We start from the raw sequence: 57,671 nt of genomic DNA, 5'->3' as shown, positions 1-57,671 counted from the left end.
TAGTCAGCAATTACCTTACCACGTTGTTCCAAAATTTCAGGATACTGGTCTGCATTATCAATAGTGAACTCTTGTTCACCCATAAAACGATGGCCACGAATAATGCGATCTGATTTGATCTCTAAAATCGTACCGGGCACAAGTTCATCCCCATACAACATGGTGACAGTATGACATGGACGAATAAATTCAACTTGGCGAGCCGCCCAACGCATTGGTTTAGGGATAGGTAATTTACTTAATGCGGTTTTAACCATATCACTTAATAAATTAACAACTAGCTGACCTTTTTGATTTTGAGTATAAGAAAGCCATTCACCTTTATCGGTTTGTATACGCTCAGCCTGATCAACTGTAATACCACAACCACGAGCCCAACCTTCAGCAGCTTTAGTTGCATTGCCATTGGCATCAAAGGCTGCGCTGACCGCTGGACCTCGTTTAACAATTTGGCTATCGGGTTGCGTATCATTCAAATTTAAAACTTTTAATGCTAAACGACGGGGCGATGCATACCAAAGCACTTCACCATGTTCCAAATTGGCATTATCAAGCTGTTGTATAAAATTAGCCGCAAAGCTCTCTGCTAACGTGCGGAGTGATTTTGGTGGTAACTCTTCGGTACCAATTTCCACTAAAAATGTTTTTTGCATAATCTTCTAATTCCTACTTTGATGCACTTTTGCTAGAGAGTAAATTTTTGCACATAGGGAATCCAAGTGCTTCACGTGATGCGTAATAGGCTTCCGCTACCATTTTGGTTAATGTTCTGATGCGCAAAATATAACGTTGTCGCTCAGTTACTGAAATTGCTTTACGAGCATCAAGTAAATTAAAACAGTGGGCAGCTTTTAAGATGCGTTCATAAGCAGGTAGTGGCAGTGGTTTTTCTAACTCAAGCAAAAACTTGGCTTCTTTTTCGTGTTGTTCAAAACAATAAAATAAAAATTCAACATTTGCATATTCAAAATTATAAGTGGATTGCTCAACTTCGTTTTGATGAAACACATCGCCATAAGTTGTTTTACCAAATGTACCATCACTCCAAACCAAATCATAAACACTATCCACGCCTTGAATATACATTGCTAAGCGTTCAAGTCCATAAGTGATTTCACCAGTAACTGGCTTACATTCAAGCCCACCAATTTGTTGAAAGTAAGTAAATTGGGTTACTTCCATACCATTTAACCAAACTTCCCAACCAAGCCCCCATGCACCAAGGGTTGGATTTTCCCAATTATCTTCAACAAAACGGATATCATTAACAGTTGGATCAAGGCCTAATTGTTTTAACGAACCTAAATAAAGCTCTTGAATATTATCAGGAGAAGGTTTTAAGATAACTTGAAATTGATAATAATGCTGAAGCCTGTTTGGATTCTCGCCATAGCGGCCATCGGTTGGGCGGCGAGATGGTTGGACATAAGCTGCATTAATAGGTTCAGGTCCCAGTGCTCGTAGGCAAGTCATCGGGTGAGATGTTCCCGCGCCAACTTCTATATCCAAAGGCTGAATCACAGTGCATCCTTGATTAGCCCAGTAGTCTTGTAACGTAAGAATTAACCCCTGAAAGGTTTTGACATTAAACTTTTGCATGATGTTATCTTTATGGTTGAATTGATATTTCGATAATTTAAATAGTGCCATATATTATACTTTTTATCAGTACTTGTGAAATGCCTAATTACCACTTGTAAAAATGCTCTCGTTGTTTGCAGTTTTTCGAGAAAGTATTGTAATAGATATATATAAACTAACTAGTTATCATACACAAGGAATATAGCAACTATATCATAAAGAAAAAATAACATCATTGATTTTGCTAAATGTTTCTATGATCAATTATATAGTTATTTATAACCGGCTAAAGACAGTTCGATTAAAGTTGTTAGCACCTTTACTAGTAAGACGACAAATTAAGATCTATAACGGAATTTATCTTTGCGGAATGTAGCATGCTGACATCAAATGTTTATCTTTAAAAATAAATTAAACAATAATCTAGTGGATAATCAACCTCAGTACTGATAGTTTTTTGCGTGAGCTTTATATGGCATTTACTCAGATGAATTTTAATTTAGCATGTCACAGTTTTGACTAACTATATATCAGGTCAATGTCTTTATACCATTGAATGTATTAATTCTGATAGTAGTTGTGAGTATCAAGGAGAGGCATACTCCAATTTGTTAAAACGTGTAATAAACATTTTATCAATCAAAAAGGTTACAAAACCCACTAGCCTACAAAGAAGAGAGTAAGTTCAACTTTCCTAGTTCCAGCAATTATATATTGTGGAAAAAGCTTTACAATCCACCAAAGTTCCAACAACACAACAACCTAGCTTAATTAGAAATCTTTTAACCAAGCCAGACCATAATTTATTAATCAATAATAATACGACCATTCAAAGGTTGAATTGGGCGATTGTTATCGTGATGCATGATTGAATGGAATTTTTCGATTTGTTCAGTGGACATACTGGTTTCTTGTTCTAAAATAATCCATCTAACACCTTCTGTACACGGTGGCGTAGTCAAAGAACCACTAAAGCGGTAAAAATCTAATCTATTTGGCAATAATGCCTTAATATCAACCGATTGATTTAATTTTTCTGTGTTTCCTGCTTCTACCGGTATTTGTTGCCAAGCTTTAGCTAACTCTGGATTATGTTTTCCCTTCTTAAACATAAGGCCTACAACTGTTAAATCACCATTTTTGTTTTTATAAACAAAATGGGCTTCCATCGGAAAGTGCTTACCTTTAATTGTATTTTCGCTTGGTGTATGAAAATGAAATTGTTGTAGGATAAAAATTTCGTTGTCTATTTCGAGTGTATTGCCTTCGTTAACATTGATTTGAATTGTGTGGCCGTTGTTGATGATGTCTTGTTTCCCTATTTTAAACATCAAGTTAAGATTATTATGGTGTGTTTTTAGTGCAGATTCAATATTGATTGGTGATTGATTTTTGCCATTTTCACAGGTTGAGAATTCTGGAGAAAGTTTTCCCCAATTTTCGGGTTTAGTTTCGCCTTCATAGTCCCAATGTTGAACCGACTCCGTAGCAGCACAAGATAGACTAGTTAACATTAAGGATGCAATTATTACATTAAGTTTCATCTTAATTTTAAACCAGAAAGTTGATTAGTGGAAAACAAATTATACGCCACAAAAAATCACCTTACTAGAATATCAATTATGATTTTTTGATATTTTTTGTAAAAATACTTGTAGGAAAACACCGAATTGCTTATATTTTATAATTAAAATAATACTCTCAAAACTCATAAATATTTTAACCTTTTATTGTCTATCTTTTGAATCGGTAATTATTTGCTAATTATGCCACATCTCTATTTCACTTTATTGAAACTTTACTGAGCTAAATTGAGATTTATCCGAATAAATGTTTGGTCAATATTATGGTATTTTACACAGATAAGTTTTGTTATAGCGTTTAACTTGTCGTCTTATCTCCAATTTTTCATTATGTCAATGTTGGTTTAAATATTTAACCTGATGAGGTGATAACCGATATTTATTTTCCATTAGCATAAAAGAATCGATTATCAATTTAAAAGAGTGGAAAATTGATTATTTAGGTGAATAATCTGTACCAAAATAATGTTCACTAATTTTAGACAACTTGCCATTATTGATAATTTGTTGTATCCCTTGGTTAATATCTTTAATTAACCGTTCACCTTTAGCATCTTTACTGATCAATAAATAACTGTATGGAGAACCAATACGATCAGTATCATCTTGGTTTAATTCTATTATTTTTAGGTTAAGATTATATTCAGTAATCAATTGCGATAGCATCACTTTATCGATTAATTGAAAATCATATTGTCCAGTTTCAACATGCTGAAGTACAGGCAATAAATCAGCTTCACTATAAACAATTTTAACAGGATTATTTGGATGTTGTTCATTATATAACTCTAATGCGGTAGCATAATTCAGTCCTGGCGTCACTTCGGTTGATTTGCCATTAAGATCGGTAAACTGTTTAATATTGTTATTTTTTGTTGCAACTGCAATAGCATATTGATTTTTAAAAATAGGATCAGAGTAGAAATACTTTTCTTTCCGTTTTTCATTCATGGCAAAATTATTAGCACCTACCTGATAACGCTGCGAATCGAGACCCGCTAAAACTGATGGAAATTCAGTAATTTCAAAGCTAATCTCATATTGAGGTAGATTTGCAAATATTGTTTTTACCACATCAATATCATACCCCATTAGCTCACCTTTCTTATCTACCATGGTGAAAGGGCTTGGGGCACCAGATGTTGCAATAATAATTTTTTCTTTACCTTTTGCTTGCGTATCTTTATTTTGATTATCACAGCCAGTTAAAAATAAAGTTCCTACTACTAAAATATTTAACCACTTTTTGCAATTCATAACACTATTTTCTCCTTAAATTTGGCTTAATATTGCCAACGGATTGATTGAACTGTTTTTATCTACATTTTAAATAAAACCCATGTTTCTCATTTCAGTTAGATGATCGGATTGATAACGAACCATGCCCGTTTTCATTACTTCAAAGCCTAAATTTTTATAAAACTCGACGGTTTGTGGATGGGTGTAAAGAATAATATTGCACTGTGTTACCTGCTCAACAAGTTTATCAACTATCAGTCTTCCATACTGTTGCCCATGTAGATGTTTTGCCAATGCAATGTTATATATAGCCGCCTGACAAACACCATCAGATAATGCACGCCCAACACCAACAATGCGTTCTTGGTCCAGTAAAAATACAACAGCATAGCTATTACGAAACACTAGTTCTTGCATTTTAGCATCCAATGAACTAAGTCCATAAAAAGCAAGTAAATCTGCGACGTCTTGCCAATTAATACCATCACAATGTTGTTGAATAATAATATTCATTCATACTCCATTTATTAAATTTCATAATCAACTGCCAGAATAATATCTGGCTAAAAAATCTTTGGTTCTTTGCTGAGTTGGATTTGAAAACACTTGCTGCGGTGAACCATCTTCAATGATTTTTCCTTTATCTAAAAATAGCACCCGAGTTGCAATGTCATGTACAAAACTCATTTCATGAGAAACTAAAATCATAGTGATACCTAACTTAGCTGCTATTTTTATTGTTGCTAACACTTCTCTCACTAGCTCAGGATCGAGTGCCGAGGTTGGTTCATCAAGCAACAAAACTTTCGGCTCCATAGCTAATGCTCTGGCAATTGCGACTCGTTGCTGTTGCCCTCCTGATAGCTGTTTTGGATAATGATAAATTCGCTCAGCAAGACCAACCTGAACTAGTTTGCCGTATGCTATCTGCTTTGCCTTATCTTTTGGGTATTTTTTTACAATCATTAGTCCTTCCATGACATTTTCTAATGCATTTTTTTGTTGAAATAAATTGAATTGTTGAAATACCATTGATGTTTGTTGGCGAAATGCTACAACTTCATGCCTTTTTCTACAGTTGACATCAAATTCAAAATTATCAATACAGATCTTACCTTGCTGTGGTTTTTCTAATAAATTTAGACAACGTAAAAGTGTCGATTTACCAGCTCCCGATGCTCCAATAACCGCAACAATTTCATGAGGAAATATGTGAAAGTTAAGCTTATCCAATATCAGGTTATGATGAAATGATAATGTTAAATTTTGAACATTAATCATAATAATTTTCCTCGGCGATAACTTGGAGTGTCAACACTTTCAGAAATGGTTAAATGCTTTTCTAAATATTTCATAATTAGCTCAATAATAATGGTTAATATCCAATAAATTAATGCCAATGAAATATAAACCTCGAAATAACGGTAACTATGTCCTGCTAAAGTTTTTCCTCTACCAGTCATTTCAGTCACCGAACAAACAAATGCTAATGATGTACCTTTTAGTAAACCAATCAGCGCATTCGCTAAATTAGGTAATGCTATGATAAAGGCTTCAGGGATCACAATTCTCCGTAACAACTGGCTATAAGTCATTCCTAATGATTGCGCAGCTTCAATTTGACCTTTATTCACAGATTGTAATGCTGCGCGGATTGTTTCTGAATTATAGGCAGCCTCGTTAAAGGAAAAGGCAATTAACACAAAAAACATTGGGGATATACCATTAATATTATAGTGAGTATCATAAAAATAATTTATATAACGCAATAGGATAGGTATGCCATAAAAGCTTAAATAGAGCTGTACTAATAATGGGGTTCCTCTTACAAAAGAGACAAATACCGCTGCTATTTGTGATAATATCGGTATTTTATTCATTTTGATGATAGCAATAATTAATCCTAACATTACCCCTAGTAGCATTGAGAAAAAAGTAATAAAAAGTGTTACAGGTAAGTAAGCCAGTAATGTTGGAATTTGGATAAAAATCAATCCAATATCTAATATATTTGGCATTATAATTACTCCCATCAATAAAATTAATTATTCGAACTGAACTGTTGAGATCGGTTGTGTGGAGTATGCCAATTACTGACATCTGGGCCTAAAGGTAAAATATCATAAGGATTATGGGAATTAACGCCCAAAAAATAGCCTTTTTTTATTGCTTCAAAATCTGTTGTTTCACCAAATGCAGGGATTTGATAAAGGTCTCGAGCATAAGCCCACAAGTTAGGGTAGTCGATAATTCGATTACGATTAGTTTTAAAAGCAGAATAGTAGGCAACATCAAATCGAGCCAACGTCACATAAAGACGAATATCCGAATCCGTAATTTTATCACCGAATAAGTAACGTGATTGGCTCAAACGCTGCTCTAACTTATCTAATTGATTAAAAACAAGGTAGTATGCATCTTCATAAGCTTTTTGCGAGCGTGCAAAACCTGCTTTATACACACCATTATTCACTTCATGGAATATCACATCATTTAGCGCATCAATATCTGCTCGTAATTTTTCAGGATAAAGGTCAGGTGCATTAGCTTTATGAAAAGGTTTAAATGCAGTTGCCCAATAATAAGTAAGCTTAAAATAATCATTATTGACAACTTTTCCTGTTTTTACATCGACAACGGTTGGCACCGTTGCTCTACCATTATATTGAGGATCCGTTAAGGCATAAATTTCGGGTAAATAACGGATTCCAAGTACAGGATCTTTGCCGTTAGCATCAAGCGAAAATTCCCAGCCATTGGAGGTTCTAATCGGATTGACTTTTCCAACACTAATTACATCTTCTAATCCTAATAATTTTATAGCAATCATTGAGCGATGCGCCCATGGGCAAACAGCCGCCCAAATTAAACGATAACGACCTGCTTTAACGGGTAGCTGTCCAGATTTATCACCAAATTGTGTAACAAAACGATTTGTCTGGCGAACAAAAGCTCCATTTTTGTCAATCTCATTATTTTCAGTAGTAACGATCTTTCCTATAACTAAAGACATACGCTTACTCCTTATTATTTTGTACTGCAAAATTTTAACTATTTGGCAACTAGGTGGGGTAAATTTAGCATCAAATATTTTGCAGTTAAAATAACAAATAAGCATATTTATATAATTATCAATTATATATAAAATAAGCTATGATATGAAAACTTTCTTAATTAAGAAAACTATTTCCCTAAACGTTTATATAGCCTTTCTGGTCGTCCAATTTTTCCATGATTAAGTTCGACTGTTAATAATTTGATTTGTACACAATATTCTAAATATCGCCTAGCGGTTGTTTTGCTAATATTGGCTTTTTCGACTATTTCGTCAACAGTGAGTGCTTTATCGGTTTGCATAAATAAGTCTTTGACTTTTTGTAGCGTGATTTCTTCAATCCCTTTGGAGTGGCGGTTCATATCAACAAAATCTTTAGTTTGCAAATTGAAAAGTTCGTCTATTTTTCGTTGATTGACATGTTTTTGTAAACTTTGTCTATATAGAAAGAGTTCAAAACGCTCAAGTGAATGTTTTAATCGTTGATAAGAGACGGGTTTAATCAAATAATCAAACGCACCATAACGAATCGCTTTACTACAAGTATCCATATCACTTGCAGCTGTAATAAAAATAACATAGCAATCTAGATGATTATTTATGATGTATTCAAATAATTCTATTCCTTTGCCGTCAGGTAAATAATTATCGAGTAATATTAAGGTCGGTTTTAGTTTTTCTACCATTATTTTAGCTTCTTCTAGTGTTGAAGCTATTCCAATTACTTTAACTTTTGTGTCTTTTTGAATAAACTCTGCATTTAGTTCTGCTAAAATTGGCTCATCTTCAACAATAAGCACTTTGATATTATCTTCTTGAAATTGATTCATATAATTGCCTTTTTATTATTTAGGTATAAATACAGAAAAAATTGTTCCATAAGGGATATTATCTTCAAATGTAATATAACCATTGGCCTTTTTTATATAGGTCGAAACAAGGTGTAAACCAATACCATGTTCTTTACCTTCTTGCGATGTGACGCCAGGTTCGAAAATTGAATCGCGAATATTTTCATCAATGCCACAGCCTTGATCAGTTACCTCTAATACAACTTCTTCATCTGTTGCGTCGCTAAGATAGAGATAAATAGTTTTATCTCCGTGCTCGTTTTTTAAGCTAGCGTTAAAAGCGTTATCAAGCAAATTACCTAAAATTGACATAAATTCAATTTCAGTGATAAGTGAAGGTAATGCATTTAATTGGCATGCTGGATCAAATACTAGATTTAAACCAATTTCATGTGCTTTTGAATATTTTCCAATTAATAAACCACATATAGCCGGCACATTAAAATGTTCGGTGATAAAGTCTAAATTACTTTGATTATTGGCAGATTGCAATGCAATAAATGATTGCGCTTCTTCATAACGTTTCATATAAATTAACCCAGATAAAGTTGCCAACCAATTAAGATGCTCATGTCTTAATGCGCGTAAATTATCTACATATTGGGTTACTTGTGTTAATTGCATGCTTAATATATTAATATCATCAAAGTTACGAAAAGTAATTACCCAGCCTTGAATTTTATCATCAATGACTACTCGAACTCTGCTTGCTATGACAATCATGTTATTGAAATAGCAAATATGGTCATGTATATCTTCAGTTTGACTTTCTTTTTTATAAATGAAGTCGCTTGATTTAATAAATTCGCTTAAATCATATTTATGTAACTCATCGTCACTTATCTTAATATTTAACATTGTACGAGCAGATTGATTGATATTGATGATTTTATGATTAAGATCGATTGCGATAACACCTTCAAAAATCGATTCCATGATCGATTTCTGACTTTTTACTAGTAGTGCAATTGCTTTAGGTTCTAAATTAAACATCTGCTTTTTAATCGCTTTTGAAAAGCAATATGAAAAGATAAATAATGCTAAGAATAGCAAGGAGCAAAAAATGATAAACGGTATAAATTGTTGTATATGCAGTGCATAAATATCATCAATCATATAACCGACCGAGACAATGCCAATAACCTTATCATATTCGACAATCGGAGCTTTACCCCTTAATGCTAAGCCAAGAGAACCTTCACTAATGGTGATACTACTATTACCATTAAGGACCTCTTGATTATCATCCCCAACCATAGGGGAGTTTAAAGGGCTATTAGCTGTATGAAATAGACGATTAGCATTGGCATCGCCAATAACAATATAGCTCGCATCACTTTGTTTAAATATGCCTGTAATTAAATCGGCTATTTTATTGGTGTTTTTGTCTTTGACATATTCAATTAAACTTGGTAAAACAGATAACTCTTTTGCTTGAATTTGCGCTTTTTCGCCCAAGCTTCTATACAAATTTGTTTCAGTTGTGTTCCAAATATAGCTTTGTAATAGCGCAAGAACAATCAACGAAAAAAACAAAAGCGAGAAAAAAAGTTTTGTGGTAAATGATAAATAGATTTTTTTTCGCATTTTATATTTGCTTTTTCAAAATAAGTTCAAATAAGTGTATCACAGCATTAAAAAACATATATCCTTTAAAACCATAAAAACCACAGTTAATTTATGATTTATATCACAAAAAAATTATTAAATTTTTGTAAAGATACGCACCAACAATTTCGAATAAATTAAGACATTTTGGAGAAAAAATTAAATGGTGAATTTTAACTCATCTGAAAAAATCATTAACGAAAAAGAATCGACAGGTAAGACTGTTACAGAAAATCTGACAGGTTGGCCGTATAATTGGTGGCGATTGATGGATAACTATAAAATTGGTGTTATCCCTCTTCCTTTATTTATTATTGCAGGAATTCTTATTTTTACTGAAGTGTTTGTAACAGGTAAATTACCTAGTGAAATCGTTGTAATGGTTGTTACTTGTGCTTTTTTTGGCTTTCTATGTGGTGAGATTGGTAAACGTTTACCGATCATTGGAAAAATGGGTGCTGCAGCAATTTGTGCAACCTTTATTCCATCAGCTCTAGTTTATTATGGTATTCTTCCTGAACCAGTTGTTGATGCAACAAAAAAATTCTATAAAGATACACATATTCTTTATTTATACATCTGTTGTATCATCGTGGGTAGTATTATGCATATGGATAAGAAAACACTTATCCAAGGATTCTTAAAAATCTTCGGTCCAATGGTATGTGGTGAAATAGTTGGTATGCTTGTTGGTGTTGGCGTTGGTTATTTGCTTGGTTTAACACCATTTGAAACATTCTTCTTCTTAGTATTACCTATTATGGCTGGTGGTGTTGGTGAAGGTGCGATTCCACTTTCAATCGGGTACGCTTCAATCTTAGGTATGGAACAAGGTGATGCGCTTGGTCGTGTGTTACCAATCGTAATGTTAGGTGGTTTAACTGGTATTATCTGTGGTGGTATTCTTAATCGTATTGGTAAAGCTTATCCACACTTAACAGGTAACGGTCGACTATTACCTGCAGACGATGAAGTCGCTGATAAAAAAGCAGCCAAAACTGAATCGATTATGGATGTAACAACATTTGCTTCAGGTGTATTATTAGCGGCTATTCTTTATATGGTTGGTATGATTGGTCACAAAGTGACTGGTATTCCAGCTCCAGTAGGAATGCTATTTGCAGCTGTTTTTGTTAAATTAGTATCTGGTGTTTCACCTAAAGTATTAAGTGGTTCACAAGTTGTTTATAAATTTTTCCAGACGTCTGTTACCTATCCAATTTTATTTGCAGTAGGTGTAGCAATTACACCATGGGAAAAAATTGTTGAAGCGTTCACTATTACAAACTTAATTGTTATTGTTTGTACAGTTGTTAGTTTGGTTACTACTGGTTTCTTTGTTGCTAAAAAACTTGGTATGTATCCAGTTGATGCTGCTGTTATTTCTTGTTGTCAAAGTGGCCAAGGTGGAACAGGTGACGTGGCAATTTTAACTGCTGCAGAACGTATGGAACTTATGCCATTTGCACAAATTGCAACTCGTATTGGTGGTGCTATTAATGTATCAATATCATTACTTATTCTCGGCAATTTCTTAGTATAGATTTTACATATTAAATGACAACCTTAGTTTATACTAAGGTTGTCATTTCTATTTGATATTTACAATTAACAAAATAGTTTTTAAGGAGTTTTCATGAAGCTTGTTAGTTATCTTGTCTCTGGTAGAGCAAGTTTTGGTCTTCTTACTCACAACGGTATTGTTGATTTAAAGCAAAAATTAGGTGATAAATACACTGATTTAAAATCACTACTTGCCGATAAAGAAGGACTATCCGTTGCCAAAACCTATCTTGATGCCCCAAGTGACATTGATGAACAAGACATTACTTATTTGCCCGTCATTCCAAATCCAAACAAAATTCTATGCGTTGGCATGAACTATGCCGAAAAACGGGCTGAATTTAATGAAACCAGTTCAGCACCAACGCTTTTTGTTCGTTTCCCTGATTCTCAAACAGGTCATAAAACTAACATTATTAAACCAGCTATTACTAATGAGTTGGATTATGAAGGAGAATTAGCTATTATTATAGGTAAAGCTGGTTTTCGTATTAAGCAAGAAGATGCGTTATCATATGTAGCTGGTTATAGCTGTTATATGGATGGTTCTATTCGTGACTGGCAATACACTTGGTTTACTGCAGGTAAAAACTGGCCTAGCACTGGTGCTTTCGGTCCATGCATTACAACAAGCGATGAAATCCCTGATCCAAAAGTATTATCTTTAACTACTTATTTAAATGGCGAGCAAATGCAACATGATTCAATTAAAAATCTGATGCATACCGTGCCTGAATTAATTTCTTATATTAGTACTTTTACCCGTTTATCTCCGGGTGATGTTATTCTTACTGGATCACCAGGTGGAGTTGGTAAAAAACGTAATCCTCCAGTATTTATGAAAGAAGGTGATACAATCGAAGTCGAAATTACAGGAATTGGTCGTTTAACTAATTATGTAGTAGCTGAATAAAGGTAAAATTATGTACGATTTAGTTGATTATGCCGTTGTTGATATTTCTAAAGCAGAACAAGATTATCAAGAAATTAAACAGTTGTTATCTCGCTCTGATCTTGATCTTGATTCACAAGTTACTATTTTTATGATAGCGAAAGCTAGTGAACAAATTATTGCTTGTGCAGGTATCGATCGCAATATTATTAAATGTGTTGCTATCGATCCTAATTATCGCGGTAATCAGCTAAATCTGACCTTGATGGATCATGTAATAAAATATGCCAATGAAAACGGCTATTTCCATCTTTTTTTATATACAAAACCTGAAAATATAGATTTTTTTAAGGGATGTGGGTTTTATCCTATTGTTGAAATAACTGATCTTGTTGTCTTAATGGAAAACAATCCAGTTGGAATAAGACAATATTGTAAACAACTAAGCATGCAACAAAAAGAAGGGAGTAAAATCGGTAGCATTGTTATGAATGCTAATCCATTCACTAAAGGCCATCAATATCTTATTCAATATGCTGCAAGTCAATGTGATTGGTTGCATGTTTTTGTCGTCAATGAAAATGCATCGTTATTTTCATTTGATACACGTTTGAAGTTAGTTAAAGATGGTACTAAACAGATAAAAAATGTTACAGTGCATGCAAGTTCGCCTTATATTATTTCAAGAGCAACATTTCCAACTTATTTTCTCAAAGATAAGACAAAAATTGATCAAGCCTATATGGGTATCGATCTGCTTATATTCCGAAATTATATTGCTCCAGCACTTAATATTACCAATCGATTTGTTGGAACTGAACCTTATGACGAAGTTACTAAGGCTTACAATGAGGCGATGTCTTATTGGCTTGAAAATAAAGCAGTTAGTAACCAATCGGCGATTACCGTTGTTGAAGTTCAACGAATAATCGAAGGCGATACTATTGTATCGGCTTCATTAGTAAGAAAATTATTAGCATCAGGGCAATATGAAGAGGTAAAAAAACTAGTTCCATCTACTACATGGGATTACCTTTCAGCTAATTTGGATAAATTTAAAATTTAATACGTTTTAAAAGGTAAAAAAATGAAAATACAAAAAGAAGCCATGGCGGGGACTCTTGAATCTAGCGATTTGTTAGTCAAAGTTATGCCAAACGCGGGAATTGAAATTGTTATTAATAGTGATGTTAATAAACAATTCGGCGATCAAATCCGTGTGGTTGTTGATCAAACTTTAAATGAGCTTAATGTAACCGACGGTTTAATCATTATTGATGATAAAGGTGCACTTGATTGCGCTATTAAAGCTAGAGTTCAATGTGCAGTTTTACGTGGCGCAGAAGAAGAAAACTTAGATTGGAGTAAATTACTATGAAAAAATTACGTCGAAGTATGCTATTTCTTCCAGGTGCAAACGCCGCTATGTTATCAACTTCGTTTGTTTATAAACCTGATTCAATCATGTTCGATCTTGAAGATGCTGTTTCAATTAAGGAAAAAGATTCAGCGCGTTTATTAGTCGCACAAACTTTACTTCTTCCTGTTTATAAAGAGCACGGAATTGAAACAGTAGTACGAATCAACGCGCTTGATACTCCATTTGGTCTAAAAGACCTTGAAGCAGTTGTAAGAGCTGGGGTTGATGTAGTACGTTTACCAATGACTAACTGTGCTGAAGATATTCATGAGTTAGAAGCTCATGTTGAAAGAATCGAAAAAGAGTGTGGACGTGAAGTTGGTAGCACTAAATTAATGGCTGCGATCGAATCAGCTCAAGGTGTTGTTAATGCCGTTTCTATTGCTAAATCTTCTCCACGTTTAATCGGTATTGCGCTAGCTGCATTTGACTATCTTGTTGATATGCAAACTGAACGTGGCGATGGCACAGAGCTATTCTATGCTCGCTGTGCAGTATTACATGCAGCACGTGTGGCTAAAATTGATGCTTTTGACGTTGTTTACTCTAATGTTAATGATGATGAAGGTTTCTTGAAAGAAGTCAGCTTAATCAAAAAATTAGGTTACAACGGTAAATCGCTCATTAATCCTAGACAAATCGATCTGCTCCACAATGCTTATGCTCCAACAGCAGCTGAAGTTGAACATGCCCAAAAAGTGGTTGAAGCAGCAGAAGAGGGAGAAAGAAAAGGCCTTGGCGTTATTTCTCTAAATGGCAAAATGATTGATGCACCGATTATTGCTCGAGCTAGAAAAGTTATCGAGTTGGCTAAGTATTCTGGTGTACGTAAAGAAATTTGATAGGATTGAAAAATGACTACTTCTATAAACAAAAAAATTGATGATTTGCTTAAACAGCATCCTGATCTCAAGAATATTAAGCCTTTTGTTGATGCTAACGCAACAACACCATATTTAAAAGATGAGTCTAAATATACGCGTAAATTGTGTGATTCTATTGAGCAAGCAATTAAAAAATGTGAATTGCGTGATGGTATGACTATCTCTTTTCACCATGCATTTCGTGAAGGCGATAAGGTTATCAACAAAGTTGTTGAGACTATCAGTAATTTAGGCATTAAAAATTTGACGCTAGCTTCAAGTTCTTTATTAAGCTGTAACTCAGCGTTAATTCCTCATATCGAATCTGGTGTAATTACTAAAATTTATACCTCTGGTTTACGTGGTAAATTAGCCGATGCTATTTCTCACGGTTTAATGGAAAATCCAGTCCATATCCATTCTCATGGTGGGCGTGTAAAACTGATCCAAAGTGGTGAAATTAACATTGATATCGCATTTTTAGCTGTATCAACCGCTGATGAACAAGGTAATGCTAATGGTGTATCTGGAAAATCACAATGTGGTGCTCTAGGTTATGCTATGGTTGATGCGCAATTTGCGAAAAAAGTTGTACTATTAACTGAGGATATTGTTGGATATCCTAACCATCCAGCAAGTATTCGCCAAGATCAAGTTGATTATATTGTTAAAGTTGATGAAGTGGGTGACCCAACTAAAATTAGTGTGGGTGCAGCGCGTATAACTAGCAATCCACGCGAACTGATGATCGCTCGTTATGCTGCTGATGTTATTGAACACTCTGGTTATTTTAAAGATGGTTTTTCAATCCAAACTGGTTCTGGTGCATCGTCAACTGCGGCAACTCGTTTCCTTGAAAATCGCATGCGGGCGAAAAATATCACTGCATCATTTGCTTTAGGTGGTATTACAGCAAGTATTGTTGATCTTCACGAAAAAGGATTAGTTAAACGTTTATTAGATACTCAAAGTTTTGACGGCGCTGCGGGACAATCTTTAGGTAAAAATAAAGATCATATCGAAGTTTCAACTAATGTTTATGCCAATCCTGCATCAAAAGGTGCAAGTGTTGATGAGCTTGATATTGTTATTTTAAGTGCGTTAGAAATCGACCTTGATTACAATGTGAATGTATTAACTGGTTCTGACGGCGTAATGCGTGGTGCTTCTGGTGGTCACTGTGATACGGCTGCTGGTGCAAACTTAACAATTGTTGTTGCGCCACTCATTCGTAGCCGTATTCCAACAGTAATTAAAAAGGTAACAACATTAGTTACTCCTGGTGAGAGCGTTGATGTGCTAGTCACTGATCATGGTATTGCCGTTAACCCTAATCGTCCAGAAATTGCTGAACGTTTAAAAGCAGCTAATTTACCAATTATGAGCATTGAAGAGCTTTATCAACGTGCTGTGTCTTTAACTGGTGAACCAAAACCAATCGAATTTAATGATAAAATCGTTGGTATTGTACATTTCCGTGATGGTTCTGTTATTGATGTCGTACGCCAAGTTAAAGATTAATTTTAATCTTTATTAATATAGTAATAGCCTGACATGTAAAAGTGCCATGCTATTACTTTTCTATTTGATGAAAAAAATGCAAATTAAATTTGATGATGGCACTCCTATTACCCTTGAGCAAATGCTACTAGCCAAGGAAAAGCGAGTTGAAAACCAAAAGCATGCAATGACATGCTATAAATATCCAATCATATCATTAAGCATAGTTATTCCTGGTCCTATAAAAAACAGTAGCGGAGCCCGTTATCTTTTTGACGAAGCTATCAAAGCTTTACATCTCTGTTTTTTACAAAACGATATAACAATAATCAATGAAGATCATTTCCATTACATTACTGGTTCAGAAGCAATCATAGCAATTAAATGTTCAGCTAAAACTCTTAAAAAATATTGTATTGAAGTCGAAAATAATCATCCCTTAGGGCGTTTGTGGGATATTGATGTTATTGACATTGTTACACAAAATAGCCTATCACGTTCTCAATTCGAAAATCAACCAAGACAATGTTTGATCTGCAATGAAGAGGCAAAAATTTGTGGTAGAGCTAAACGGCATTCAATCGATGAAATTTTTACCGAGATAAAAAAGAAGATAGAAAATTTCAGGAAAAATAAAACATTACTTTAATAAAATTGCAAATAATGGATTGATGAAATAACATTATAGCATTATATCATCAACCCTCTTTCAATCTAAAAATTCAATTAAATCGTTTCAAGTGCTTGCTGTAAATCAGCTAGTAAATCAGTAATATCTTCTAAACCAACTGAAATACGTAATAGCTGATCTGAAATACCCGCCGTTTTTCGTGCTTCAGCACTAATACCTGAATGTGTCATTATTGCTGGGTGGCAGACAAGACTTTCAACGCCACCAAGTGATTGAGCTAAGGTAATAATTTTAAGCGCTTTTAAAAAATTCGGCATTACATCGGCATTTCCAACCAGTTCAAAACTTAGTAACGAACCAAACCCCTTTTGTTGTTCTTTAGCAATATCATGCCCAAGATTAGATGGTAAAGAGGGATGAAATACTTTTGCTATTTTTGGGTGATTAACAAGAAACTTAACAACTTTTTGGGCATTTTCTTGTTGTAAATTAACACGTGCAGCAAGAGTTCGTAACCCACGCAATAAAAGATAACTATCAAATGATGAAGTAAGCGTACCAATATTATTGGCCCACCATAAAACATCTGTAGCAAGCTGTTGGTCTTTGAAGACTAAAATTCCGGCTAATAAATCCGAATGCCCATTTAAAAATTTGGTACAAGAATGGCTGACTATATCAGCACCAAGCTCCAACGGTTTTTGTAAAATCGGCGTCATAAACGTATTATCGACTAAAACCAAAGCACCAACATCATGCGCTTGTTGAGCTATTTTTTTGATATCAACAACACGAAGTAATGGGTTACTTGGTGTTTCAATCAATACTAATTTAGGATGTAAATTAAGTGCTTCTTGTAAGGCTATTGAATCAGACTGATCAACAAATTTTACTTTAAAATAGCCTTTCTGACTTAAACTATTAAAAAGTCGATAACTGCCGCCGTAACAATCATGGGGAGCAACAACTAAGTCATTTGGCGCTAATAAAGAAACACTAATAAGGTGAATTGCTGACATACCACAGTTTGTTAAGATAGCATCGGCACCACCTTCTAATTTTGCAACAGTTTCTTCTACTAATCGCCGACTAGGATTCGCTTTTCGTGCATAATCAAACTTTCTTGGTTTTGCAAATTCTTCATAACGATAACAAGTAGATGGTGTAATAACAGGTACGACACTACCATATTGCTCATCAGTATTAATCCCACCACGAACAGCTATTGTTCCTTGGCTTAAATTGTTGGTTTGACTAACCATAATAACGTTCCTCTAAATAATACTTTGCTTACTTTCAAAACAGATTGTATAAGAATAACACATTCAATAAGGACGTCAACATGTCTAGACGTCTAACTATCTTGATGTGTAGATTGCAGAGAAATAAAAAAAACGTTAGAATTGCCCACATTATTTGTGATGTAATTTGGTGACAAGATGATGGAATGGAATGGCGAATATATAAGCCCTTATGCTGAACATGGTAAAAAAAGCGAGCAAGTAAAAAAAATTACAGTATCAATTCCGTTAAAAGTTTTAAAAATATTGACTGATGAGCGTACTCGCCGACAAGTTAATAATTTACGTCACGCAACAAATAGTGAATTATTGTGTGAAGCCTTTCTCCATGCTTATACTGGCCAACCTTTACCTTGTGATGACGATTTACAAAAAGAACGCGAAGACGGTATTCCAAAACAAGCTCAAAAAATGATGCAAGATTTAGGTATTAACCCCGAATTTGATTGATCATTAACTAAAAGATTTATTCTAAAAAAACAAAAGGCGCGTTATGCGCCTTTTTAACTATTGTTAATTTTTTACATGGTTTTTCGGGAAATTATTTTTTACCACCAACCATAGCAAAACGTTGTTTAAACTTATCTACACGCCCACCAGTTGCAACATCACGTTGTTTACCTGTATAGAATGGGTGACATTCACCACATACATCAAGATGAATATCATGACCAACAGTAGAATGGGTTTTAATAATGTTACCACAAGAACAAGTTGCTGTAATTGCAGTATATTCTGGATGAATACCTTCTTTCATAATAAGCCTCTAAAGTTTTTCGTATCGCTATATAAATGGCTATAAAAGCAAAATCTATACACCATACGAATGTTAAAAAACATGATAAGACCGCAGATTATACGGTCAATGACTGTGTTAATCAAGAAATAAAAGAACAATTAAACAGGTAATTGACCTATTGTTACTTGCAGTTCAATCTTTTCACCATTTCGCAGAACTATAATGGGGACAATTGTACCTGGTTTCAACTCTGCTATTTGATCCATTGTTTCAACAATTGATTTAACAGGCTTATTATCTACCATAATCAGAATATCATTGGTTTGTATTCCTGATTGCAATGAAGGACCTTCCGCTTTGGTGACTAAAATACCTAACACCACAGGTATATCACTTGGATTTTGAGTTGGTGCAAATTCTAATCCATCAATACCTATATACCCTCTAATGACTTTTCCATCACGAATTAATTTATTCATGATTTTAACTGCTAATGCTGTTGGGATCGCAAATCCAATTCCCTCCGGAAAATCATTTCCTAAATTTTTTGCAAAGGTAAGAGTATTAATTCCCATTAATTCACCTTTAGTATTTACTAGCGCTCCACCTGAATTACCGTGATTTATTGATGCATCTGTTTGAATAAAATTCTGCCTTCTGTATGGACTCAATCCATCACGACCTGTAGCACTGATAATACCTTGCGTAATAGTTTGTCCTATATTGTAAGGGTTTCCTATGGCTAAAACGACATCACCAATTTTTGGTTCGCGTTGAGGATTAATCAATATAGTTGGAATATTAAAGGCTTCTATTTTTAATACAGCAAGATCAACAAGTTTATCTGAACCTACAGATAAAGCTTCGAATATACGCCCATCTTGCAATGCAATAATAATTTGTTCCGCATCTTCAACAACATGATAATTAGTAACAATGTAACCTTGATCACTCATAATTACCCCTGAACCTAGCGGAGTTATTGGGTTATTTTGTGATTCTTGAGAAAAAGAATTAATTGAGCGACTATAGATATTAACTACTGCTGGAGCCGCGATTTTAACGGCACTAGAATAGCTTAATGGCTCGTTACTAAAAATTGAGGTTGGAAAATTTGATTGGGTTCCCTTTTGTAAAGAAGGAAAAACAATCAATAAGACAATAGCTAAAACCGTTCCAATTAATATTGGCCATAAAATTCTTTTAAGCATTACTTTCAGGATTTTAATGGGATGAATGGTAAAGATTTTAGCACATCTATATTAAGGTTAAAATTAGAGTTTTCGTCGATGCCAAGGCATCGACGATACAAAAGGAAACTAATTATCGTAAAATTAAATATAAGCGACTATCACCACGAATTATATTTAATGCAATTACTGATGGGTGACTATCAATAATTTTTCGAAGATCTGCAATATTAGTTACTCGTTCTTTATTAACACCAGTAATAAGATCTCCCTCTTGCAAACTGAGTCGAGATGCAGGCGAATTTTTAGCAATATTTTCTATTAAAACACCTTTTTGGCCTTTACTTTCCCCATTGCTAAGCGTTGCACCATCAAGAGCAGAATGTAGCGATTTCGCATCAGTTGCTGTCTCATCGCTATTTTTTAGTTTTACCTCAACAGATATTGTTTTACCATCGCGAATTAAGCCTAACCGTACAGTTCTTCCTGCTCCAGTTGTCGCTATTTTTGCACGTAATTCAGCAAAACTATCAACTGGTTTACCATCCATCGAAATAATAATATCACCAGATTTAATTCCTGCAGCTTGTGCAGCTGAATTTTCAATAACTTCACTAACAAAAGCACCTTTTTGAACATCAATATCAAACGCTTTTGCTATATCCGATGTCAATTCATTGCCTTTGATACCAAGCACACCACGTTTTACTTCACCAAACTCTATAAGCTGAGAAGTTAAACTTTTTACCATATTACTAGGAATTGCAAATCCGATTCCAACATTACCACCGCTTGGAGCAATAATGGCTGTATTAATACCTACAAGCTCACCTTTTAAATTCACAAGTGCTCCACCAGAGTTACCTTGGTTAATTGAAGCATCTGTTTGAATGAAGTTTTCAAAACCATTCATATTAAGTCCACTACGAGCCAAAGCTGAAATAATCCCTGAAGTAACGGTTTGACCAATGCCAAATGGATTACCTATAGCAACAACATAATCACCAACACATAAATTATCAGAGTCGGCTAATTTAATAGCTGTTAATTTTTTGGCATCATCGACTTTAAGTAATGCTATATCGCTTTGTGGATCCTTACCAATTAGTTTTGCTTTAAATTCATGGCCATCATTTAGAGCAACCGTAATTTCATCAGCACCATCGATAACATGATTATTCGTAACAACATAGCCTTTTTCGGCATCAATAATCACACCAGAACCTAAACCTGTAAACGCCCTTGATTGGCTATCTGGATAACCAAAAAAACGTCTAAACTCTTCTGGCATATTATTTTGCATTTGAGCTGTTCCTTCAACTTTAATACTAACAACTGATGGTAATACAGTTTCAAGCATAGGCGCCAAACTTGGTAGTTGCATATTATTATCGGTTGAGGTTGGAGGAAAAGCAGCATAAGTATTCGGAAGTGCAGACAAACTCATTCCTAAACTTAACGCTAAAATACTTAATAATTTTTTTTGTTGTTTTAATAAATTAATCATCTTAGAACTCTCGCTTTTACAAAAATTTACTCTCTATAAAATTGTTTGGAATTAAGTAACGGTCAACAAAATCATAGGTTAAGATTTATTTATATCCGTTTTAAATAAACTGAAGAATTATCAAGAATAATCTCTTGGTTGCTTATCAAGTGTAATTTCTTTTTTTTCGTCCAAATCTGAGTTTGAATTAAAATCTAAAGAGTGAACTTTATCACTATCCATAAATTGACTAGAGTTTTCTGCCATATGTTGATAAAGACGACGAAAATCTTTAGCCATATTATCCAATATCTCTGCACTGTGTGAGAAATGTTTAGCAATCATTTGTTTTTGCGCTATTAATTCATCTTTTGTTTGATCTAATTCTTGTTTAACTTTGGCATATTTACGTGCTTTAGGACTAATAAGGTTCGTGGAAACAAAACTAACAATAAAACCAATTAATAATCCGATTATAAGATAAGTAATCATATCTTTATCCATCATTCACTCCTTATATCTTTAAGATATACAATGTTATAAAATTTAATCCTACTTGCTTGCACTTATTTTGCATGGTTAGCAAGTTTTATCAATTGTTTTTTTAACTTGTCTGGTGCATTTTCTGCTAATGCATATAAAAACATCGCACTTTTTTGTGTTATCACGCTTGAAACTAAAGATGACTTATCACTTTGATAATTGTTGTGTGACCACCTCACCGAAATATCTGGATTAATCTGATATTGAATAGAAGATAGGGAGGGTAAGATATTTTTTCTTATCTCAGATATTAAATTGCTTTGTTCGTATTTTAATCTAGTTAACCAACTAGCTGTACTTACTTCTAAAATCATAACACCTTGACGATAATTGGCAACTCGGCATTGTTGATTCATCGGTGATTGCAACAAATCATTAACAACTTTAGCCAAGGAGTTTAATGCATTAGTTCTATCTTGAATTTTAGATAAACTAAAGTTTTGTGCCAAAATTGACGTCAACATTTGTGGCTCGTTATAACGCATATCTTGACTTTCACTCCTTTCTCAATAAAGAACCAGTTTTTTAAATTAGAATTGAGCTAATAATCTACCTCATTTATAATCAAAAGTCTTATTGAAAATAATTATTTACATTTTAATGAAAATCTCTTTACCAAAATAAATTTTTAAAATTTAATTAAATATAAACAATAAAAACGTGTAGCTGATTATGACACAAGGTTTATTGGAAATGAATAAAAAGATTACAATTAAGCAATAATGCTTATAATTAACACAACAACTAAACCAACAATTGAATTAATTAGTTCTAATAAGCCCCATGTTTTTAAAGTATCTTTGATCGATAAATCGAAGTAACCTTTAAACAACCAGAAAGAAGCATCGTTGATATGAGTTAATGTATTAGACCCTGCAGCAGTTGCAAGCACAAGTAAGGCTGGGCTCACGCCTCTCATACCCCCCGTAGTAGGATCGATAACTGCAGCACCGATAATTCCAGCTGCTGTCATAGCAGAAACAACACCTTGCCCTGTTGCTAAACGGATTAACACAGTAATTAACCATGCCATAATATAAGGAGATACCCCCCCAGTTGACATTAATTGACCAATAGTATCGCCAATACCAGTATCGATGATAATTTGCTTTAATGCACCACCAGCACCAATAATTAAAACAACCATTGCAATACCTTTTACCGCATTATCAAAAGACTTCATAATCCATTCCATTGAATAGTCAAGTTTTTTACCAAAAAATATAAATGCAGTAACCATAGCAATAAACATTGCAATTTGGGATGAACCAATAAAGTTGAAAACAGAATATGCAGTTGTTCCTTTTTCTAACCATATATTTGCTATTGTGGTTGCTATCATGATATAAGCAGGAATCAAAGGTACAGTAATTGATGTAAAAAAAGAAGGAAGATTATTTTTATCAATAGGTATTTCAGATTGTAAGAACTGTGGGGTGGGTCTTACTAAATTGCCGAGAAATTTAGGAAGAATTATACCAGCACAAATTACAGAGGGAATTGCGACAATAAGTCCATAAATATAAACCATTCCCATATCAGCCCCATAGGCATTAACTAAAGCTACAGGTCCTGGTTGTGGAGGAAATAATGAGTGGGCTGTGGTTGCTGCTGCAACTCCAGGAATAGCTAGTTTTAAAAATGGAATTTTTGCTTCTTTTGCTAATGCAATTACTAACGGAGCTAATATGATAAATGCGGCCTCATAAAACATTGCTAGACCAAATATAAGCCCCATAATAATGATCGCTATTTTTACATATTTAATCCCAAGTTTTTTTAGTAAAGCTTGAGCAATTTGATGAGCTGCACCTGAATCAACCATTAATTTGCCAATAACAGCCCCAAAAACAACAATAATAGCTAATTCACCAAGTGTTCCACCAAATCCTGATTTAATCGTTTTAAGAATACTCAATAAATCCATTTTAGCCATCAGACCAACAAATATTGCAGTAGCTAATAATGCAATCATTGAGTTTATTTTAAAGCGGATATTAAAAAATAACATTAATCCTATTCCAAGGATAACCCAAAGAATATTTAGAAACTCCATAAATATAAACTCCTATTTTGAATTTTATTTTTATTAGTTAAATATTATTTGATAAACATAATTCTTACCTGTTGTTTAGTACTAAATTTTATTAATAATAAATAACTTTGGTTATTCTGCTCTCAAAATTTGCATTTTTAGTGTACTTATATCATCAAACTTTTTTAAAGCTTAATGAAAAATTTTGTTTATTGGTTAAACATGTTTTCACTTACAAAATAAATTTTCATCATTATTTTTATAAATTTGTGATCATTCTCACTAAAAATGGTTTATTTTTAATTAGTGAACCATAGTGACATTGTGAAAATAAAAATTAGTATCCCAATATGATTGTATAATTAATTTGGCAAGAACATTAAACACTCTGATAAACAGGATTACTAATATATAACTTATTGTATTAATTAATAAAGTTTGTTAAAAATGGAAGCTCATTAAACTGTCTTTATTAAAGAATGGTACACATAAAATTATAGTTGGTTACCACCAGAAAGAGATATTACATAAACATTTTGATTGAGTTATACGATAGTATGCCAAGCAATTAATAATGCTATAGCTCAAAAAATTTAATTACAGTAAAAAGATGAGCTGATATTTATGTTATTGGTTTGCTAAATGCAATTTTATCTGATTAGAATAAACAGCTAGAGGAAAACTATTTTGAATTATTACAAGCAAGAAATTAATTCCGAGTAACATTGCTGCATTTATTGCTTTTTAGATAGTGAAAGTGAATAAAGCAGATATAGTAAAGCTCAGTGCTATCTTAGAATAACAATAACAGATCTTAAAAAATGGTGTACTTGAATACTATAGTGCATATGAAATGTTTCATATTACAATCGTGTCGGCTACAAAGAATACCACATTACAAGATTTTCTAAACGGTCTATGCCAGAAAGAAATTCATATATTGTAAATGTATACCATATAAATAGTATTTGTCCTTATGTATTATTTTTGTTGCCATTAGTTAAAAATTGACAAATTTCTTGTTGTGATTTGAGTGTTCTAATGTTTTGTAAGACTTCTGACGCTTGAACATAGTGCTGTTTTAAGTAAGAAAGCCATTGTTTGATGCGAGCAGAGTGATAAAGCGGTTTAGCATTATCAATAGATGATGTTGCATAGCGAATTAAAATTTCCATCACTTGTTGCCAATTTAATGCTGATTGCTCAGTTCGAATCATATTAGCTAGGTTTGGAATAGTTAAAATACCGCGCCCTAGCATAATGTCATTAGTTTGGCTTTGGCTTATGCAATTTTTTGCATCTGCAATAGAGAAAATTTCACCATTAGCAATAACAGGAATTTTTAAGTGCTGTTTGATTTGGCCTATTGTTTGCCAATCTATTTTTTCGGTTTTATAGCCGTCTTCTTTGGTCCTTCCGTGAATTGCTATTTCGTTGGCTCCGGCAAGTTCAATTGCGTTGGCAATTTCGTGACAATGCGATTTATTACCCCAACCTAAGCGAATTTTGACTGATAATTTATTTGTTGTACCTATAGCTTGTCGTACTTGACTGACAATATTAAATATCTGCTCTGGATATTGTAATAAATAAGCGCCACCGTGGCTGCCAACTACAGTTTTGGCTGGGCAACCAAAATTGATATCTATACCATAAGAACCTAATTCGATAGCTTTAATAGCATTTTCAGCCATCCACTCTGGTGACTGTCCTAAAATTTGGACACGAACTGGCGTGCCAGATTCGGTTTTTCCATTATTGTAAAGTTCAGGACATAGGCGATAGAAAGTCCTATTTGATAATTTGTGATGGGTCACTCTGATAAATTCTGTAACACAATAATCAAATTGATTAATTTCAGTTAAAAGTTGCCTGACTTGATAATCAAGTACTCCCTCCATAGGAGCTAAAATAATTCGATTAATTTTCATTGAGAAACCTGATTGGTATTACCATTACCACAAACGGGACAATTAGGTTGTTTGGTAAATTTAACTTGGCTAAACTCCATTGTCATTGTATCAATCATTAATACACGACCAATTAATGGTTTTCCATATTGAGTTAACACTTTTATCGCTTCTAAGGCTTGCATGGAACCAAACATTCCAACAAGCGGAGCCATGACGCCGGTCTCAACACAAGTGAGTTGATCTTTACCAAATAAGCGACTTAAACAGTGATAACAGGGTTCATTAGGTTGGTATGTAAATACACTTAATAACCCCTCCATACGGATTGCCGCTCCAGAAACTAACGTTTTTTTTACTTGAAAGCAACAGCGGTTAATTTGCTCTCGTGTCACTAGGTTATCCGTACAGTCTATGACAATATCATGTTGTTTAATAAGTGAAATAAGCTTATTATCATCAAGTCGCTGATTTACTGTTTCAATTAACGTATTGGCATTTATATTGGTTAAGGCCTCTTTTGCCACCTCGACTTTGTATTGATTAATAAAGCTTTCGGTATATAAGATTTGTCGATTTAAGTTGGATTTTGATATGGTGTCAAAATCAACTAACGTTAATTTGCCTAAACCTGATGCCGCTAAATAGAGTGATACAGCGCAACCAAGTCCGCCTAAACCAATGATCAGTGCTGAACTGTTTTTCAATATTTGCTGTTTATCAATATCGAAATCACGCAATGTGATTTGTCTATCATAACGAAACAATTCTTGATCTGTAAGTTCTAGCATATTGTGCGATTATTATTGTGGTTAATTATGAAGAAGCATTATAACAGAAACTTGGCACAACAATGTGCCAAGCTATTAAGATTATTTGTCAAAGCCAGATAGAAAGGTTAAATATTCCTCTTTGGTCATTAGTGGTTTATATTTTGACATCAGTTTCTGTGCAGGTTTGGCATCATCATAAAGTAAATCAATAATTGTACATGCCATCATTTGTGCAGGACGGATGTAAGCCATTTCTTCATCAAATACCGTATAATCTTTACCATGTAAAACACCTCGAACTGAACCAATCCATGGGTGGCTAACAGGCATAATGTGAGATAAATCTCCAGTATCCGTACTACCTGTCATATGAGGCGCAATCCAAACATTATCAGCACCAATTAGATCTTGTGCATTACTTTGTAAAAAGTCATTAAGTGTTGGATTGTTTTGCAAAGGTAAATAACCTGGTAGATCTTTAATTTCACACGTTGCCCCAACAGCCATTGCTCCAGCTTTTAATGCTTGATTTATTCGTTCATTGGCATCAATCATGGCAGGCACATTGCCTGCGCGCACATAGCTTTCCATTCTGACATCGCTTGGAACTACATTTACTAAATCACCACCTTGGGTAATAATTGGATGGAATCTAATGTAGTCTTTTTCTTGAAATGTTTCACGAATAGCATGCACCCCCATCATTCCCATCATCGCAGCATTTAAGGCATTGACGCCAGCATGAGGCGCTGCAGCAGCATGTGCTGCCTCACCTTTATATTTAATTAATTTTCCGATAAAACCATTGCTAGTTGTTGATATTTCGATAAAACCATTTTGACGTTCATTAGGTACACTAGTTAAATGTATTTGTAATGCCATATCAATATCGTCAAACTCGCCACGTGAAATTAACTCTGGTTTGCCACCAATATATTTGATTTTACCTTCTTCTATTAAGCGATTTCGATAAGTGATTTCAACATATTCTTCAGCTGGAACAGCAAATGGTACGACATCGCCAGCTAAAAATTGCATAGCCCCTGAATCAATTAATCCCATCGTTACTGCCATCATATTTGCAATTTGAGCATTATGTCCACAGCAGTGCGCAGCACCAGATGTTTCGTCAGCAGCAGGGTGATCTGCACAAATAATAGCATCAAGCTCGCCGATAACGGCAATGCTATATTTACTACCTTTTCCTCCTTTTAGGCGACCTTTTACTCCTGTTATTGCTAATTTATTTTTAAATGGAATACCTAGTTTTTCAAAAGTTTGCTCAACTTTTTGAGCTGTTTTGTGTTCTTTATAACCAAGTTCAGGTTCTACCCAAATTGATTCAGCAATCGCCTTAATATCGGCTTTACGGTTTGCAATTGCACTACAAACCTTTTTTTTAAGTTCTTCTTTTGTCATAAATTAAATCCTAGTGCAAATTAGATAACACCTTCCCAATGCAAGGTGATTTGAGCAATGATTGCTGCCAAAATAAAAGTGCCTGAAAATACCGCTAATGAAACAGGAATAATTCGCCATGAGATACTTTTAAATAATGCTAAATCTTTACCAATAGCCAATCCAGCATAAGCAAGCACTGGGGTACAAACCGCCAATAAAGAAACCTTGTCAGTAAGTGAAACAACTTGTTCATGAAAAGGGAAAATAGGTGATGAAGCCACTGCGGCTACAACTGATACCCATAAAATAACTGGAAATTTGTTTAATACTGGAATTTTGCCAACAAAATAACCAACAATTGATATAACAACTAAAATTGATAACGCTTCTAATGACAGCATAAAATCAATTTTGTAACCTACTGTATTACCAGCAGCCATAATAATGGCAACTAAGATCAGTAAAAATATTGTTTCTAAACTTTTCATTATAGCGCTCCTTCTTTATTACGTCGTAAACGGGAAAAGATGTTATATAAGAAAGAGGCAAACGGTAGTGAAAATAATGTATAAATATAAATACCAACAACACTCGACATTAAGTTTGCTGTTGTTGCATAGGCTTTGATTTCACTCGCCATTTCTGGATAAAGGTCACTTATTGGAGCAAGTGATGCCGCCATCATACTACCACTTCCAACCCCAGCTCCCATGGCTAAAGCATAAGGATGGAGAATATCTAGTTTTGCCATCACACTGGCTAGTATACTCATCCAAATAGCACCATAAAGTGTGCCACAAACGTACATCGCCATAACGCCTCGACCTTCAGCGGAATCCAATCCATATTTATCTGCAACAATTGCTATATTCGGTTCGCGAGCAACAGAATAAGTTGCACCAACAGCTTCCCGTTTCATGCCTAATATCATTGCTAGTGGCAAACCCAATAAAATCGTACCAGCAAAATGACCTAATTCCTGAAAAATTAATGCTAACTTAGCATCTTTTAGAATCATATCAATCTTAGGACCGACAGAAACGCCAAGCTTGGCAATAAGTAACATCAAAGTTACAATCATGATGGCGCTGGCATTATTCATATTTTTTAGTTTTAATATTTTTAATTTGGGAATACTTATTACTCCACCGATGATCATGGCGTATAACATCGGATACACGGCGATAATCCAAATAGACTGCTTACCGATAAACTCACATGCCAAAACAACGACTAGTGCAAGTAAATGCACTTTATAATCTCGTAAAACTTCCATTCTTATATTACTCCTTAATTTATTTTAAATATTTTTAAAGTACCGTTGCACCTAAAGTATTTTTAAAATGATTTAAATCCTATTGATGACCGATTGGATCAAAGGTGGCCACTGCATCTATCGTGTAATCGTAAATCAATATCTGACCCACAAAAAGCTGAATAGTAGCGCTTATTTATCCTATAAATATGATTAGAATTTTTATATTTTCGATAAAGGTTATCTAAACTACCAAATAATTGTTGTCTTAAAGTACCAATTATATTATGAGGCGGAAAAAAAGAATTTTCAGGATAAAATTTATTAGAGGGGTCATGGGTATCGATAACAAAAACGACAAAATTATTATTTTTTATAAATGATTCTGTTACGTTTAGCATTTCAGTTTCAATTTTTTGACAAGCTAGTCCTGTAGTTAAAGTCCCGTTATCAGCACCAAAATTATTCGTATAATCAATTGAAATTAAAGCTTTCATATCAAGTAAATAAATTATTAAATAATTTTAAAGCTTATTAATAAATATTTGATATGACAAGTTATTTTTAATAAGTAATTTGGTTATATTTTTTATAAAATTAAGATGTAATTGGTATCTTTTTGAATTTAATTTATTTTATAAAAACTTTTATAAAGTAAATTTATTATTAAAAAATAACATAAATAAAATAAATGATAATTAATTTAAATCATGGTCTTTATACCCTGATAAATTGCTCTATAATAATTATCATTTTGCTAATAGTACACAGGATATTTTAATGAGAACAATTTATTGCGGACAACTCAATGCAAGTTATATTAATCAAGAAGTAACATTATGTGGTTGGGTCAATAAACGCCGAGACTTAGGCGGTATGATTTTTATCGATATGCGTGATCGTGAAGGTATTGTACAAGTTTTTTTTGATCCTGATTATCAACAAGCATATCAACTTGCTGGTGAACTTCGTAATGAATTTTGTATCCAAATTAAAGGTAAAGTAAGAGCTCGTCCGGAGGGTCAAATCAATAAAGATATGGCAACCGGAGAGGTTGAGATTTTGGTAACTGAATTGACAATATTTAACCGTAGCGATGTATTGCCTCTTGATTTCAATCAAAACAATAGTGAAGAGCAACGTCTAAAATACCGTTATATTGACTTGCGCCGCCCTGAAATGGCAACGATCTTTAAAACGCGAGCTAAAATTACTGCATTTGTTCGTTCGTTTATGAACAAACATGGTTTTTTAGATATCGAAACGCCAATGTTAACCAAAGCAACTCCAGAGGGCGCACGAGATTACTTGGTTCCAAGTCGAATTCATAAAGGTGAGTTCTATGCGCTACCACAATCGCCACAATTATTTAAACAATTGCTAATGATGTCAGGATTCGACCGTTATTATCAAATTGTAAAATGTTTTCGCGATGAAGATTTACGAGCCGATCGTCAGCCTGAGTTTACGCAAATCGATGTTGAAACTTCATTTATGACAGCAGAGCAAGTGCGGGATGTTATGGAGAAGATGATTCGTGAGCTTTGGTTACATGTGAAAAATGTGGATTTAGGTAAATTTCCTATTATGACTTTTGCTGAAGCGATGCGTCGCTTTGGAAGTGATAAGCCTGATCTGCGTAATCCGCTTGAAATTATTGATGTGGCTGATTTGGTTAAAAATGTTGATTTTAAAGTGTTTTCAACACCAGCTAACGATCCGAAAGGACGCGTTGCTTTGCTTTGTGTTCCAAACGGTGCACAATTAACACGTAAACAACTTGATGAATATACGCAATTCATTTCAGTTTACGGCGCAAAAGGTATGGCTTGGATTAAAGTTAATGAACGTAGCAAAGGGTTAGAAGGTGTACAAAGCCCAGTTGCTAAATTCTTTAATGAATTGCAAATGGAAGCACTGCTTAATCGTGCCAATGCTAAAGATGGTGATATTTTATTATTTGGTGCCGATAGCTATAAAGTAGTGAGTGATGCGTTAGGGGCATTACGTTTAAAAGTTGGTAAAGATTTAGGTTTAACCGATGAAAGTAAATGGGCGGTACTTTGGGTTATTGATTTCCCGATGTTTGAACAAATAGATGAAGGTTTAAGTGCTATGCATCACCCATTTACGTCACCAAAAGATTATACACCAAAAGAACTTCTGAATAATCCTGAAAATGCTGTTGCAAATGCTTATGATATGGTAATCAATGGTTATGAGGTTGGTGGTGGTTCGGTTCGTATTCACCGTAGCGAAATGCAACAAGCTGTCTTTTCAATTTTAGGTATTAATGAACATGATCAACGTGAGAAATTTGGCTTTTTACTTGATGCATTAAAATATGGCACACCTCCACATGCAGGATTGGCATTTGGATTAGATCGATTAAGTATGTTATTAACTGGAACGGATAATATTCGCGATGTGATAGCATTTCCTAAAACTACAGCAGCAACTTGTTTACTTACTGATGCTCCAAGCCCAGCCAATGTTGCAGCATTGACTGAACTTGGTATTGAAGTAAGTAAAAAATAGTGATATTTAATGCGAAAATTCAAAAAACCTGAATCTGTTCTGGTGGTGATTTTCTGCCAGACAACGAACCGTTGCCTTATGTTACAGCGCCAAGACGACCCTTATTTTTGGCAATCAGTAACAGGTAGTATGGAAGATAACGAGTTACCACGAGAAACAGCAATTCGTGAGGTTTTTGAAGAGACAGGCATTGATATTATTGGGCAAAATCTTGAGTTAATTGATGCAATGCATTCCGTTGAATTTGAGATTTTCCCGCAATTTAGACATAAATATGCACCAGAAGTTAAGCTAAATAAAGAACATTGGTTTTATCTGCCTGTTATTAAAGAGATAACACCGATGCTTACTGAGCATTTAGCTTACCAGTGGTTAACCATTGATGAAGCAGCCAATCTTACTTTATCATCAAATAACAGTGAAGCTATTGATAATATTCATCGTTTGATTAAATCTAATTAAGAGGTTTGAAATGAAATTAAGCCTATATGCCGTTGCTTTGTCCTATTTATGATTTTTTATACCACTAGTAATGCTAACATGGTTTTAAAAAAGTGCCAGTCCAATCAAAATGATTATATTGTTTTCGATGAGTATAACGTTAAAATAGCTGAAAAAATAATTGATTATAAATTACATGATCAACCAGAAAAACGTGAAAATAGTATTATTCAGATATTTGCTAATGAAAATAACGATGATCAAAATGACTGGATAGCTTCTTTTTTATTTGATGATCAATCTAAACAATTTTTATTTTATTAAGTTAATCAAGATAAATTTATTAAAATTTATAAAAAAACAATATGATAGTTTATTTCCTAAAATTGTTGATTGTAATCAAAATAAACAAGTGCCTATATAGTGAAAACTTTGATGCAGACTAATTAAATACCAAAGCTACATTAGCATTTACTATTAAAAATGATTTTAGGATTTAGTTAATTCAAGCTTATTTAAGCAACAGGGAGTTGTAATAAATGAATTTTTCAGATTTTAGAGATTTTTTAGATTATCTTGAACAACAAGGTGAATTAAAAAAAATTACTTTCTCTGTTGATCCTTATCTCGAAATGACCGAAATTGCTGATCGTGTTTTACGCAATGGAGGCCCTGCTTTATTATTCGAAAATCCCATTGGTTATGATATGCCTGTTTTATGCAATTTGTTTGGCACCGCTAAACGTGTTGCAATGGGAATGGGGCGTGAAGATACTTCAGCTTTGCGTGAAATTGGTGAGTTATTGGCATTTTTACGTGAACCCGAACCGCCTAAGGGCATACGGCAATTTTTTAATGTGTTACCTAAGTATAAACAAGTACTAAATATGCCAGTCAAACATCGTTCTTCAGCACCATGCCAAGAGGTGATTTTTAAGGATGATGAGGTGGATTTGACTCGTTTACCTATTATGCATTGCTGGCCCGAAGATGTAGCACCTCTGTTATCTTGGGGACTGACTATTACTAAAGGTCCTTATAAAGATCGACAAAATGTGGGCATTTATCGCTTGCAACTTTTAGGAAAAAATAAATTGATCATGCGTTGGCTTTCACATCGTGGTGGTGCACTTGATTTTGCCGAATGGCAACAAGCACATCCAAACGAAAGATTTCCAGTTAGTATTGCTATTGGTGCTGATCCAGCCACCATTTTAGGTGCAGTGACACCAGTGCCAGATACTCTACCTGAATATGCTTTTTCTGGATTATTACGTGGTAGCCGAACAGAGGTAGTCAAATCGTTATCAAATGATTTAGAGGTTCCAGCTAGTGCAGAGATAATTCTTGAAGGTTATATTGATCCTAATGAGTTAGCATCAGAAGGTCCGTATGGTGATCACACAGGTTATTATAATGAAGTTGAGCAATTTTCCGTATTTACCGTAACGCACTTAACTCGCCGCAAAGATGCGATTTATCACTCAACTTATACAGGTAGACCACCAGATGAACCTGCAATTATGGGACTTGCTTTGAATGAAGTTTTTATTCCAATTTTACAAAAGCAGTTCCCTGAAATTGTTGATTTTTATTTACCGCCAGAAGGATGTTCATACCGTATTGCAATTGTTACTATTAAAAAGCAATATCCAGGTCATGCTAAACGAGTTATGATGGGAATTTGGTCGTATTTACGGCAATTTATGTATACCAAATTTGTAATTGTCTGTGATGATGATATTAATGCGCGTGACTGGAAAGATGTAATGTGGGCTATTTCGACACGTATGGATCCTCATCGGGATACAACTTTTATTGATAATACACCGATCGATTATTTAGACTTTGCTTCACCAGTCTCTGGATTAGGTTCTAAAATGGGGTTGGATGCAACCAATAAATGGCTAGGTGAAACAGACCGTGAATGGGGAAAGATAATTAAAAAAGATCCAAAAGTAATTACCCGTATTGATGAAATATGGGACGAATTAGGTTTATAGAATTGTATTTTTAGCTAATATTAATTGTATAAATAAAATAGCAACTATAAGAATTAAACAAAACTATTCCCTTTGCTTACAATTATGTATAATTATTTTAGATGTCATAATAATCATAAAAATATGAAAAAATTTCAAATATTATTAGTACTATTGTTATCTATTCCTTATAGTGCGATGGCTGCAGATTATAAGACGCAATCAGACGATACTCAATTAAAACTCAAAGAGTCAGATTCATTGCTTCCTTCTTTGCGTTTGTCAGCGGAAAAAGGGAATGCGGAAGCCCAATACTCATTAGGAAATATTTATAAACAAGGATTGGGCGTTGAAGTTAGTGATGTTCGTGCTTTTTTTTGGTATAAAAAAGCGGCAGAGCAAGGGCTTGCCAAAGCACAAAATAATTTAGCATTTATGTATCAAAAAGGTGATGGAACCAAGGCTGATTTAAATGAAGCATTTAAATATTTTAAATTAGCAGCAGATCAAAATTATGCATTGGCTAAATACAATTTAGCTTTAATGTTTAAAGATGGTAATGGAGTAGAACAAAATATATTAGCTGCGATTGATTATTTTACTCAAGCTGGTGATCAAGGTATTTATGATGCTTATTTAAACCTTGGTATTATGTATTTTTTTGGTGATGGTGTAACAAAAGATCGCATGACGGCAGCTGATTGGTTTAGTAAAGCAGCTAAAGATAACATTCCAGAAGCGCAATATTATTTAGGGTTAATGTCTGAAAAAGGTGATGGTTTGACCCAAGATTATGTGGCTGCTAGCTATTTTTATAAACAGGCGGCAGAGCATGGTCATGTATTAGCGATGTATGATTTAGCTATTATGTATGCAACAGGTACGGGAACTAAACCTGACAATACGCAAGCGGCATATTGGTTCACTAAAGCCGCTGAAGCTGGTAATGCTGATGCTCAATATAATATTGGTGTGATGTATGATGTAGGTGGAGGAGTGGCTAAAGACGAGAAAAAAGCTGTTGAATGGTATCTAAAAGCTGCAGAACAAGGTAGTGTTGATGCCCAATATAATTTAGGTATTAAATATCTACAAGGCGAAGGCACGAATAAAGATCGAGCCATTTATTGGTTTACTAAAGCTAGCGAGCAAGGAGATCAAGACGCTAAAGCTTATTTAGATCAATTATTATCAGAAAAATAAAAAAGACATTAGCCTTTTTTATTTTATCCTGAGTTTCGCATGCCTGCTGCGATTCCTGAGATAGTGATCATTAACCCTTGTTCAACAATAATGTTTTCATGATTATTGTTTTTCCGAGAGCGACTCAGTAACTCTACTTGTAATAAGTTTAATGGTTCAATGTAAGTATTACGTAATGCTACCGACTGTGCTATCCAAGGTAAATCAGCCATTAAACTAATATCATCAGTGATAGTTAACACTGTATTGATATCTTGGGTTAGCAAATTTCTTAATTCTTCACCTAATGGCCATAATGCAGGATCGACTAAACGTTGTTCGTAATATTGGTGAATATTTGGCGCAGATTTTGCGTAAACCATTTCAAGCATACCTAACCGGGCATTAAAGAAAGGCCAATTATGGTACATCTCTTTAAGAATGTTTTGTCTGCCTTCTCCAATAACAGCTCTAAGTGCACTACCTGCACCGAGCCAAGATGGCACCATTAAACGGTTTTGTGTCCAAGCAAAAATCCAAGGAATAGCACGTAAACTTTCAATACCTCCACCTGTTCGGCGTTTTTGTGGTCTTGAGCCTAGTGGTAATCTAGCTAATTCAACCTCAGGTGTTACAGCTCTAAAATAATCAACAAATTCAGCTTGTTCTCGTACATAACTACGATAACAATGGCATGAAATTTCTGACATTTCGTCCATAATATTTTGCCATTCCTGTTTAGGTGCTGGTGGTGGTAATAAGTTGGCTTGTAAAATAGCTGAGGTATAAAGCATGAGACTACTGAGAGCAACCTCTGGCAGACCAAGTTTAAAGCGGATCATTTCTCCTTGTTCAGTAACTCTAAGTCCTCCTTTTAATGATCCAGGTGGTTGCGAAAGCAGTGCGGCATGAGCTGGTGCGCCCCCTCGACCAATTGATCCTCCTCGTCCATGAAATAACACCAAATTGATATTATATTTTTCAAATAAATTAACTAATTCTTCTTGTGAGCGATATTGTGCCCAAGACGCGGCAAGAGTGCCAGCATCTTTAGCCGAATCAGAATAACCTATCATCACCATCTGTTTACCTTGAATTTTATTGTAATACCAAGGGATATCCAGTAGTTTTTGCATGACAGATTTAGCATTATTCAAGTCCTCTAATGTTTCAAATAACGGTACTATGGGAATGTGTTTTTGGCAGTCGACGATTTTTAATAATAGATAAACCGCTAAAATATCAGAAGGTGCTTTGGCCATTGAAATTACATAAGAAGCAATTGATTCATCGCCCGCTTTTTTTATTACACGACAAGTGTCTAATACTTCTTGAACCATTTGATCTGGTTGCCAGCTGTAAGGTAATAATGGTCGATTTGATTGTAATTCTGCTAATAAAAACGCTTGTTTTTCTTCTTCAGACCATTGAGCATAGCTACCTAAATTAAGTTCTTTGGTTAATGCGTCGAGCGCTTCTGTATGTACTGAACTGTCTTGACGGATATCTAATCTGACTAATTGTAACCCAAAGCTTTTTATACGACGCAGTGTATCTAACAATGGCCCATGAGCAATTGTTGACATTCCATTATCAATTAACGATTCATAACATACATAAAGCGGATTCCATAACTGCTCATTTTTAGTCAAAATATCGCAAGGTGCTAATATAGGTTCATTATTCAATAAAGCTTCAATATAGTTGTGAGTTTTAATTAAACGTATTCGTAACTGCTTCATTACAGCTCGATATGGCTCTGAAACGTTTTTCTTTTTTCCATCTAACAGTTCAATGACCGAATTACTGCATTCCGTCATTGAAAGCTCACGAACAAGTATTTGAATGTCAGATAAAAATAACTCAATTGCCTTTAATCTGGCTTGTAACATGACTTTTTCTGTTACTTTCGCTGTGACATTTGGATTACCATCACGATCTCCCCCCATCCATGAGGTAAATTTAATAGGGACATGATCAACCGATAATTGCTCATCAAACGCATCAACTAATTGGTCATTAAGCTCACGTAAAAATAGCGGTACACCATTCCATAAGCTATCTTCAATGACTGAGAATCCCCATTTTGCTTCATCAATTGGAGTAGGTCGTTTTTTACGTATTTCGTCAGTATACCAAGCCTGACAAACTAATTGCTTCAAACGTCGCATAATACGCTCAATTTCGTAGTCAGCTAAATCATCATGGTCCAGTTGTGATAGACAGTTATTTATAGCTGTATAAGTATTAATCATCGTTCGGCGATTGATTTCGGTCGGATGTGCGGTCAATACTAATTCAATTGACAAATCATTAATTGCTTTTGTAATAGTTTGATTTGAAAAATTAAGGTTTTTTAGTGTGCTAAATAATTCGGTCATTTTTTTAGGGCTACTAGAAGCTTCCCCATGGGGTGAAATGCCATAATACTCAGCGGCTGTATTGACCAAATTCAAAAACTGATTGAATGCCCGTGCAACATGTAATAAATCGTCATCATTAAGGTTTTCAATTAATTTAAGTAACTCATTATGAGCTTGAATATCTCCTTGTTGAGCTGATTTTGATAATTGTCTTACCATTTCAACTAAATCAAATGTTTCATTACCGGTAGCACGTTTGATTGCGTTCCCTAGTAAAGTACCTAACATATTGACATTACTTCTCATTGATGAGTATTGGTTATTCATGATTTTCTCGTCTTCGATTTTATTATGCCTAAGCACCTTTAAGCTGTATGGATCAAAATGACAATTTAATGGGATAGGTATAATGTTGATTAATGTGCTTAAGTTATACTTTATTACAATTTAATTTTGAATTTAAATAATAAAATTTTATGGTTTTTATTTTTTTTAGTTGTTTTAATTATATCTAGCATGAAAAGTTAACTTTAAAATGTCCATTCAGTTTTGAAATATTCATCAGAAGGCTATTTAACAAAATTATTTTTTTGATGAACATAGTGGGAAACTGTATCTTGATATCAATTGGGTATATACTAGCTATATTATGAATACATATTGGATTATTTAATGATCGCTGTTTTCTATATTGCGTCGATAGTTGCTGTCGTTGCTAGTGTAAAGGTGATTAGTAGTTTACGGATTGATAAGGCAATTTTATATCTTGCTATTTCACTTTTTGCTTCAGCATTGATATTTCTTCTGCTTAATACGTATTATTCTGCTGTTTTATATATCTTACTATTTATTGGTGGCTCGGTAACTATTTTTGTATTTGTCGCTTCAATTTTGAAAATTAGCGTTGATAGTGTTGAAAATCCTAAACAAGGAATTAGCCCTAAAATTTGGTTAGGTCCACTCGTCTTAGCATTTATATTACTCGTAGCATTGATTTATGGTGTAGTAAGTACTGACTATTCAGAACTGACAGAATCTCATGAAGTAATGCATGAAATGTCCAAATATGCATACATTTTGATGGTTGGATTGGCTCTGTTTTTATTATTGGGCGCTGCTGTGATTGCTTATCATTTTATGCATAGGCTTATGTCGGAGAAATAATATGATTCCACCACTTATGCATTGTCTTATTTTTGCTTCTATTTTGTTTGTGATAGGTCTGTTAGGGGCAATGATCCGACGCCATTTCTATTTTTTATTACTTAGCCTTATTATTATGAATAATGGGGCAATAGTCGCGTTGTTTGCGGCAAGTAGCTATTGGCAACAATCTGATGGACAAGTCCTTGCAATATTAGCGGTAATAACAGCCTTAGCTGAGGTTTGTGTCGGTCTTGCATTAATGATGAAACTATTCTATCGTCGAAAAATCTTTAATATTGATTCATTGAGTGAAATGAAAGGATGAATTTACTTTATTTAACTATTATTATTCCTTTGCTTTCTTTTCTAATATTGGTTTGCTTTGGAAGGCATATTCGATCAATTAATGTAATTATTATTGGTATTAGTACTATGTTAATAATTGCATTGATTACTATATTTTCTTGTATTGATTTTAGCTCAAATACAGTACCTGACATGACCTTAGTTTATAGCAGGCCATTATGGAATTGGTTTTCTGTTGGTGATTTTACTATACCTATTACTTTAACCTTAGATGGTTTATCGTTAACCTTTTTATCTTTAATTGCATTTTTTGGTTTTTTAATCTATTTTTTTACAGCTTGTTATTTAACATCAAGAAAGGATATTTACACCTTTTACGCTTATAGCAATTTATTAATTGCTAGCCTATTAATCATTATATTAGTTGATAATCTGTTTGTTATGTTAATTGGCTGGGAAGGTGTAAGTATAAGTACTTACTTACTTATCGGTATTTACTATAAACAGGCGCGCAATGGTTATGCTGCAGTGAAGGCATTTATCATTATGCATTTAACTGATATCTTTTTAATTATTGGCATATTTTTATTATACCAAACTTTAGAAACATTAAATATCAGTGATGTGTTGATGCAAGCACATGATAATTTGGCTATCGACTCAGATATCATTTTTTGGATTACCCTAATGTTATTCCTTGGTACAATGAGTAAGTCTGCACTATTTCCTATGCATTCATGGTTTGCTGAAACAACATTAGCTCCAATGCCAGCGTTGGCTTTATTGCAATCTTCAACGGTGATATTGGCAGGGGCGTATTTAGTCTTAAGATTTAGCGGTTTGTTTATGATGTCGAGCGATGTTCTTGCTATTATAGCTATAGTTTCATCATTGACCATATTATTTGCTAGCACGATCGCTTTAGTGCAGTATGATATCAAACGAATTATCACTTATATAAATTTAACGCAAATTAGCTATCTATTTTATGCATTTTCAACACAGAGTTGGAGTTTGTCTCTTAATTGCTTAATTAATTATGTCGTAACAAGCACATTGCTGATTTTATCCTCATCAATTTTAATCAAAAAATGCCAAGGTGAACGTGATATCAGTAAACTTGGCGGTTTAATTAAAACATTTCCAATGTTGTATGCGATATTTTTGTTAATCATGCTATCACTTAGTGCTATGCCCTGGATTTCATCATCATTTTATATCAAAGGGGATATCATATTGGGTTTAATGACTCAAAATAAATTGATATCTGGAACTATTGGATTGCTTGGTATTTTGCTTTCTAGTTTAAGTATTTGGCGTTTAATTTCAATGACATTTTATCATAAACAAAGACAGCATGATTTTACAGAAACTAAACGGATAAGTTATTTCCCTATTTTCCTTTTATTAATATTTACTACAGCCTTATTTATCTATTTTCCATTACCAACTCAAGGTATCATTCCAATAGCTGATTTAGATACTAATGGGGAGTTATCTTTTCAGCTACTGTTAGCGGCGGTGACTGGTTTAAGTTTTCTTATTGCCTATATTTTATATGCTCATCCAAATAGCGAAGTAAAAGAAGTTCTTAATACGCCAATGATTAAATTCTTTTTACGTTTATGTAATAGTGATTGGCATTATAATTATTTGTTGCATACTCTATTTGTTAAACCTTATGTTTATTTAGCCCGTTTGTTGAAAAGAGATCCATTAGCTTTTTGGGATAACTGGATAATGTTAGGAATCAAAAAATTGAACTCGTTCATCGTTGACCTAGAAAATGGACAAATTCGGTGGTATATGGTTTCGATGGTTATAGGTAGCATTATCATATTAATGCTCCTGATTTTCATTTAATAAAGGTATAATCATTCATGTTGTTATGGCTTGTTTTTTTACCTGTAATAGGTGGATTTGTTGGTTGGTTATTCCATGTATGTTTACAAAGAGACGTTGTTTCTGCCAATGTCCAAATCCGTTGGTCAAGATTACCAATAATTGTGGCATTTACTACTATTTGCCTTACATTATTGATGGTGATAGTATTATGGATAGACGCCTTAAATGTATTGAATCAAGGAACAAACTGGTTAAAAGAAGTGAATTTAGAATGGATCCCTTTATTAGGAATTCGTTTTCATCTTGTCTTAGATGGCCTATCTCTGGTTGTTATCACCTCGACCCTATTTATTGGGTTATTGACTATTATCTATTCTAGTAAAGAAAATCTAAACAATCTTGGTTTATTTTATTTATGCTTATTATTTATGACATCAGCTATTATGATGTTATTTGTAATCACTGATTTATTTTTAATGTTCTTCTTTTGGGAAGCTGTAGCAATACCCATCTATTTTTTAATCTCTTTATGGGGACGACGAGATTCAAGTTCACAATTGCGTTTTAATGGTGCGAGTAAATTCTTGATTTATACTCAATTTAGTAGTTTGCTTATGCTAATTTCCATAGTCTCATTAGCTTTGATTAACTGGAACTTAACAGGACATTGGACTTTTGATTATCAAGAATTAACAAAAACACCAATTTCGAGTGATACCGAATTTTTAATTATGCTAGGATTTTTAGCTGCTTTTATCGTGCGTATCCCTTTTGTTCCTTTTCATGGTTGGTTTATTGAAGCCCATATCGAATCTTCAACGACTGGCTCAATGATGATTAGCGGGTTATTACTTAACACCGCTACATTTGGTTTATTGCGTTTTGTTATACCACTATTTCCTAATGCATCAATCACCATTACGCCGCTTATGTTAGCTTTTGCTTTGCTTACGGTTGTTTATGCTGCTTTACTTGCTTTCAACCAAAATGATATTAAAAAGCTAATAGCTTATATTCATATTGCTTTAATGGGATTTGTAACCGCAATAATTTATAGTGGTTCTGTTCTTGCTTATCAGGGTGTGGTTATTCAAATGATAGCCATCAATTTAGCAATAGTTGGTATGTTTATAATTAGTGGGTTATTGGTTGAATGTTATTCAACACGAAACATAAATCAATTTGTCGGACTGAAAGAACGCGTGCCTTATTTATCTTCATTTACCTTGTATTTTATATTGGCTGTATTAGGTATTCCAGGTACAGCTAATTTTATTGGTAATTATATGATGTTGTTTGGAAGTTATAACGCTTTTTCCTATTATACAATTTTGCTAGTATTTGGTTTGTTATTACTATCTATTTCATTTATTGTACGTATGCAACCTATTTTTTATGGTGTTGTTGATAAAGGTATTACAATAAAACATCTGCTTAGCAAAAAAGATCTTCTATTACTATCAAGCATTTTAATTGTCCTCATTTTTATTGGTTTGTATCCTCAAGTGGTTTTAGATATGTCTTATGCTGTCGTGAATCAAACACAACAATACATAACCACAGAGCGAGTAGGAGAGTAATAACCTATGATAGCTTTATCGCCAATTTTTGTATTAAGCTTTGCCATCGCTATTGTTTTATTTTTACTATTTGTTTTTAAATTAAGCACCAAAGGGTGTGCTATTTTGACGGTATGTGGTTTAACCTGTGCTCTAATTTGCTCTGTGATGGTTGGTTATAAAATTTCGTTTAATACCCAAGCTATTACTGATATTAGCAGTGATAATATGCAAATATCGGCGTCAATTTCGAACTCAACTAAAGAACCAAACCCTTCAAGTGAAAAAACTATTGCAATTGATACGGTATCTACAGAAACGACAGAATCATCACCCAATGAGAGTGAAACTACAAACATTGACGGTAATATAGACAATAAAAATATCGATACAAATTCTAATAGTATGAATAATTCGAATATTGATGAAAACTCATCAGATAAGTGGAAAGCACACCATATCACAGCACTTTTTACTTGTGATGGCTATGGGCTACTTTACACCAGTTTGATTTTAATGATATCTATTTCCATTGCATGTTTTGCTTATCGTTGGTTTAAACAAGAACAGAATCATCATGGATTATTTTATTTAATTTTACTTTTCATGGCATTAGGTGGCGTAACACTTGTTTACGCAAGCCATTTAATTGCATTTTTTATTGGGATCGAACTGTTATCTATTCCATTTGTTGGATTAATTGGTTATCAATATACGCAGACTCATTCATTGGAAGCAGCAGTTAAATACATGATTTTATCCGCTATCGCCAGCGTGTTTTTATTAATGGGGATTGCTTTTTATTATGCAACTACCGGAGAACTCACTTTTAGTGGTTTAAGTTACCAACTCTCAACGATGTCCTATCCAAGCACATTATTATTGATAGGCGTATGTTTAATGCTGGTAGGCATCGGTTTTAAATTATCGCTAGTACCATTTCAACTATGGTTACCAGATGTTTATCAAGGCGCACCAACAATAGTTGCCTTGTTGTTATCAACAGTCGGAAAAGTTGCGATTTTTTGTGCTATCGCAAGGCTATTTTTATTGGCACCTATTGTTAACAATGAAACTATCCGTATTATTTTAGTTATTATGGCGTTTTGCTCTATTTTGTGGGGTAACTTATTGGCGCTAATGCAAAGTAGTTTAAAGCGAATATTAGCTTATTCATCGATAGCACATTTTGGATATTTATTAACGGCATTAATAGCTGTGCAATATCAAGTATTAGCATTAGAAACTATTGGTGTTTATCTAATTGGATATATTTTAGCTAATATCTGTATTTTAGGCGCGATCAGTTTAGATTCACACTCTGATGAACTTCAAGATCATGAAAATGAAATTGACCTATCAGGACTTTTTTGGCGAAGACCAATTCTTGCATTAACCATGGGGGTTGGGCTTTTATCTTTAGCGGGAACTCCATTAACTGCGGGATTTGTTGGGCGATTTTTACTAGTGTTGTTAGGTGTAACCGCCGAATTATGGTGGCTAGTCGCAGCCGTTGTTATTGGCAGTGCATTAGGCCTTTACTTCTATGCTCGCTTAATTATCAACCTTTATATAAGACCAGTTTGTCGTGATGATCTAATATCAAGCAAATCTTCAATTAAATTAAAATGGACTGATATTAGAATAAGTGAATTAATCATTGTGTTATGTGCTTTACTGACGATGCTTTGTGGAATATACCCTAAATGGCTATTTAATTTAGTTAGTATGGCGCAATATTTGACCACCTAATTAACATTTATCTGCCACATCGTTTTATTGGCGGAATTATATCGGCCTAGGTAGTATTGAATGTTTCGTTTTTATACTAGAACGCATAGTTACCTGAAACTTTTTGACAAGAAATAGTTAATAATAGCTTAATTTATTATGTTATAATTCCGACCTTTAAAATTTATTTTAATCAAGAGGACCTGTATGGACTTTTTAATCTCTAATGCTTATGCTGTTGATGGGCAAACCCCTGAAAGCAATCCTTATTTTTTACCAATCATGTTAGTAGTTTTTGGGCTATTTTTCTACTTTATGATTATGCGACCTCAGCAGAAACGTGCTAAAGCACATCGTGATTTAATGGCATCAATTTCAAAAGGTGATGAAGTATTAACTAACGGTGGACTTATTGGTCGTGTATCAAAAGTTAACGAAAATGGTTACATTGCGCTAGAATTAAATGATACGACTGAAGTTGTGATCAAGCGTGACTTTATAACATCAGTCTTACCAAAAGGAACAATGAAATCACTATAATAGAATAGTATTTATTCGCTATTATTGTTCATTGTATTAATTACCTAATACCACAAGAGAATACGTCGTGTTAAACCGTTATCCTTTGTGGAAGTACATTATGTTGGTCGTCGTAATTTGCCTCGGCCTTCTTTATGCTCTTCCAAATATTTATGGTGAAGATCCCGCTATTCAAATTTCGGGATCAGATACTGCTGAAATTAACGTTGCTACGCAAGATAAAATCAAAAAACTTTTAACTGATAATCATATCGAACCAAAATCAATAGTTTATGAAAATAAGTCTATTTTAATTCGTCTTGGTGATAACGATACGCAGCTTAAAGCGAAAGAAATCATATCAGAAGCATTAGGTGAGCAGTATATCGTTGCATTAAATTTAGCACCAGCAACCCCAACTTGGCTTACGGTGTTAGGTGCAGAACCAATGAAGCTGGGGCTAGATTTGCGCGGTGGCGTTCACTTTTTAATGGAAGTCGATATGACAACCGCATTAAATAAACTCACAGAACAATCTATTGAAAACATAAAAACTGAATTTACTAATAGCAAATTAAATTATAAAACGATCAGCAAAGATGGTAATCAACAGATTGCAATGCAATTTGACAATACTGAAGATCGCAATAAAGCCATCACTAAGATCAGTGGAATACAAGATTTCAAAGTTGTTTCTCAGAGTGAAAATAGTATTGTAATCAATGTCAGTGAACAAAGGTTACAACAAGCCAAAAGCGATGCTGTACAACAAAACACTACAATTTTACGTAATCGTGTTAACCAGTTGGGAGTTGCTGAACCAATTGTTCAACGCCAAGGTGCAGATCGTATAGTTGTTGAATTACCGGGTATACAAGATACGGCATTAGCTAAACGTATTTTGGGGGCAACTGCAACACTTGAATTTAGACAAGTTAATGAAGAAAGTTCCCCTAACATGCCCGCAATCTTAAAAGGCGATATGCGTATTCCTTATGGTTCAGAAATTAAATATATGGAAAACGGTCGCCCAGTACTACTTTATAAGCGTATTGTATTAACAGGGGATCATATAACTGATTCTTCATATCGTGCTAATCAATATGGTCAACCCGAAGTTGCTATTACTCTTGATGGCTCGGGGGGTAAAAGAATGTTTGATTTTACCCAAAAAAATCTTCATAAAGCAATGGCAACATTGTTTGTTGAATACAAAGATACTGGCAAACGTGATGAAAACGATAAACCAATTCTTGAAAAACAAGAACGTATTATCAACGTAGCGACGATTCAAGGTATTTTTAGTGACCGTTTTCAGGTAACGGGTATTGGTAATATTGATGAAGCTAAAAATTTATCATTATTATTACGTGCAGGGGCTTTAATTGCTCCGATTCAAATCATTGAAGAGCGCACTGTTGGACCATCAATGGGGCAAGAAAATATAACTCAAGGGTTAGAATCTTGCGCATGGGGTTTAGCGATTTCAGTCATCTTTATGTTAGTGATGTATCGTCTGTTTGGCGTATTTGCTAGCCTTGCATTAGTTGCTAACTTAATTTTAATTGTTGGTGCAATGTCTTTACTTCCTGGGGCAACGCTAAGCATGCCAGGTATTGCGGGTATTGTGTTAACCGTTGGTATGGCTGTTGATGCCAACGTACTGATTAATGAAAGAATAAAAGAAGAACTTAGCAATGGACGCAGTGTTCAGCATGCAATTAATGAAGGGTATGCTGGTGCTTGGAGCAGTATTTTTGACGCCAACCTTACCACTTTAATTACTGCTATTATTCTTTATGCAGTCGGTACAGGCTCAATTAAAGGTTTTGCCATTACACTAGGCATCGGTATTGTAACATCGATGTTTACATCGATTGTCGGTACTCGTGCATTAGCCAATCTTATTTATGGCGGTCGTCGCGTTAATAAGTTATCAATTTAGAGGTTTATTGTGGTTATTAATAAAAAAGAAAATCATGATGTTAGAGATTTAAATCATGGTCGCAGAGTCCTCGACTTTTTAAAATTTGGCTTTATTGCTTTTGTGATTTCAATGTTATTGGTAGTCGCATCTTTTGTGGTTATTTTTGTTAAAGGATTTAACCTAGGACAAGACTTCACTGGTGGTACGACAGTAGAACTCACAGTAACAAAAGTGGTTAACCTTGATGACCTTCGTAATAGTTTACGCGATGCGGGTTACCATGAGCCGATAGTGCAATATTATGGTAGCAGTAAAGATATCATTATTCGATTACCTTCAACTAAACAAGAAGATGGCAGTACGTCATCAGCTATTGATAATGCACTAGGTACAAAAATTTCCAATTTAATACATAAAGATATTGATGCCGATGCTCAAATCAAACGTATTGAATTTGTAGGACCAACAGTAGGCTCTGAACTTGCCCAAGATGGTATATTGGCAATCTGTGCCGCATTAGTGTGTATTCTAATCTATATTGCCTTTCGTTTTGAATGGCGATTTGGTACTGGTGCGGTTGTTGCCTTAGCGCATGATGTTATCATCACCGCAGGTTATCTATCATTATTTGAACGAGAACTAGATTTAACTATCATTGCTGCAATGTTATCGATAATTGGTTATTCGCTCAATGATACCATTGTAGTTTTCGACCGAATTCGTGAGAATTTTAGAAAGATTCGACGAGCAGATCCTTACGATGTTATCAACATCTCGTTAACACAAACATTGCACCGTACTTTGATGACGTCAGGTACAACCCTTGCAGTGGTCGTTATTCTGTATATTTTCGGTGGTTCAATGTTAAAAGGTTTCTCTGAAACATTAGGAGTTGGTATTGTGCTTGGTACAATCTCATCAATTTATGTGGCTGCGTATATGTCACTCAAATTAGGCGTAAAACGTGAACACTTTATGCCCCCTAAAATTGAAGCAGAAGGTGCAGATCAACCTTCAATATTGCGTTAATCATGTGAACTCTGCCATTAATTGGCAGAGTTTTATTAGACTGTTTTTCAAACAAATAGTACCAAACTAATTGACACTTATCGTTTAGTTGCATATTATTAGCCACAGTTTTATCCCTTTCATTTGGGGCCATAGCTCAGCTGGGAGAGCGCAACGCTGGCAGCGTTGAGGTCAGGGGTTCGATCCCCCTTGGCTCCACCAATTCAATATTCTGTAAGATCCTTTAAAACCCATTAAAATACAAAAAATCAGCGAATCTTTTACTAGCAGGATATAAACAAAATTTTTAGTTATATTATTGTGTTATTGGGCGGTATCAATGTAAAACGAAATTGATTTAATAAATAAAAAAAATCAATTAATTATTAAATATCTCCAAATATTAAACTCAATTCTATTAAAAGCGCACAATCAATTTTGTATATATAAATATAGTGCAACGATGACACCTACTAAGTGATACTTTTGTGCATAATCTAATAGTGATAGCATATAAAAAGTTAAATAAACAAAAGGTATAAAATCGTGACTTATAAACCTACCCAAGCGCCAAACAAATGTGAGAATATGAACCACATTCGTGCCGAAATAGATCAGATTGACCATTCCATAATTAAATTGCTTGCTACACGCTTTGAATACGTCAAAGCTGCCAGTAAGTTCAAACAAATACCACTGACGTACAAGCCAAAGAACGTTTTGACAGTATGCTAGAGCAACGAAAACAATGGTCGAATGAATTAGGGCTCAATGGCGAAATCATCAAAGATCTTTATGCAAATATTGTGCGATATTTTATAATGAAGAATTGAAACATTTTAAAAACAAAGAAAAATAAAAATAGAAATCCCATTAAAAGATGTTCATAAAATTCATTGATTTTATTATTTTTTTGAAAAAGTCAATGACCTCATCTTGTAAACTTTTCAGTTTATCGGTGCATGTTTTAATGGGGATATTGCCTGAACTATTTTTGTTTTGAAAAATAGGATAGAAAATCAAGGCAAATACTTAAAATAATCATCTGTAAACTTTAATAAAATCAATGGTTTTTATGACATGTTTTGTAGTTGATTTCTCCAAAAAATCCTCAAAACTACAAAAGTTGTTTACTTTTTTGAGTCTTGGTTTACAGTATCTTTGTTATTTTTTGATAAAGGATAATACGTTAATAAAATTAAGAAGGAGGTAAAATGGCTTATGCAAATAAACAGCAGTTATTAGATGAAATAAACAATACAGCCAAGTTGTTTATTGATGAGTTTACAGTTTTGTCTGAATCACAAAAAGACACCTTAGTGGAGGGTGTTGATCGTACTCCAGCACAAATGATTGCTTATCAACTAGGTTGGCTTAATTTGGTGAAATCTTGGGATGATGATGAGCTTGCTGGTCAAACACCTGAATTACCGGCCCCTGGATACAAATGGAATCAATTGGGTAATTTGTATCGGCAATTTTATAAAACATATCAATACCTATCATTACAGGCATTAATTCAAGCATTTAATCAGCAAATCACCATTTGGAATGATTGGATTCAATCTTTGAACGAAGACACTTTGTTTATAAAAGATAGCCGTAATTGGACTAAACCTTATCCTGAATCTTGGACTGTTGCTCGATTTATCCATATCAATTCTGTGGCGCCTTTTAAATCGTTTAGAGCAAAAATAAGAAAGTGGAAAAAGCTAAATGCATCAGTTTAAAATTATATTCAATATAATGTAAGGAGAATAATATGGCCTTTACAGAAACAGAACGACAGCAATTGATGGAGCTTAAATTTGTGGGTGCCAAAATTATTGAAAGACTTGAAGAGATGAGCTTTGATTCTTTCGATAAATTGCGTAATGCTAGTTTAGATGAAATCCTTAACAAAGGTGCGTTATTAACAGGTTCAACTTGTTGGAAAAACAGCCATCAAGCAAAAACGGCAATAAGTAATATTTTGAGTTTAGTCAACAATACGTAATATCCCTTTTTATGAGCGGTAAGTGCATCCAACTTTTCAATTGAACAATGATAATCGATTTTTTGATTTCTTATCTATTTTTAAGATATTTATACTGAAACGTATAGTTACCGGAAACTTTTTTACAAAATTCTATTATCTCTAATGTCTAGAGAACAGCAAAATCATTACTATCAAGAGATTATTGAGGATGGTTTATCCCTATGTATATAGGGAATAGTCTAATTATAACTAATTGTTTTATAATTAAGATAAAACAATTAAATTTCTACCAAATTTTTAGTTTAATTTTTGATCATTTTTACTGGTACATAGATGAGTTATTAACTTGCATAAAATCCTATCTCTTTTGAGTAAAACGTCGAGTTTTTATTTTTTTGATTAATATAATAATTGCTTAAGATCTACGTATTTGTGGTCTAATCTTTTCTGAACTTTTCTGATCAAGTTGATAAAACGATTCGCTCATTTAATTTTATTCCTTTTGGAAATAGATACTTTGCACCAAGTAAGATTGCTTCAAAAGAATATTAATTGTTTTTTATATTAAAAGTATATATCGATGCTGATTATATACAGTTGATTTAATATAGCTTGTTTAATATAAAAATAAAGTAATATTCTAAGCTAACTTTATCATTTTATATAAACTTTATTAATTAGGTTTTGCTCATTTAGTTGAAGTTTGGCAAAATAGGCATCTTAATCGGGGATTATAATTGTTTTAAAGAACTTATTTGTTAATAATCAATAAGAAGTTACATAAATATGCTATTGTCAAATAGAGCAGGAATGGAATTAGGATGATTAGTCGAATTAAACAACCTATAAAAAAATTATTCATCTTGAGTTGCCTAAGTAGTATTGCCATTTGTTCTGCACCTGCTTTTGCCGATGAAGAAAAACAAATTTTACCGCAAACAATTTCACCTCAAACTGAGGAAGAAACCGATGTTAATATTCCTGTTCAATCATCTCAGGATAAACAAATTGATATCGTTATTCCTACTAAAAAACGTGAGGTAATTTACCACAAAACCATCTTTTCACTTTCAGGTCAACCAAAGTATCATGTTGACTTCCAACATGTTGATTATGTAAATCCTAATGCACCTAAAGGTGGAATAATTAAACTGCCTAAGAATGTCTCCAATTTTTGTTGACCGTTACACAACCCTTATTTAAGAATTATCGCTAATTTAAACGGAACAATTTCGCAATAATTAAATTGAAAAAAACAGTTGATCTGCATATAAAAACATCGTATTTTAACTTATCCAATATAGATTATTTTTATTGTGATGCCATTCAGGAAGAAATTGTTAATGTTATTGAATTGGCGGGTTTTACGTTAGATAAATCAAAGCACGATCAACTCGCGACAGCCATTAAAGAATTTGTCAAGAAAGGTAGCGTAAAGCTCAGTTCATCAGTCGAAAGCTCATTAGAAACAGAAGCTGCAACATCTCTTGCTGTTAAGCTTGCGCGCGACTTAGCAGGGCAGGCAAAATGGCACGCTGAGAATCACGTAGTTCAGAAAAATAAAAAATAAATGAAAAACAATTATCTGGAGATATTTCGTTAAACGCATCAGATGTGGGCGCGTTATCTAAAAGCGACTTTTACACGAAGCTCGGTAACCCAGGCTTTGAAATTATGCCTAGCGGATTGATACGGCAGTGGGGTACAGCTCAGTTCCCGCCTGTTGGCGATTACAATTCGGTTACAATTAACGGCACAAAATATTATACAAACTATCATCAAATACTATTACCGATTTCATTCCCTCATAATTCTGATTCCGTAAATATTACAATGGCGTGTGGAACGATGGAGCTTCAATCTGTTATGTTTGGTACATTCGCGACAGCAAACTTGAGCGGAAGCCCTTCGAGATTAACTATAGCAGTTACTACGCCAGTGCTAGGTGCGTTATTCACTGTTCATTATGAAGTTATAGGACATTAATATGAAAATATATGTTAGTAAATCAAGCATGGGATTTTATTTTGACGTTATAAATACTAATTTCTATTTTGGTGGTGGAGCTGGCGGGAGTTGAACCCGCGTCCGAAATCTCTACATCCTCGGTACTACATGCGTAGTTTGTTTTTGAATTTCATCTACCCGCTGCGAACAAACACGCTACTGATAGACTAGCTTGATTAAGTTTAATGCTTCCGCCTCAAGCAAGGCTTCCACACGATCTCGTTTGGGTTTGACTCCTCTTGATCCCCGTCCTACGAGCGGAGGCTAGGGAGAGAAGGCTCTATACAGGTTATTAAGCTGCTAGTGCGTAGTTTTCGTCGTTTGCGACTATTTTTTTGCGGTTTATTTACGAGGCCTACCGCACCTCGGCATGCACCTTGGGTTTCGCAAATCCCGTCGAATCCAGAATCAGCCCCAATTGTGAATTGTAACTAAGAACAATATCAGGGCATTATAGGTGAATTCAAGATGGAATACAAGTTAGCCAACGTCAAGGTTAACCCAGTTGTAGGTTGGTTTTTCATCTTTTAATGCTGTGATGATATTATCAACAGTACATTTTGCCATTGCATATCGTGTGTCAGCCGTTGCAAAGCTGACTTGAAGTGATAATAAGACATCATCATAAAGTTTGTAGTAAAAAGGGAATTGGTGGGTAGCAGTTCAACTCTAAATGCATCAAATCCTGCGGCTTTGCTCGTTTTATTTTATAGTGCTCCAAACAGCGCTTATTGATCAACAATTTTTTACGGGTATTGTAAATAAGTATTCTTGAAGGCTTTATTAAAGCTAATTTTTCTTTTGTGAATAGTTGAGTAGTTTTTTTATGGATTAAAGGTAGAATGATAACAACAAAATCGGCTTGTTTTAATACATTATCTAGAAATATATAATCAAGCGGATAAGTTAACTGATGAATTAGCAGATCGCCCTTATTCTAGCTGTAAAATAGATGCAAAATCAAAATTAATAAGAAAAAATTCATTTAAAATCGATTAATTTGTTTCGACCAAATCATTTTTACCGTTGTTATCAATTAATTTTGTAGATGCTGACTGCTTACCATTTATCTGAAGGTGATAATTAGCTTGCCCAAAACGTTAATAATCAACTTTTTGATCCTCCGATGATTCAGCTTTTTCTATCGCTAATTTATTTACATTGAATGGCTGAGTATTTTTATCTTTAATCTATTTATTTTTACATAATCACTGATTACAGCTCTAGCTTGTTTAATTGCTTCTTCCAACCCTTTGTCCCACCTGTTTTTTACTTTCCCCGTTATTTTACAACAATATAATTAGAATTAGTTGTATTACTATCGCTGTTAATTTTAGGATACCAATTCAATTATGATTTGAAGATTTGAAAAATTGTTAAAAATTCCAGTTAATTATATATTTCAATATAAAAATAAAATTTGTAACAGTTAAATTGAAAAATTTGCTGTACGATTATTTAGTACTTCTATTAAAGTAAATATGTAAGATTTATAACTTTTTATAAATATTTAAAAAAGTTTTATATAATATAATCAACATGTTAATTATTTCTTTATTAAAATATTAAGAAATATATGAAATTAAATTGAACTTTTCCCCATTTAGTCTGTCTATATTAACAGATTACGTTTTTCATTTTTTGCCTTCCATCCGAGTTTTCGGGTGGATTTTTTTGCCTGATATTCCTTTCATATAAATATTTTTAAAATCTTTTCTTTTTCCATTTATTTATTAATAACTACTTGCTTTAGTATTTTTACTTCTTTTTTTTTGCTTTAAAATAATGCGTATAGAAAGCTAGTATTGCTAGAATTTTAATTATTTAATAAATAGCGCCTTTTCTTTGGTTATCAAGTCTTATCATAAATTGTTTTAAATTTTTTTGAATACTACTATTTTTAATAAAAGATTGAGCAATGAGCTGTACTTTGGTTGCGAAATAGTTATGTGAGCAGAGAGATTATTATGTTATTTTCAAAAAGAACACAAGGGCACTTAATCGCATTAATGACAGTGTTTCTTTGGGGAACAACATTTATTGCAACAAAAGTTTTATTGACGGATTTTAAACCAATAGAGATCTTGTTTTTTCGATTTGGACTTGGCTATCTAGCCCTTTGGATCTTATCACCGCGCTTTTTTGCTTGGCAGGGGATTAAGCGAGAGTTTATGTTTTTATGTGCAGGGTTGTGTGGTGTAACTTGTTACTTTTTATGTGAGAATATTGCATTAACTTATACTACAGCTTCAAATGTTGGAGTAATTACCACTTTAGCACCAATATTTACTGCAATACTATCTATTTTCTTTTTAAAAACCGAAACTCCTCCTAAACGTTTTTATGTCGGCTGTTTATTTGCAATTATTGGTGTTGGACTAATTAGCTTTAATGGTAAGTTTGTGCTTTCGTTAAATCCACTTGGTGATCTGCTTACTATGTTGGCTTGTTTATTTTGGGCTTGTTATTCGATTTTAACTAAAAAAAGTAGCAATTATGGCTACAATACTATTTTGTTAACAAGGCGATTCTTTTTTTATGGTTTGATGTTAATGTTTCCTGTATTATCTTTCTTTGACTTTGATTGGAATTTATCACGTTTTACCGATCCTGTTAACATTTTTAATTTTTTATTCTTAGGTGTTGGTGCCTCGGCTATTTGTTTTTCATCTTGGAACTATGCTGTTAAATTAATTGGTGCAGTTAAAATTAGTATTTATTTATATTTAGTTCCAATTCTTACTATTATTGCGGCTGTTATTATTTTGAACGAACCTTTCACTTGGATTGCTGCTATCGGAACATTATTTACGCTTTGTGGTGTGTTATTATCAGAAGGTGTAGTTAGGGTAACAAAAAAATAATTTTTTTATTAAGTCGAACATATAAAAAGGAGCATTAGCTCCTTTCAGATTGATGACAAAGAACTCGATTTTATTTAATAAATTTGCAATATTTTGATATCACTAATCGAAATTATTGTATTCTTTTATCGATTGCATCCATGATAATTTGCCCTAAATGCTGATAATCTTCGTCAAAATGATGGCCTCCGGGTAATTTGAATGCTTCACCTTTCATTTCTGGCTGTAAACATCCAGTATCGTCTTTCTCTTCTTCACCATAAATACAAAATAGTTTACTCGCTGGTATGTTATTAACTTCTGGACCTGTTTTCATTTCATTACCAGATTGACCAAGCCAACCACTGATTTCAATTTCAAAATTAGCATTTTTTGAAAATGCGATCATCACAATCGCTTGAACACTATTTTGATCTGTAGTTGATAACCGGTTATAAAGTGCAGGTAAAATATCTCCACCGAATGAATAGCCTGTAAGCACGAAACGAGTTGTACCCCATTTTTCGCGATATTGTTGCATCAAATAGGCGAGATCTTTTGCACTACGCTCAACAGAACGGTGTTGCCAAAACAGTTTTAAAGCATCGACACCAACAACAGGGTAACCATGCGCTGCCATATATTCAGCAGATACTTTGTCTAAGTCACGCCATCCCCCATCGCCAGAATAATAAAGAGTAACGGTTTTAGGATGAACTTCTTTACTCGTTGCGGGTAATTCAATAACAGGTAGCTGTTGATGATCACCAAATAAAATTGAAGATAAATGCAAACTTAAAAGCTCAACAGGTGAGGTTTGGTATTCGCCAATTCCTGTGGTGACAGCAATCTTTTTCTGTTCTCGTGGGAATACGGCAACATTTTCTTCGGGTGGATTATTCCAAATTACTTGCCACGTTCCGTGGTTAGCTTGTTTTGGCAATGGATCATCACAATCTTTATGATCTAATATGAATTCTATTGATAATGCTTTAGCATCATCACTTTGCTGTTCTGCTAGCCATCGATAAGCAAAAGTGGCACCTTCTCTCATACCTGCAACAGCAAAATTAGATTCTCCTAATATGTTTACAGCTTGGTTTAAGCGATTTTTTTGCTCAGCACAAGTTGCTTGCGGTTTTAATTCAAACTGAACTAGTTTGGCGCCCATTTTTTCAGATAAGTTTAATAGTTGTTGTTCTGTAAAATGATTGTTGTTAGTTGCGACAATAATAGCCGCAGCTTCGGCTGTTTGTTTAGGTTTTGCCGATATGATAGAAAAGTCATTTTCGATTGTTATCGTTTTTACTGACGCACTATCTTGGTTTTTTATCAAATACCAACCAACAAATCCTAATAGTACTATGAGTATCATAACAATTAAAAATAAAATGCAATGTGTTATTTTTTTCATATTATGATCTCTTATTCTTTTTTAATCCCGTTATTCCGCCTGAAATTAGCATGGTGGTATCAATGATTGCAACTAAAGGATCAAGCCCTGCTGGAGCGGCCATATAACGTGGTTCCCAGTGTGTTGCAAACTTCTCTTTAAAGCGACGTAATCCTTGGAAGTTATAAAAACGTCCACCTCGTCTAAAAACTAGTGCACCTAGTCTTTGTATCATGGGAGCGCCTCGACGTCTTTGCATACCTGCAAGTGGAACCATCCCTAAACTGAAGAATATAAAATCTTTTTGTTGATAATGTAAAATCAACCCAACCATTAAAAACTCCATAGTTAATTTAGGAATATCTTGGACAACACGCATTAAATCAATGCTTGCACTATAGTTTTGATTTGTTTCTAGTAGATTTACAAAAGCAATAATACGACCTTCATATTTTATTGCCGCAATAGTGAAATTATTCAAGTATTGTTCAGAAAAAGCGCCTAACGAAAATTGCTTTTCTTTAGCGTGTTTGCTTTTTAACCATGCATCTGAAACTACTTTTAATTCATCAAGTGGTGCTGTACCTGGAGAATAAAATACTAAAGATAGACCATCTCGTTGACCTCGATTCCACGTGTAGCGAAGATCTTTATAATCTTTTGAGCTTAAATCAAATTGTTTTAAATTAACTAAGGCTTCTTCACCAAGCTTAATAGTTCTAAGACCAATATCCATATAAAAAGGTAAATTTGCTGCTTTAACTTGATAAAAAACCGGACGAAGATTATGTTGATCGCACAAATCTCGAAAAGTCCAAATTAAATTGGCTCGATCAGTACTGTTCCCAATTGGATCATAAAGAGCAATCATGCTTCTTCCTCGCTTGGCATACATTATAAAAGCAGTTTGTGATTCATTGAAAAGTAATGACTTATCGCCGCTCATGGCTAGCCCACCTTCAGGTTGTTTTGAATCTAAAATAATTTGATAAGCTTTATTTAGCTCGTTTTGTTCAGGTTGAGTTAGAATTGGTGGCGCAGGGCGAAATAACCAAAACAACATAATAAAGCTTAACAAAATAAAACTGCCTAAAGCGGCACGAAGTGCACGCGGTACTCGGCTGTCTAACTCAAATTGCCACCATAAATCGTGACTATAAGGAATATCTTGATATATAAATAAAATTAGCCATACAAAAAGCGCAATAATGCAAAAGCAGATGACAAAGGATTTAATTGAAAAAGGTAATATGCTTAATCGACTTTTACGATAGAAAGCATGTTTAAAATGGATTAATAATATTGCTATAATTAATAATACACTGGCTTCAATCCAATGTAATCCGCGTAAAAGTGAGCAGATACTACCTAAGAATAATAAAATAATTGAAATGCCCCATGCAAAATAGAGTCTTCGTCTTATTCCTACCGCAAGTAATAAGCATAAAACGCCAATTAAACTTGCAATTAGATGAGCAATATTG

General features: G+C 33.9%; 54 protein-coding genes, 1 tRNA gene, 1 other RNA gene and 1 pseudogene (2 of these 57 running past the window's edge). 29 read left to right on the top strand and 28 right to left on the bottom strand.

Annotated features, from left to right (window positions below; genetic code table 11):
- The 10 genes from glyS to ACGH49_RS01230 all read right to left on the bottom strand — a co-directional run.
- Window positions 1-656, bottom strand: partial view of a glycine--tRNA ligase subunit beta gene (glyS, locus tag ACGH49_RS01275; RefSeq protein WP_411587969.1) — the start only. Its footprint begins 1,417 nt before the window's first position; 656 of the gene's 2,073 nt are visible here — the first part of the coding sequence; its start codon is at window positions 654-656; the stop codon falls past the left edge of the window.
- Between the two features lie 10 nt (window positions 657-666).
- Window positions 667-1,599, bottom strand: a complete 933-nt coding sequence (gene glyQ, locus ACGH49_RS01270; RefSeq protein ID WP_411587968.1) for a glycine--tRNA ligase subunit alpha — start codon at window positions 1,597-1,599, stop codon at window positions 667-669.
- 788 nt (window positions 1,600-2,387) lie between these two features.
- Window positions 2,388-3,125 (bottom strand): carbonic anhydrase, encoded by a 738-nt coding sequence (locus ACGH49_RS01265; RefSeq protein WP_065605674.1) that lies wholly within the window; start codon window positions 3,123-3,125, stop codon window positions 2,388-2,390.
- 474 nt (window positions 3,126-3,599) lie between these two features.
- Window positions 3,600-4,421 (bottom strand): transporter substrate-binding domain-containing protein, encoded by an 822-nt coding sequence (locus ACGH49_RS01260; RefSeq protein ID WP_411587944.1) that lies wholly within the window; start codon window positions 4,419-4,421, stop codon window positions 3,600-3,602.
- Between the two features lie 69 nt (window positions 4,422-4,490).
- A complete protein-coding gene (locus tag ACGH49_RS01255) occupies window positions 4,491-4,916 on the bottom strand; it encodes a GNAT family N-acetyltransferase (RefSeq protein ID WP_411587943.1) in 426 nt (141 codons plus the stop codon).
- 27 nt (window positions 4,917-4,943) lie between these two features.
- A complete protein-coding gene (locus tag ACGH49_RS01250; RefSeq protein WP_065605680.1) occupies window positions 4,944-5,684 on the bottom strand; it encodes an amino acid ABC transporter ATP-binding protein in 741 nt (246 codons plus the stop codon).
- The gene (locus ACGH49_RS01245) at window positions 5,681-6,421 is read right to left on the bottom strand and encodes an amino acid ABC transporter permease (protein WP_411587942.1); all 741 of its coding nucleotides are present in this window, start codon (window positions 6,419-6,421) and stop codon (window positions 5,681-5,683) included. The genes ACGH49_RS01250 and ACGH49_RS01245 overlap by 4 nt, the downstream gene beginning before the upstream one ends.
- A gap of 23 nt (window positions 6,422-6,444) precedes the next feature.
- Window positions 6,445-7,416, bottom strand: coding sequence for a glutathione S-transferase family protein (locus tag ACGH49_RS01240; RefSeq protein ID WP_411587941.1), 972 nt, complete (start codon window positions 7,414-7,416; stop codon window positions 6,445-6,447).
- Window positions 7,417-7,586: 170 nt separating this feature from the next.
- Window positions 7,587-8,288, bottom strand: a complete 702-nt coding sequence (locus ACGH49_RS01235) for a response regulator (RefSeq protein ID WP_034914423.1) — start codon at window positions 8,286-8,288, stop codon at window positions 7,587-7,589.
- Between the two features lie 15 nt (window positions 8,289-8,303).
- A complete protein-coding gene (locus ACGH49_RS01230) occupies window positions 8,304-9,896 on the bottom strand; it encodes an ATP-binding protein (RefSeq protein WP_411587940.1) in 1,593 nt (530 codons plus the stop codon).
- A gap of 184 nt (window positions 9,897-10,080) precedes the next feature.
- On the opposite strand from ACGH49_RS01230, the gene ACGH49_RS01225 reads away from it, so the two are divergent.
- From ACGH49_RS01225 to citX, 7 genes are all read left to right on the top strand, one after another.
- Window positions 10,081-11,460: a 2-hydroxycarboxylate transporter family protein gene (locus tag ACGH49_RS01225; RefSeq protein ID WP_081297962.1), complete on the top strand. Its 1,380-nt coding sequence runs from the start codon at window positions 10,081-10,083 to the stop codon at window positions 11,458-11,460.
- Window positions 11,461-11,553: 93 nt separating this feature from the next.
- Window positions 11,554-12,393 (top strand): fumarylacetoacetate hydrolase family protein, encoded by an 840-nt coding sequence (locus ACGH49_RS01220; protein WP_411587939.1) that lies wholly within the window; start codon window positions 11,554-11,556, stop codon window positions 12,391-12,393.
- A gap of 10 nt (window positions 12,394-12,403) precedes the next feature.
- Entirely contained in the window at window positions 12,404-13,438 is a 1,035-nt protein-coding gene (gene citC, locus ACGH49_RS01215) for a [citrate (pro-3S)-lyase] ligase (protein WP_411587938.1), read from the top strand.
- A 21-nt stretch (window positions 13,439-13,459) separates the two neighbouring features.
- A complete protein-coding gene (gene citD / locus ACGH49_RS01210) occupies window positions 13,460-13,750 on the top strand; it encodes a citrate lyase acyl carrier protein (protein ID WP_411587936.1) in 291 nt (96 codons plus the stop codon).
- The gene (gene citE, locus ACGH49_RS01205) at window positions 13,747-14,634 is read left to right on the top strand and encodes a citrate (pro-3S)-lyase subunit beta (RefSeq protein WP_034914409.1); all 888 of its coding nucleotides are present in this window, start codon (window positions 13,747-13,749) and stop codon (window positions 14,632-14,634) included. The genes citD and citE overlap by 4 nt, the downstream gene beginning before the upstream one ends.
- A 12-nt stretch (window positions 14,635-14,646) precedes the next feature.
- Window positions 14,647-16,176, top strand: a complete 1,530-nt coding sequence (citF, locus tag ACGH49_RS01200) for a citrate lyase subunit alpha (RefSeq protein ID WP_411587935.1) — start codon at window positions 14,647-14,649, stop codon at window positions 16,174-16,176.
- A 76-nt stretch (window positions 16,177-16,252) separates the two neighbouring features.
- Complete coding sequence (gene citX / locus ACGH49_RS01195; protein WP_411587934.1) at window positions 16,253-16,804, top strand: citrate lyase holo-[acyl-carrier protein] synthase; 552 nt, start codon at window positions 16,253-16,255, stop codon at window positions 16,802-16,804.
- 77 nt (window positions 16,805-16,881) lie between these two features.
- On the opposite strand, the gene metB is transcribed toward citX, so the two are convergent.
- The gene (gene metB / locus ACGH49_RS01190) at window positions 16,882-18,048 is read right to left on the bottom strand and encodes a cystathionine gamma-synthase (protein WP_411587933.1); all 1,167 of its coding nucleotides are present in this window, start codon (window positions 18,046-18,048) and stop codon (window positions 16,882-16,884) included.
- Window positions 18,049-18,225: 177 nt separating this feature from the next.
- Between metB and metJ the strand changes: the two genes are divergently transcribed.
- Window positions 18,226-18,537 (top strand): met regulon transcriptional regulator MetJ, encoded by a 312-nt coding sequence (gene metJ / locus ACGH49_RS01185; RefSeq protein ID WP_065605693.1) that lies wholly within the window; start codon window positions 18,226-18,228, stop codon window positions 18,535-18,537.
- 91 nt (window positions 18,538-18,628) lie between these two features.
- Here metJ and rpmE read toward each other — a convergent pair whose 3' ends face one another.
- The 12 genes and pseudogenes from rpmE to ACGH49_RS01125 all read right to left on the bottom strand — a co-directional run bounded on the left by rpmE (window position 18,629) and on the right by ACGH49_RS01125 (window position 29,916).
- Window positions 18,629-18,844 carry a 50S ribosomal protein L31 gene (gene rpmE / locus ACGH49_RS01180; protein WP_411587931.1) on the bottom strand — a complete coding sequence of 72 codons (216 nt, stop codon included), beginning with the start codon at window positions 18,842-18,844 and terminating at the stop codon, window positions 18,629-18,631.
- 140 nt (window positions 18,845-18,984) lie between these two features.
- Entirely contained in the window at window positions 18,985-20,037 is a 1,053-nt protein-coding gene (gene degS / locus ACGH49_RS01175; RefSeq protein WP_065605695.1) for an outer membrane-stress sensor serine endopeptidase DegS, read from the bottom strand.
- A 112-nt stretch (window positions 20,038-20,149) separates the two neighbouring features.
- Window positions 20,150-21,523, bottom strand: coding sequence for a Do family serine endopeptidase (locus ACGH49_RS01170; RefSeq protein ID WP_411587929.1), 1,374 nt, complete (start codon window positions 21,521-21,523; stop codon window positions 20,150-20,152).
- Window positions 21,524-21,643: 120 nt separating this feature from the next.
- On the bottom strand, window positions 21,644-21,994 hold the full coding sequence (locus tag ACGH49_RS01165; protein ID WP_411587928.1) for a YhcB family protein: 351 nt from the start codon (window positions 21,992-21,994) through the stop codon (window positions 21,644-21,646).
- Between the two features lie 74 nt (window positions 21,995-22,068).
- Complete coding sequence (locus ACGH49_RS01160; protein ID WP_065605702.1) at window positions 22,069-22,530, bottom strand: DUF721 domain-containing protein; 462 nt, start codon at window positions 22,528-22,530, stop codon at window positions 22,069-22,071.
- 227 nt (window positions 22,531-22,757) lie between these two features.
- Window positions 22,758-24,101 (bottom strand): gluconate permease GntP, encoded by a 1,344-nt coding sequence (gntP, locus tag ACGH49_RS01155; protein ID WP_411587927.1) that lies wholly within the window; start codon window positions 24,099-24,101, stop codon window positions 22,758-22,760.
- Between the two features lie 953 nt (window positions 24,102-25,054).
- On the bottom strand, window positions 25,055-26,011 hold the full coding sequence (gene dusC, locus ACGH49_RS01150; RefSeq protein ID WP_411587926.1) for a tRNA dihydrouridine(16) synthase DusC: 957 nt from the start codon (window positions 26,009-26,011) through the stop codon (window positions 25,055-25,057).
- A complete protein-coding gene (locus ACGH49_RS01145; protein ID WP_411587925.1) occupies window positions 26,008-26,781 on the bottom strand; it encodes a molybdopterin-synthase adenylyltransferase MoeB in 774 nt (257 codons plus the stop codon). The genes dusC and ACGH49_RS01145 overlap by 4 nt, the downstream gene beginning before the upstream one ends.
- 81 nt (window positions 26,782-26,862) lie before the next feature.
- Window positions 26,863-28,182, bottom strand: a complete 1,320-nt coding sequence (locus ACGH49_RS01140) for an amidohydrolase (protein ID WP_411587924.1) — start codon at window positions 28,180-28,182, stop codon at window positions 26,863-26,865.
- Window positions 28,183-28,202: 20 nt separating this feature from the next.
- Complete coding sequence (locus ACGH49_RS01135; protein ID WP_065560819.1) at window positions 28,203-28,652, bottom strand: hypothetical protein; 450 nt, start codon at window positions 28,650-28,652, stop codon at window positions 28,203-28,205.
- Window positions 28,652-29,440 carry a DUF3100 domain-containing protein gene (locus ACGH49_RS01130; RefSeq protein WP_411587923.1) on the bottom strand — a complete coding sequence of 263 codons (789 nt, stop codon included), beginning with the start codon at window positions 29,438-29,440 and terminating at the stop codon, window positions 28,652-28,654. Before ACGH49_RS01130 ends, ACGH49_RS01135 begins: the two co-directional genes overlap by 1 nt.
- A gap of 79 nt (window positions 29,441-29,519) precedes the next feature.
- Window positions 29,520-29,916: pseudogene (locus ACGH49_RS01125) on the bottom strand (cysteine hydrolase family protein).
- A 283-nt stretch (window positions 29,917-30,199) separates the two neighbouring features.
- Here ACGH49_RS01125 and aspS point away from each other — a divergent pair.
- The 5 genes from aspS (at window position 30,200) to ACGH49_RS01100 (ending at window position 35,583) form a co-directional block, all read left to right on the top strand.
- Window positions 30,200-31,957 (top strand): aspartate--tRNA ligase, encoded by a 1,758-nt coding sequence (gene aspS / locus ACGH49_RS01120; protein WP_065605714.1) that lies wholly within the window; start codon window positions 30,200-30,202, stop codon window positions 31,955-31,957.
- Between the two features lie 9 nt (window positions 31,958-31,966).
- Entirely contained in the window at window positions 31,967-32,419 is a 453-nt protein-coding gene (gene nudB, locus ACGH49_RS01115; protein WP_411587922.1) for a dihydroneopterin triphosphate diphosphatase, read from the top strand.
- 78 nt (window positions 32,420-32,497) lie between these two features.
- On the top strand, window positions 32,498-32,722 hold the full coding sequence (locus ACGH49_RS01110) for a hypothetical protein (protein WP_065605718.1): 225 nt from the start codon (window positions 32,498-32,500) through the stop codon (window positions 32,720-32,722).
- A gap of 215 nt (window positions 32,723-32,937) precedes the next feature.
- Window positions 32,938-34,401, top strand: coding sequence for a 4-hydroxy-3-polyprenylbenzoate decarboxylase (gene ubiD / locus ACGH49_RS01105; RefSeq protein WP_065605720.1), 1,464 nt, complete (start codon window positions 32,938-32,940; stop codon window positions 34,399-34,401).
- Between the two features lie 123 nt (window positions 34,402-34,524).
- Window positions 34,525-35,583: a hypothetical protein gene (locus ACGH49_RS01100; RefSeq protein WP_411587921.1), complete on the top strand. Its 1,059-nt coding sequence runs from the start codon at window positions 34,525-34,527 to the stop codon at window positions 35,581-35,583.
- Window positions 35,584-35,606: 23 nt separating this feature from the next.
- Here ACGH49_RS01100 and ppc read toward each other — a convergent pair whose 3' ends face one another.
- On the bottom strand, window positions 35,607-38,252 hold the full coding sequence (gene ppc, locus ACGH49_RS01095) for a phosphoenolpyruvate carboxylase (RefSeq protein ID WP_065605724.1): 2,646 nt from the start codon (window positions 38,250-38,252) through the stop codon (window positions 35,607-35,609).
- A gap of 345 nt (window positions 38,253-38,597) precedes the next feature.
- Here ppc and ACGH49_RS01090 point away from each other — a divergent pair, with 345 nt between their 5' ends.
- From ACGH49_RS01090 to ACGH49_RS01020, 15 genes are all read left to right on the top strand, one after another.
- Complete coding sequence (locus tag ACGH49_RS01090; protein ID WP_411587920.1) at window positions 38,598-39,089, top strand: NADH-quinone oxidoreductase subunit J; 492 nt, start codon at window positions 38,598-38,600, stop codon at window positions 39,087-39,089.
- Between the two features lies 1 nt (window position 39,090).
- A complete protein-coding gene (gene nuoK / locus ACGH49_RS01085) occupies window positions 39,091-39,396 on the top strand; it encodes an NADH-quinone oxidoreductase subunit NuoK (protein ID WP_411587919.1) in 306 nt (101 codons plus the stop codon).
- Between the two features lie 107 nt (window positions 39,397-39,503).
- Complete coding sequence (locus ACGH49_RS01080; RefSeq protein WP_411587918.1) at window positions 39,504-41,240, top strand: NADH-quinone oxidoreductase subunit L; 1,737 nt, start codon at window positions 39,504-39,506, stop codon at window positions 41,238-41,240.
- Between the two features lie 17 nt (window positions 41,241-41,257).
- Entirely contained in the window at window positions 41,258-42,802 is a 1,545-nt protein-coding gene (locus tag ACGH49_RS01075; protein WP_411587917.1) for a complex I subunit 4 family protein, read from the top strand.
- Between the two features lie 6 nt (window positions 42,803-42,808).
- Window positions 42,809-44,533, top strand: coding sequence for an NADH-quinone oxidoreductase subunit N (locus ACGH49_RS01070; RefSeq protein ID WP_065605731.1), 1,725 nt, complete (start codon window positions 42,809-42,811; stop codon window positions 44,531-44,533).
- A 186-nt stretch (window positions 44,534-44,719) separates the two neighbouring features.
- Window positions 44,720-45,052, top strand: coding sequence for a preprotein translocase subunit YajC (gene yajC, locus ACGH49_RS01065; RefSeq protein ID WP_065605733.1), 333 nt, complete (start codon window positions 44,720-44,722; stop codon window positions 45,050-45,052).
- A 67-nt stretch (window positions 45,053-45,119) separates the two neighbouring features.
- Entirely contained in the window at window positions 45,120-46,976 is a 1,857-nt protein-coding gene (gene secD, locus ACGH49_RS01060; RefSeq protein ID WP_081297965.1) for a protein translocase subunit SecD, read from the top strand.
- A 15-nt stretch (window positions 46,977-46,991) separates the two neighbouring features.
- On the top strand, window positions 46,992-47,987 hold the full coding sequence (gene secF / locus ACGH49_RS01055) for a protein translocase subunit SecF (RefSeq protein WP_411587967.1): 996 nt from the start codon (window positions 46,992-46,994) through the stop codon (window positions 47,985-47,987).
- A 125-nt stretch (window positions 47,988-48,112) separates the two neighbouring features.
- Window positions 48,113-48,188 (top strand) — tRNA-Ala (locus tag ACGH49_RS01050).
- 366 nt (window positions 48,189-48,554) lie between these two features.
- Entirely contained in the window at window positions 48,555-48,701 is a 147-nt protein-coding gene (locus ACGH49_RS01045) for a chorismate mutase (protein WP_411587966.1), read from the top strand.
- Window positions 48,702-49,180: 479 nt separating this feature from the next.
- A complete protein-coding gene (locus ACGH49_RS01040; RefSeq protein WP_411587916.1) occupies window positions 49,181-49,696 on the top strand; it encodes a ClbS/DfsB family four-helix bundle protein in 516 nt (171 codons plus the stop codon).
- A gap of 32 nt (window positions 49,697-49,728) precedes the next feature.
- Complete coding sequence (locus ACGH49_RS01035) at window positions 49,729-49,962, top strand: hypothetical protein (protein WP_065639027.1); 234 nt, start codon at window positions 49,729-49,731, stop codon at window positions 49,960-49,962.
- Window positions 49,963-50,765: 803 nt separating this feature from the next.
- Window positions 50,766-51,125: a hypothetical protein gene (locus tag ACGH49_RS01030; RefSeq protein WP_411587915.1), complete on the top strand. Its 360-nt coding sequence runs from the start codon at window positions 50,766-50,768 to the stop codon at window positions 51,123-51,125.
- A gap of 65 nt (window positions 51,126-51,190) precedes the next feature.
- Window positions 51,191-51,514 carry a tail fiber protein gene (locus ACGH49_RS01025; protein ID WP_411587914.1) on the top strand — a complete coding sequence of 108 codons (324 nt, stop codon included), beginning with the start codon at window positions 51,191-51,193 and terminating at the stop codon, window positions 51,512-51,514.
- Window positions 51,515-51,618: 104 nt separating this feature from the next.
- On the top strand, window positions 51,619-51,930 hold the full coding sequence (locus tag ACGH49_RS01020; protein ID WP_411587912.1) for a hypothetical protein: 312 nt from the start codon (window positions 51,619-51,621) through the stop codon (window positions 51,928-51,930).
- Between the two features lie 72 nt (window positions 51,931-52,002).
- Here ACGH49_RS01020 and ssrA read toward each other — a convergent pair.
- Both ssrA and ACGH49_RS01010 read right to left on the bottom strand, forming a co-directional pair.
- Window positions 52,003-52,367, bottom strand: a transfer-messenger RNA (tmRNA) gene (ssrA, locus tag ACGH49_RS01015).
- 206 nt (window positions 52,368-52,573) lie between these two features.
- Window positions 52,574-52,840: an NAD(P)-dependent oxidoreductase gene (locus tag ACGH49_RS01010; RefSeq protein ID WP_411587965.1), complete on the bottom strand. Its 267-nt coding sequence runs from the start codon at window positions 52,838-52,840 to the stop codon at window positions 52,574-52,576.
- 1,078 nt (window positions 52,841-53,918) lie between these two features.
- Between ACGH49_RS01010 and ACGH49_RS01005 the strand changes: the two genes are divergently transcribed.
- Window positions 53,919-54,815 carry a DMT family transporter gene (locus ACGH49_RS01005; RefSeq protein WP_411587911.1) on the top strand — a complete coding sequence of 299 codons (897 nt, stop codon included), beginning with the start codon at window positions 53,919-53,921 and terminating at the stop codon, window positions 54,813-54,815.
- Between the two features lie 112 nt (window positions 54,816-54,927).
- Here ACGH49_RS01005 and ACGH49_RS01000 read toward each other — a convergent pair whose 3' ends face one another.
- Both ACGH49_RS01000 and mprF read right to left on the bottom strand, forming a co-directional pair.
- Complete coding sequence (locus ACGH49_RS01000; RefSeq protein ID WP_411587909.1) at window positions 54,928-56,208, bottom strand: virulence factor family protein; 1,281 nt, start codon at window positions 56,206-56,208, stop codon at window positions 54,928-54,930.
- A 1-nt stretch (window position 56,209) separates the two neighbouring features.
- On the bottom strand, window positions 56,210-57,671 hold the 3' portion of the coding sequence (gene mprF, locus ACGH49_RS00995) for a bifunctional lysylphosphatidylglycerol flippase/synthetase MprF (RefSeq protein ID WP_411587907.1). 1,142 nt of this gene lie beyond the right edge of the window; only the last 1,462 of its 2,604 coding nucleotides appear in the window; the start codon falls outside the window, past its right edge — the gene reads right to left on this strand; its stop codon occupies window positions 56,210-56,212.

It is taken from the genome of Gilliamella sp. BG7, from assembly GCF_046635565.1.
GTDB lineage: Bacteria > Pseudomonadota > Gammaproteobacteria > Enterobacterales > Orbaceae > Gilliamella > Gilliamella apicola_P.
Note: the sequence above shows the minus strand (reverse complement) of the source record. Positions and strands in the feature narration are given on the sequence as shown.

Bases quoted from the DNA above. Each gene is read 5' to 3' on its own strand.
- ACGH49_RS01110 (WP_065605718.1), top strand. From the start codon at position 32,498: ATGGTTTTAAAAAAGTGCCAGTCCAATCAAAATGATTATATTGTTTTC.
- ubiD (WP_065605720.1), top strand. From the start codon at position 32,938: ATGAATTTTTCAGATTTTAGAGATTTTTTAGATTATCTTGAACAACAA.
- ACGH49_RS01250 (WP_065605680.1), bottom strand. From the start codon at position 5,684: ATGATTAATGTTCAAAATTTAACATTATCATTTCATCATAACCTGATA.
- ACGH49_RS01090 (WP_411587920.1), top strand. From the start codon at position 38,598: ATGATCGCTGTTTTCTATATTGCGTCGATAGTTGCTGTCGTTGCTAGT.
- ACGH49_RS01040 (WP_411587916.1), top strand. From the start codon at position 49,181: ATGGCTTATGCAAATAAACAGCAGTTATTAGATGAAATAAACAATACA.
- ACGH49_RS01080 (WP_411587918.1), top strand. From the start codon at position 39,504: ATGTTAATAATTGCATTGATTACTATATTTTCTTGTATTGATTTTAGC.
- ACGH49_RS01005 (WP_411587911.1), top strand. From the start codon at position 53,919: ATGTTATTTTCAAAAAGAACACAAGGGCACTTAATCGCATTAATGACA.
- ACGH49_RS01255 (WP_411587943.1), bottom strand. From the start codon at position 4,916: ATGAATATTATTATTCAACAACATTGTGATGGTATTAATTGGCAAGAC.
- ACGH49_RS01035 (WP_065639027.1), top strand. From the start codon at position 49,729: ATGGCCTTTACAGAAACAGAACGACAGCAATTGATGGAGCTTAAATTT.
- aspS (WP_065605714.1), top strand. From the start codon at position 30,200: ATGAGAACAATTTATTGCGGACAACTCAATGCAAGTTATATTAATCAA.
- ACGH49_RS01165 (WP_411587928.1), bottom strand. From the start codon at position 21,994: ATGATTACTTATCTTATAATCGGATTATTAATTGGTTTTATTGTTAGT.
- ACGH49_RS01000 (WP_411587909.1), bottom strand. From the start codon at position 56,208: ATGAAAAAAATAACACATTGCATTTTATTTTTAATTGTTATGATACTC.
- ACGH49_RS01225 (WP_081297962.1), top strand. From the start codon at position 10,081: ATGGTGAATTTTAACTCATCTGAAAAAATCATTAACGAAAAAGAATCG.
- glyQ (WP_411587968.1), bottom strand. From the start codon at position 1,599: ATGCAAAAGTTTAATGTCAAAACCTTTCAGGGGTTAATTCTTACGTTA.
- citC (WP_411587938.1), top strand. From the start codon at position 12,404: ATGTACGATTTAGTTGATTATGCCGTTGTTGATATTTCTAAAGCAGAA.
- ACGH49_RS01245 (WP_411587942.1), bottom strand. From the start codon at position 6,421: ATGCCAAATATATTAGATATTGGATTGATTTTTATCCAAATTCCAACA.
- gntP (WP_411587927.1), bottom strand. From the start codon at position 24,101: ATGGAGTTTCTAAATATTCTTTGGGTTATCCTTGGAATAGGATTAATG.
- ACGH49_RS01240 (WP_411587941.1), bottom strand. From the start codon at position 7,416: ATGTCTTTAGTTATAGGAAAGATCGTTACTACTGAAAATAATGAGATT.
- ACGH49_RS01265 (WP_065605674.1), bottom strand. From the start codon at position 3,125: ATGAAACTTAATGTAATAATTGCATCCTTAATGTTAACTAGTCTATCT.
- ACGH49_RS01170 (WP_411587929.1), bottom strand. From the start codon at position 21,523: ATGATTAATTTATTAAAACAACAAAAAAAATTATTAAGTATTTTAGCG.
- ACGH49_RS01235 (WP_034914423.1), bottom strand. From the start codon at position 8,288: ATGAATCAATTTCAAGAAGATAATATCAAAGTGCTTATTGTTGAAGAT.
- ACGH49_RS01140 (WP_411587924.1), bottom strand. From the start codon at position 28,182: ATGACAAAAGAAGAACTTAAAAAAAAGGTTTGTAGTGCAATTGCAAAC.
- metB (WP_411587933.1), bottom strand. From the start codon at position 18,048: ATGGTTAGTCAAACCAACAATTTAAGCCAAGGAACAATAGCTGTTCGT.
- ACGH49_RS01230 (WP_411587940.1), bottom strand. From the start codon at position 9,896: ATGCGAAAAAAAATCTATTTATCATTTACCACAAAACTTTTTTTCTCG.
- ACGH49_RS01075 (WP_411587917.1), top strand. From the start codon at position 41,258: ATGTTGTTATGGCTTGTTTTTTTACCTGTAATAGGTGGATTTGTTGGT.
- ACGH49_RS01030 (WP_411587915.1), top strand. From the start codon at position 50,766: ATGATTAGTCGAATTAAACAACCTATAAAAAAATTATTCATCTTGAGT.
- citE (WP_034914409.1), top strand. From the start codon at position 13,747: ATGAAAAAATTACGTCGAAGTATGCTATTTCTTCCAGGTGCAAACGCC.
- ACGH49_RS01145 (WP_411587925.1), bottom strand. From the start codon at position 26,781: ATGCTAGAACTTACAGATCAAGAATTGTTTCGTTATGATAGACAAATC.
- citF (WP_411587935.1), top strand. From the start codon at position 14,647: ATGACTACTTCTATAAACAAAAAAATTGATGATTTGCTTAAACAGCAT.
- nudB (WP_411587922.1), top strand. From the start codon at position 31,967: ATGCGAAAATTCAAAAAACCTGAATCTGTTCTGGTGGTGATTTTCTGC.
- ppc (WP_065605724.1), bottom strand. From the start codon at position 38,252: ATGAATAACCAATACTCATCAATGAGAAGTAATGTCAATATGTTAGGT.
- ACGH49_RS01045 (WP_411587966.1), top strand. From the start codon at position 48,555: ATGAACCACATTCGTGCCGAAATAGATCAGATTGACCATTCCATAATT.
- ACGH49_RS01070 (WP_065605731.1), top strand. From the start codon at position 42,809: ATGATAGCTTTATCGCCAATTTTTGTATTAAGCTTTGCCATCGCTATT.
- nuoK (WP_411587919.1), top strand. From the start codon at position 39,091: ATGATTCCACCACTTATGCATTGTCTTATTTTTGCTTCTATTTTGTTT.
- ACGH49_RS01160 (WP_065605702.1), bottom strand. From the start codon at position 22,530: ATGCGTTATAACGAGCCACAAATGTTGACGTCAATTTTGGCACAAAAC.
- rpmE (WP_411587931.1), bottom strand. From the start codon at position 18,844: ATGAAAGAAGGTATTCATCCAGAATATACTGCAATTACAGCAACTTGT.
- dusC (WP_411587926.1), bottom strand. From the start codon at position 26,011: ATGAAAATTAATCGAATTATTTTAGCTCCTATGGAGGGAGTACTTGAT.
- citX (WP_411587934.1), top strand. From the start codon at position 16,253: ATGCAAATTAAATTTGATGATGGCACTCCTATTACCCTTGAGCAAATG.
- ACGH49_RS01100 (WP_411587921.1), top strand. From the start codon at position 34,525: ATGAAAAAATTTCAAATATTATTAGTACTATTGTTATCTATTCCTTAT.
- ACGH49_RS01220 (WP_411587939.1), top strand. From the start codon at position 11,554: ATGAAGCTTGTTAGTTATCTTGTCTCTGGTAGAGCAAGTTTTGGTCTT.
- degS (WP_065605695.1), bottom strand. From the start codon at position 20,037: ATGCTTAAAAGAATTTTATGGCCAATATTAATTGGAACGGTTTTAGCT.
- yajC (WP_065605733.1), top strand. From the start codon at position 44,720: ATGGACTTTTTAATCTCTAATGCTTATGCTGTTGATGGGCAAACCCCT.
- ACGH49_RS01130 (WP_411587923.1), bottom strand. From the start codon at position 29,440: ATGGAAGTTTTACGAGATTATAAAGTGCATTTACTTGCACTAGTCGTT.
- citD (WP_411587936.1), top strand. From the start codon at position 13,460: ATGAAAATACAAAAAGAAGCCATGGCGGGGACTCTTGAATCTAGCGAT.
- ACGH49_RS01260 (WP_411587944.1), bottom strand. From the start codon at position 4,421: ATGAATTGCAAAAAGTGGTTAAATATTTTAGTAGTAGGAACTTTATTT.
- ACGH49_RS01135 (WP_065560819.1), bottom strand. From the start codon at position 28,652: ATGAAAAGTTTAGAAACAATATTTTTACTGATCTTAGTTGCCATTATT.
- metJ (WP_065605693.1), top strand. From the start codon at position 18,226: ATGATGGAATGGAATGGCGAATATATAAGCCCTTATGCTGAACATGGT.
- ACGH49_RS01020 (WP_411587912.1), top strand. From the start codon at position 51,619: ATGCCTAGCGGATTGATACGGCAGTGGGGTACAGCTCAGTTCCCGCCT.